Raw genomic sequence first — 56,506 nt, forward strand, 5'->3', positions numbered from 1 at the left:
CGGCTTTCTTATACATATATTAGAGCCAGATCATTTCACCACATGGTTCGACGGGATTTGGTGGTCAATCGTTACCATTTTCACCGTTGGATACGGCGATTTCGCCCCCCATACAACGATAGGAAAAATTATCGGGATAGGCATCATTTTATTAGGAACGGGATTTTGTTCTTATTATATGGTTCTATTCGCTACCGACATGATTAATAAACAATATATGAAAATTAAAGGAGAAGAAGCTGCTACTTCTAATGGTCATATGATTATCGTTGGCTGGAACGAACGTGCAAAACATGTTGTAAAACAAATGCACATATTACAACCGAACCTTGATATCGTTTTAATTGATGAAACACTTTCTTTACTTCCAAAGCCATTTCATCATTTAGAATTTATAAAAGGTTGTCCGCATCACGATCAAACTTTATTAAAAGCTAACATTACAACAGCTCACACTATATTAATAACATCAGATAAAGAGAAGAACGAAAGCTTAGCAGATACACAGTCCATTTTAAATATTTTAACTGCAAAGGGACTTAATCCAAACATTCACTGCATCGCTGAACTTCTTACTTCTGAACAAATCCAAAATGCAATGAGAGCTGGCGTATCAGAAATTATAGAAGGAAATAAATTAACGAGCTATGTATTTACTGCTTCTCTTTTATTCCCTTCCATTTCAGGCGTACTATTCTCCCTTTACGATGAAATCTCTGATAACAAATTACAACTGATGGAGATTTCCCCGTCCTGCACCGGACAATCCTTTGCGAATTGTAACTATACTCTTTTAAAACAAAATATTCTCTTACTAGGTGTAAAGCGCGACGAACAATATATGATCAATCCAGTTCATTCTTTCATTCTCATCGAAAGCGACATACTCATCGTTATTCACCATTAAAAAAATGACTTTCTAGTTCTTGTACTAGTACTTTACCAATATTGATATATTTTCTTTTCACGTCTCCATCAGGATCTTTCGGCTCAGCAAATTGATCAACTCCACTCGTTCCAGCTGTTAAAGAATTAACATTATCATCTAGTTCGTCTTGATATACGTGCGAAAGAATATACGGCGTTTCAAGACGGACTATTACCTGAGGCACATCTAGTTCTCCATCCACCGCTGTAAATGGTACTCGTAAAAATTGATAACCATCTTCTTCGTCGATTTTATAATCAAAACATCCTTTATCATAATCCCAATTACCACCAATACTATATCCAAGTGGTTTCATAACCTCTTCTAACTTATATAAAGCATATGTACGTCCTTCTAAATTTGATTGAATCGGAATCAATCCCATCCCTCCTAGACTTTTCCTTTAGCATACCCATTCTAGTTTGAATATACCGGTGTACTTTTCAGTAAAATAATAAAAAGCGATCGGAGACCCGATCGCTTTTTATTATTTTAAACGCTCTTCTAATTCTGCTTTTAACTCTTCAAATCCTGGTTTTCCAAGTAGAGCAAACATATTTTTCTTGTACGCTTCTACTCCTGGTTGGTCAAATGGATTTACGCCTAATAGGTAGCCGCTCATCGCACATGCTTTTTCGAAGAAGTATACAAGGTAACCGAATGTGTACTCGTTTAGTTCTGGAATGTTTACGATTAAGTTCGGTACTCCGCCATCGCTATGTGCAAGTAATGTACCTTCGTATGCTTTTGTGTTTACGAAGTCTATCGTTTCACCAGCAAGGTAGTTTAATCCATCTAAATCGTTGTCGTCTAATTCGATTTTTAGTTCGTGTGTAGATGTACCTACTTTAAGAACTGTTTCGAATAGGTCACGACGACCTTCTTGAATGTATTGACCTAATGAGTGTAAGTCAGTTGAGAAGTTTGCTGAAGATGGGAAAATACCTTTTTGATCTTTTCCTTCACTTTCACCAAATAACTGTTTCCACCACTCAGAGAAGTAGTGAAGTGCTGGCTCATAGTTAACAAGCATTTCAATTGTTTTCCCTTTATTGTATAGGGCATTACGAACTACTGCGTATTGGTAAGCTGGGTTTTCTTCAAGTTCTGATTTCGCGAAGTCATTATGACCAGCAGCTGCACCGTTCATCATCTCTTCAATGTTTAGGCCACTTACTGCGATTGGTAATAATCCTACTGGTGTTAATACAGAGAAACGACCGCCAACATCATCTGGAATTACAAATGTTTCGTAACCTTCATTGTCAGCTAATGTTTTTAATGCACCACGCGCTTTATCTGTAGTTGCATAAATACGTTTGCGAGCTTCTTCTTTTCCATACTTTTCTTCTAATAATTTACGGAAAATACGGAATGCGATTGCAGGCTCTGTTGTTGTACCTGATTTGGAAATAACGTTAATAGAAAAGTCTTTACCTTCTAGTACGTCCATTAAATCTTTCATGTAAGTGGAGCTAATGTTTTGTCCAACAAATAGCACTTGTGGAGTTTTACGTTGTTCTTTAGAAAGCGTGTTATAGAAAGAATGGTTTAACATTTCGATTGCTGCGCGTGCTCCTAGGTAAGAACCACCAATACCTACAACAAGTAAAATGTCAGAGTCATTTTTAATTTTTTCTGCGCATTTTTGAATGCGAGCAAATTCTTCTTTATCATATTGAAGCGGAAGCTCTACCCACCCAAGGAAATCGTTCCCAGCTCCAGTTTTTTCGTGGATTGCATGATGTGTTACTTTTACTGCATCACGTAAATAAGTTAGTTCATTTTCACCGATGAAGGATAACGCTTTAGAATAGTCGAACGTTACATGTGTACTCATCTTTTTCCCTCCAATTATGTATATGTATTTCTGTATTCACTTTAGCGAAACTAAAGTTGTAAATCAAGCGATTCAACGATTGTAAACGTAACCATTATTTATTTTTTAGAAAAAGTTCATTTTTTGCATAAAAATTCGCATTTTTCGGTATAGATGTATATACATCCTTTTTTCGTACATTTTTCATGTATAAAAACAACAAAACTATACCATTCTATAAAGGAGTTAAATTTTCTTATTAACTCCTTGCTTGCTCACGCTTCACATTAAGGGGGGACTTTTCATGAGTACCTTGCAACGTATCGCATTAGTCTTCACTGTAATCGGCGCTGTTAACTGGGGACTGATCGGGTTCTTCCAGTTTGACTTAGTAGCAGCCATTTTCGGTGGACAAAACTCAGCTCTTGCACGTATTATTTACGGCATCGTTGGTATTTCTGGGCTTATCAACCTCGGCTTACTATTTAAACCATCCGAGAATCTTGGTACTCACCCAGAAACACATGAAATTCAATAGTCAGTATGTCTTTTTCGCCTCCGACATACGAATATGATTGCATGCAATCATATTTGCAAATATATATATCATAAGTCAAAGTAAAAGAGGAACGCTCATATGCGTTCCTCTTTTACTTTATTACCTCCGACTCTTCAATCCATTCTGCTAGCTTTTCTCGCAGTGTATTAAATCCGTTCTCAGATGGATTCGGTATAAGAATTCGTCCTTGCTTTCTTTTCGCCGCTTTTAACGATAAACTCATTTTTCTGTGTTCTTCATCAATTGAAAGTACTTTTACTTCTACTGTATCTCCGACCTTTAAAAAGTCATGAATGTCTTTTACATACCCATTTGTGATTTCAGATATATGCACAAGTCCTTGTGTTTCTGCATCCAAAGCTACAAATGCACCGTAATCTTGAATTCCAGTTACTTTCCCTGTTACAACCACTCCCGTTGTATATTGTTCTGACATGTGAAACACTCCCATACGTTTACCATTTTCTCTACAATTGTAAATAGCAAAGCAGATGTATTTATTGTTAAATATCCGATTAGTGAGTAAGTATCCTAAGTTAAACACCGAGGATACTCCCACCTTATATTAGTAAATTATACCACTTTGATAGAACTCATTCAAAATTCACGAAAAAATTTCCTGTAATACGTATAATTCTCCAATATTAGGATAGAATACTAACACATGGCTTTCTAGTATTCCCCCCCTTTTTATGGACAAAACGTATTGTGTTTTGTCCTTTTTTTATTCTCTATGAACCGTTCCATTCTCTTCATTGCTTCCATAAGTTGCTCCAGCGATGTTGCATATGAACAACGAATAAATCCTTCACCACTCCCGCCAAACACATTTCCAGGAACAACAGCCACTTTTTCTTCTAATAATAATTGTTCTGCAAATTCTGCTGAAGATAGTCCGGTTGAAGCTATAGAAGGGAAGACATAAAATGCCCCGCCTGGCACATGACATGTTAAGCCCATTTCATTGAAAGATGTCGTCATAAAGTTACGACGTTTTTTATAGCTATCTCTCATTCGAATTACTTCATCATTTCCCCCGCGTAATGCTTCAAGTGCTGCAAATTGAGACATCGTCGGTGCACACATCATTGAATACTGGTGGATTTTGAGCATTAATTCTGAAAATTGCACAGGGGCTGCAATCATCCCAAGACGCCATCCCGTCATCGCAAATCCTTTTGAAAACCCTGAAATTAAAATTGTATGGTCACGCATATTTTTAATACTCGCGAAACTCGTATATGCTTCGTCGTATACGAGCTCTGCATAAATTTCATCAGATAGCACGATTAAATTATACTTCTCAACAATAACTGCTAGCTTTTCTAATTCGGATTTATTTAACATTGCGCCTGTTGGGTTATTGGGAGAACAAAGTAATATTGCCTTTGTTTTCGTTGTAATAGCTGCTTCAATTTGATCTGGCTGTACTTTAAATTCATCTTCTAATGAAGTCGCTACTGGAACTGGGACCCCGCCCGCTAACGTAACAAGTGGTGCATACGAAACGAAACTTGGTTCAATAATAAGTATTTCATCATCAGGGTTTACAATAGCACGCATCGCTACATCTAGCGCTTGACTCGCTCCAACTGTAACAATGATTTCATCATTCGGATCATAAGATACTGCAAATTGTTTTTTTAGATACTTTGCTATTTCTTGACGGAGCTCCAATAATCCTGCATTTGCTGTATATGACGTATATCCTTGTTCTAAAGAACGAATACATGCTTGCCTTACATTCCAAGGTGTAACAAAGTCCGGCTCCCCCACTCCAAGTGAAATAACACCTTTCATACTTGCCGCTAAATCAAAAAACTTTCGTATACCGGACGGTTGTAAAGATTCTGCTACTCTAGATAGGTCAAATTGCTTCACGGTGTCACCACAATTCGCTTATCATCATCTGTCTTTTCATAAATAATCCCCTCATGTTTATACTTCTTCAAAATAAAATGAGTTGTCGTTGAAACGACAGATTCAATTGTTGCTAATTTCTCAGAAACAAACATTGCTACTTCTCCCATTGTCTTCCCTTCTAATGTAATAGAAAGGTCATATGTCCCAGACATTAAATAAACGGATTTCACTTCTGAATAGCGATAAATTTGTTCAGCTACTGCATCAAAACCGACACCACGCTTCGGTGTAACTTTCACATCAATCATCGCCGTTAAACCAGTATGTTCTTTCACTTTTGTCCAATCGATATGTGTTACATAGTCCACGATAATCTTTTCACTTTCTAATTTCGTAACCATTTTTTTCGCTTCTTCTACTTCTATATTTAACAACTTCGCTAATGTATCTACAGATAAACGACTATTCTTTTCAAGACAAGCTAATAATTCTAATTCTTTCTCTGTCACCATATAAATCATCCTTCCTTTTAGTTTGTGTCTAAATTATACAAATACTCTTTCCAGTTTGAAAAGAAGATTTTTTTTGAGAATTATGTCAAAATAAAGTGAAGGCTAATAATCAATGGGGGGTTCATCCCCACTGATTATTAGCCTTCACCAATCGGGCTTTTACGGGCAGTTAATCTCCCACCTAACCTCTTTGTTTCAGCCGTTTTTTGAGGTGGGCGTCTTACTGCCCGTTAATAGCGGGGTAAAGTGAAACCTTAATCAGTGGTAGGGTTCATACCCGCTGATTATTAGCACACACCAATCCGGGTAAAGAGGAAAGGGGATGGAACCGTGAAACCAAAAGTATATATTGCCGAACCAGTTCCAACATTTGTAGAAAACTATTTATCAGAACACTGTGATTTTGAAAAATGGGATCAAAACGAGAAAGTACCTCGTGATGTTCTATTGGAAAAAATAAAAGATAAAGATGGGTTATTAAATTTCGGATCTGCTATAAATGAAGAATTATTGCAGGCTGCTCCTAATTTAAAAGTAGTAAGTAACATTTCTGTTGGCCATGATAACTTTGATTTAAAAGCGATGAAAAAACAAAATGTTATCGGAACGAATACTCCATATGTGTTAGATGATACAGTAGCCGATCTCGTTTTCGCTCTTATGTTATCTGCTGGTCGCCGTGTTTGCGAACTCAATTCCTATGTAAAAAATGGTGAATGGAACGCTGAAATCGGAAAAGAACACTTCGGACTAGATGTACATCATAGTACGATCGGTATTATCGGAATGGGACGAATTGGAGAAGCTGTCGCAAAACGAGCGAAATTCGGATTTGATATGAATGTCCTTTACTATAACCGTCGCCGTAAAGAAGAAGCTGAGCAAAAATTTGATGCTACATATTGTGATTTACAAACTCTAATCAAACAATCTGATTTTATTATTCTTCTTACTCCATTAACAGATGAAACGTATCATCTTATCGGTGAAAAGGAATTTTCACTAATGAAAGAAACAGCAATTTTCATTAATGCTTCTCGCGGGAAAACAGTAGATGAAACTGCATTAATTCATGCGTTAACAGAAAAGAAAATATTTGCAGCCGGCATCGACACATTTACACAAGAACCGATTCAAAAAGAGAATCCGCTCTTATCATTACAAAACGTTGTAACTTTACCGCACATTGGATCTGCAACATTAAAAACTCGGCAGCAAATGGCTATGACAGCTGCTGAAAATTTAGTGGCAGGATTACAAGGAAAAACACCACCTAATATTGTGCGTGGGTAATTATAAAGTGAAACTTTAATCAGTGGGGGTTTTGTCCATCCCCCACTGATTATTAGCCCACACCAATCGGGCTTTTACGGGCAGGTATCTCCCACCTAACTTCCTCGCATTCGCCGAATTTTGAGGTGGGAGTCTACTGCCCGCAAATAGCGGGATAAATACGCAAAAGGCAAGATGACGATGTCATCTTGCCTTTTTTTGTTAACATATTTTGTTTCTTGTCTGGAGATGATATGAACAAAAATCAATGGAGTGACAAAAAATGAACCATGAATGCAAATGCCCTTACTTCACTTTTTCCACTCGCGGGACTACTATTCATTACGAATTGTATGAACATAATACTAAAAAAGAACGACCTACTTTCGTACTCGTTCACGGCTTCCTCTCTTCCTCATTTAGCTATCGACGACTCATTCCTTTACTAACAAAGGAAGGTACAGTAATTGCCCTTGATTTACCACCATTCGGAAAAAGTGATAAATCTCATCTCTTTAAATATTCTTATCACAATTTAGCAGCTATTATTATCGATTTAATCGAACATTTATCTCTCTCAAATATTGTATTAGTTGGTCATTCTATGGGCGGACAAATTTCACTCTTTGTAAACCGACTACGCCCTGAATTAATTTCAAAGACGATTTTACTATGTAGCTCTAGTTATTTAGCACGCGCAAACTTCCCTTTACTGTACTCCTCTTATTTACCGTTCTTCCACTTGTACGTGAAGAACTGGATTATTCGAAGGGGCATCGTTCATAATTTAATGAATGTCGTTCATGACCATTCATTAATTGACAATGAAATGATGGAAGGCTATGCTGCTCCTTTTTATGATGATCGTATATTCCCTGCTTTAACTCGAATGATAAGAGACCGTGAAGGTGACTTATCTTCAACTGAATTACAAAAAATCGAAACCCCAGTATTACTCATTTGGGGTGAAAAAGATCGCGTCGTCCCTGTACATGTAGGACACCGTCTCCATAAAGACCTACCTAATTCCACTTTCATTTCTTATGAAAATACAGGACACTTACTACCTGAAGAAAAGCCCGATCATGTTTATGAAGAAATTATTGCGTTTGCGGCGCAATAAAGTGAAGCTTTAATCAAACCGCACAAATGAAAATAAACAAAAAGGCTGTCGTAAATTCCGACAGCCTATAATGAACAACTTCCGCCTTCTTTTAGTACGAGTAACTCTACTGCTAATTTTTCGCATTTTTCAAGTGCAGGTACTTCTTCAAAAGACATAAAGTATATATGTTGAATCTTCTTTGCGATGTATTTCGGATCATCAAACACACTTACGACGTTTACAACATCGCTCGCTTCTGTTTCATAAAACTCCGGTCCCATTTGAAACGGATCCCAATTTTTCACAACCTCAATCATTTTGTCATATGCACCCATCTGCTTCCCGCCTTTTCACTTTTTAATGCTTTTCTTTATCGTATCACATCAGCTATTCTATAAGAAGAGTGAGAATTTTCATAACTTAACAGTTTGACAGAAGAAAGGAGCAAACATATGCAACTATTTCATAAAACGGTAAATAGACGCGGAACACATAGTACAAAATGGGATACATATAAAAATGAAGAGCTCATCCACGCTTGGATTGCCGATATGGACTTTGAAGTACCAAAACCAATTCAAACTGCATTACAAAAACGCACAGAACATCCTATTTTCGGCTATACACTTCCTCCTGAAAATATTGGGGATATCATTTGTAATTGGACGAAAAGCCAATACAATTGGGAAATACAAAAAGAATGGATTGTATTTAGCGCAGGTATCGTTCCAGCTCTTAGTACGAGCATACAAGCTATAACGAAAGAAGGAGAAGCCGTACTCGTACAACCTCCTATTTATCCACCATTTTTTGAAATGGTCAAAACAAATAATAGACAATTATGTGAGAGTCCCTTATTTAAACAAAATGGCATATATAAGATAGACTTCGAGCATCTAGAAACTCAATTTAAACAAGGTGTAAAACTAATGCTTCTTTGCAGCCCTCACAATCCTATCGGACGCATTTGGACGAAAGAGGAGCTAATAAAACTCGGTACGTTATGTACGCAATATAATGTAACCGTTGTCGCGGATGAAATTCACGCCGATATTATTTATAGAGGCCATACTCATACACCGTTTGCTTCTTTATCTGAAGAATTAGCAGCACGCACTATTACTTGTATGGCTCCGAGCAAAACATTTAATATCGCTGGATTGCAAGCATCGATCATCATTATTCCGAATGAAAATCTCCGTAATACCTTTATGTCTATCCAATATAGACAAGGATTCCACGGATTAAATACATTTGCTTATACAGCAATGCAAAGTGCCTATACAGAATGTAATGATTGGCTAAATGAAATTCGATTGTACGTTGAAGATAACGCTCAATTTGCTTGTGAGTATATTCAAAATCACATCCCAGCTCTTTCTGTAATTAAACCAGAAGGTAGTTTTTTACTGTGGATTGATTGTTCCCACTTGGACCTTTCTCAAGATGAACGAACAGCATTGCTTGAAGAGAAAGGTAAAATCATTATTGAGCCTGGTGAGAAATATGGAACAGGTGGCGAAGCCCATATCCGAATTAACATTGGCTGTCCTAGATCTGTTTTAGAAGAAATTTTAAACAGACTACACCATACATTCTCATAACAAAAAAGGAGGCTATCCCAAAATGATTTTGGGACAACCTCCTTTTTTCGGTAAATCGATATAATTCCACTTACCATCATGTGGTTTTAGAACAAAATCTACCATTCGCGGTAGATTCTATTTTTCCTTCATATCCGACGCTTTTTTAACAATAACACCGCAAGCAATTCGGCCACCAGATTTACCCGTTGGTTGTGTCATACCATCATCAGCGTTTTCTGTAATAATAATAGACGCTCCATCTTTTCTATGAATCGTCGTTTTTCCTTCTTCAAGCGTTATATGCGGAGCATCGATTTCTGCTTTAATCTTTCCCGAACCGTCTGCAACTACGTTCGGTAAATCACCATTTTCCGCACCTTTCGGATTCAAGAGCCCATGTTCTTTATTATCCGGATTAAAATGATTCCCAGATGATTCGAAACGTGGCGCTTTACATTCTCCGATTTCATGTACATGTATCCCATGTGATCCTGGTGTAAAGCCTTCCGCTTTAATCGTAATTTTCACTCCACTTGTTTGCTGAGTTACTTTTGCAGTCCCAACTTCATCACCTGAAGCATTATGTAATTTCACATCAATTTCTTTCGGCTTCCCTTGGTCACAACCCGCCATTAGAAATAATAAACAACAACTGAAAAAAAGCCGTCTTTTCATTCAATTCCCTCCAAAATACTTTCTGCCCTTAGATTGTCCGAGCATAGAGGGAAACATGCAAAAATGAATTACTGTTTCTTTTCAGCTAAAAGCTTTTCTTCTACTTTCTGTAATCGCTCTGCTTCTCGTTTTGATACACGAATAAACATACGCCACGTAGCAACCGCACCGATGATAAATAGAACGCAAACAATACCTGGAATAATATACTCCGTTTTATCTTCAGGAAAATATAAAGGCATCATATAGAACACTCCTTATCAGGGAATTTATGAAAATAATTAACATCAGAATTTTCTGTTATATCATTTTAAATTATAGTTGAAGCCTGTCATATTCTCAAGGACATTCAAAAATCAACTAATTTCTTTGACTACTTCTTATACTTTCCTTACTATAAACTTGAGGTGAAAAATATGAGAGAAACATTTGAAATTGGTGAAATCGTTACTGGTATTTATAAAACTGGAAAATACATCGGCGAAATTACAAATAGCCGTCCTGGCAGTTACGTCGTAAAAGTATTAGCTGTTTTAAAACATCCAGTGCAAGGGGATTTACATAATGTAAAACAAGCTGAAGTACCATTCTTCCACGAAAGACGTGCTTTAGCTTTTCGTGAACAGACGAACATTCCAGAGCAAATGGTGAAGAAATATGAAGGAGAAATTCCGGATTATACAGAGTCACTAAAATTAGCATTAGAAACTCAAATGAATTCATTTTCTGAAGATGATTCACCTTTTGCGGGGCGTAGTCTAGAAACACTTCAGCAATTGAAGCAAGATTACAAACTTTAAAAAACAAAACGACCAAATTACATGTTTTGCAATTTGGTCGTTACTGTGTACTTACTTTCTTTAACACTTTCGAAAAATCAACAAGTTCCCCTAATGTTGGAGGTGCTGGTTTGACTAAATACTCTTTATCTTTTTCTACTAACTTAAAAATATTATATGTCGTCATCGCATCATCAAGCGCACAATGATGCTTTCCTGTTCCTGCTTTCCCATACGCCTCAATTGCTTTCCACAGCCCTGTTTGATTTCTCTCTCCAAAAAACTTCTTATACTCAAGCGATAAATCACGACACTGTCCAAAGAATGGAAATTCTACTCCCGCCATTTCGCAATTATGCTTTAAGACTTTCATATCCATATTTCCCCACGTTACAATTGTCGGTTTACAACTCTTTTCATATTCTGCAAGTTTCTCAACAAGTTCATGAAAAGAAATTCCTTTGTCCACTACTTCCTGTTTAATTCCTAAAAATTTTTTACATCGATCCGTTAAAGACGGAAATGTTTTCGGTCTAATATGCGATGAATACGTATCTTCCACCTTACAACCAACAACTGAAACGAGTCCGACCTCAATAATTTCTGGGAAAAAACCTTTTGGCTTTTTTCTATGCTGGGGCATCGTAAACTCAAAGTCTAAAAACAAAAATCGTTGTTCATCCATACGATCCCTTCCTTATCATCTTTGTCATTCCTTTCTATTTGACACTCCTACACGAACAAGCTCGAATGCTGATTCGATTTTAAATATTCAGATTGGATGTATCTTATATATATGTCAAATGCCCACAAATATTTTTAAAAATAAGAAAAAATGACCTATGCAGAAAATATGACAAAATAAACCCTTTCATTTACATCCGCCATTTTTCTACTTTATAATGACGTTATGTGTGTTTCATCTAGTTAATTTTTTGACACACTAAGAAAAGTGAATGAAAGGAGATGAGAGTTTTGCACGAAACAACGCAAGAACTCGCAAACTGGCAGTATTATTTCGCTATCGCAGTCTTTTTAATTACATATGCCATTATTATTTCTGAAAAAATTAACCGCGCTGTCATCGCACTTCTTGGTGCAGCATTCATGGTAATTGCCGGGGTCGTTGACTTACACAATGCCTTTACGAAACATATTGAATGGGGAACAATTACATTACTCATCGGTATGATGATACTGGTAAACATTACAAGTAAGTCAGGTGTCTTCCAATACGTTGCCATTAAAGCCGCAAAAGGAGCACAAGGAAATCCAATTAAAATTTTAATTTCACTTTCCTTACTTACCGCGCTTGGCTCCGCATTTTTAGATAACGTTACAACCGTACTTCTTGTTGTTCCAGTTACTTTATCTATTACGCGCATCTTGCAAGTAAATCCTGTTCCATATTTACTTTCTGAAATTATTTTTTCAAACATCGGAGGAACAGCAACATTAATTGGTGATCCGCCAAATATTATGATTGGTTCTGCTAATAAACATTTAGACTTCAATGCTTTCTTATTCAACTTAGCACCTATCGTAATCATCATTATTGCTGTTACAGCAACAATGCTTTACTTCATGTACCGTAAGCAATTAATTGCTGATCCTGTACAAATTAAAAAGCTAATGAGCTTAGATGAAAAACAATACATTAAAGATCCAGTATTAATGAAAAAATCTTTAACAGTACTTGGACTTACTATTTTAGGTTTCATGACTCATTCCATCTTCCATATTGATGCAGCTATCATCGCCTTAACTGGTGCTACTGTCCTTATGTTAATCGGTGTGAAAGAACATGAAATTGAAGAGGTATTCGCAAGTGTAGAATGGGTAACAATCTTCTTCTTCGCGGGACTATTCGTACTCGTTGGAGGACTTATCGATATCGGTCTTATCAAAACGTTAGCTCAAAAAGTAATTGGAATAACAGGCGGAGATATTTCTCAAGCATCTATCCTTATTCTATGGGTATCTGGTATCGCCTCTGCAACAATCGATAACATTCCATTCGTTGCAACAATGATTCCGCTTATTAACGATATGGCAGTTGGGCTAGGTTTATCACCTTCTGACGCACAAGTCGATGTACTATGGTGGGCATTAGCATTAGGTGCTTGCCTAGGTGGAAACGGAACATTAATCGGGGCTTCTGCTAACGTAATCGTAGCCGGAATCGCAAGTCGTGAAGGACATAAATTCAGCTACATGGAATTCCTTAAAGTCGGCTTCCCAATTATGATCGTTTCATTAATCATTTCTCACATTTACATTTACTTACGCTATCTTATGTAGTAGAAAAAAGCGCCCCGCTTAGCAGGGCGCTTTCGTTCTTTTTTCAGCATATCCGAATTATTATAGAACCAAATATATCGACCGCTCGACAACTTTGATACGCCTACTCTTTATACCTTACCGGCTCATTCCGAATAATGAACAAATGAATCGGCAAGAAAACCGAAAACGTGATTGTATGAATGATCGTAAATAGTATGGAATTCGTTCCGTATCTATCCAAAATAGCGTAGATGAGATAAATAGACAGCACAATCGATACGGCTGTTGCTAGCAAACTTATAATTGGTACGAAATTAAAAATGAAACATCCGACATATATGCCAAATACTTTCCACCCTGCCTCTTCTTTCAAGAAATCTGGTAATTTATCTTTCGCTAAATCGCCCCATGTCTTACTATTTATAAACGGAATAAAAGCAAGAACACCATCAGTTGCACCATCATTTTTCGCCATCGTATAAAGTGCAAAAGCCGTTAACAAATACGAAATAATTGCCCAAATTATTATAACAAGAATAAACGCAAAACTAAGAGCAAAGAAACCTGCTAGTACGCTTTGATCTTCCATCTTATCCTCTCCTCTCTCTTCTCAACATATTTCATTACATTGCAAGTTATGTTTTAAAATTCACCCAAACTCTTTGTATAATAATATGAGAAAGATAATAAGAGAGGAGCACATACCTATGCATCCATTTGTAAAGGCATTACAAGAGCATTTTACAGCTCATCAAAATCCCGAAAAAGCAGAACCGATGGCACGTTATATGAAAAATCACTTCCCGTTTCTCGGTATTCAAACTCCCGAGAGAAGACAATTATTGAAAGACGTCATTCAAATACATACGCTCCCAGATAAAAAGGACTTCCAAATTATCATACGTGGGCTTTGGGACTTACCAGAACGTGAATTTCAAGCTGCCGCACTCGATATCATGCAAAAATATAAAAAGCACATAAACGAAACTCATATCCCATTTCTAGAAGAACTTATTGTCACAAAATCTTGGTGGGACTCTGTTGATAGCATCGTCCCTACATTTTTAGGTGCCATCTTTTTAAAACATCCAGAATTAATTTCTGCATATATTCCAAAATGGATTGCATCAGAAAATATATGGTTACAACGTGCCGCTATTTTATTCCAGCTGAAATATAAACAAAAAATGGATGAAGAACTCCTTTTCTGGATTATCGGACAACTACATTCTTCAAAAGAATTTTTCATTCAAAAAGCAATCGGCTGGGTCCTTCGCGAATATGCAAAAACAAAGCCAGATGTAGTTTGGGAATACGTTCAAACTAACGAGCTCGCTCCATTAAGTAAACGCGAAGCAATTAAGCATATTAAGCAAAATTACGGAATAAATAACGAAAAAATAGGCGAGACTCTATCCTAGATAGACACGTTCCTCTATTGAGATTTAAAAAAGAACGTGTTAGAATATGTTCATTATTATTAATATAAGTAGCGATGACGGACTTATAAGTACTTGCATAAAAAGCGATTCAGGGATAGTGAAAGCCTGAAGCTGCGAGGAAACGGCAGTCTCGAGCAATACGTGATAAAGTGGATGCACATTTTGTGTATCAACTAGGGTGGAACCGCGGGCAAACGCTCGTCCCTAGGCGATTAAGCCTTGGGATGAGCGTTTTTTTATGTTTTTTAAAGCATATATTGCTCGCTTCCAAAGTACCCATCACGTCATCGCCAATACGTTAACTTTCAAAAGGAGGATTTTATTATGTATTCAATGGAACAAGTTGTAAACTTAGCGAAACATCGCGGTTTCGTTTTCCCTGGTTCTGAAATTTACGGTGGTCTTGCAAACACATGGGATTACGGTCCACTTGGAATCGAATTAAAAAATAACGTTAAAAAAGCTTGGTGGAAAAAGTTCATTCAAGAATCTCCACACAACGTTGGTTTAGATGCTGCTATTTTAATGAACCCAAAAACTTGGATCGCTTCTGGTCACGTTGGTAACTTTAATGATCCAATGATCGACTGTAAAAAATGTAAAGCTCGTCACCGTGCTGACAAATTAATTGAAGATGCATTAGACGCAAAAGGCATCGAAATGGTCGTTGACGGTCTTACTTTCGACCAAATGGCTGACTTAATGAAAGAACATGAAGTAAAATGCCCAGATTGCGGTAGCCAAGAATTCACGGAAATCCGTCAGTTCAACTTAATGTTCAAAACATTCCAAGGTGTTACAGAGTCTAGCACAAACGAAATCTTCCTTCGTCCTGAAACAGCACAAGGTATTTTCGTAAACTTTAAAAACGTACAACGCTCTATGCGTAAGAAACTTCCATTTGGTATCGGCCAAATCGGTAAAAGTTTCCGTAACGAAATCACACCTGGTAACTTCACATTCCGTACACGTGAATTCGAACAAATGGAACTTGAATTCTTCTGTAAGCCTGGTGAAGATTTAGAGTGGTTCGCATTCTGGCGTGAAACTTGTAAAAACTGGTTACTTTCACTTGGTATGACTGAAGAAAGTATGCGTCTTCGTGACCACGGTGAAGACGAATTATCTCACTACAGTAACGCAACAACTGATATTGAATTCAGATTCCCATTCGGTTGGGGCGAACTATGGGGCGTTGCATCTCGTACAGACTTCGATTTAAAACGTCATATGGAACACTCTAACGAAGACTTTAACTATATCGATCCACAAACGAATGAGCGTTACGTGCCATACTGCATCGAGCCATCTCTAGGTGCAGACCGTGTAACATTAGCATTCTTATGTGATGCATATGAAGAAGAGCAATTAGAAAACGATTCTCGTACAGTTCTTCGTTTCCACCCTGCTTTAGCACCATATAAAGCAGCTATCTTACCATTATCTAAAAAGCTATCTGAAGGTGCTACTGAAGTATTCGCAGAACTAGCTAAAGACTTCGTGGTAGACTTTGATGAAACTGGTTCTATCGGTAAACGTTACCGTCGTCAAGACGAAATCGGTACACCATTCTGTATCACATACGACTTCGACTCTGTTGAAGACAAAGCTGTTACAGTACGTGACCGTGACACTATGGAACAAGTTCGTATGCCAATTAGCGAACTAAAAGGTTTCTTAGAGAAAAAAATCCAGTTCTAATTATAAAGTGAAACTTTAATCAGTGGGGGTTTTGTTCATCCCCCGCTGATTATTAGTTGAACCAATCGGGCGTTTACGGGCAGTTAATCTCCCACCTAACTTCTTTGCTCCAGCCGAATTTTGAGGTGGGCGTTTTACTGCCCGTTAATGCGGGATAAAAAAGAGGCAGCTCATAAGAGCCGCCTCTTTTCTATTTTTCACGTTTTTCTTTAATTGCTACTGTACATCTTGATATGCATAGTAAATCATCATTTTCATCAATGATGCGAATATCCCAAACCATTGTCGATTGTCCTCTATGTATCGGTGTTCCGATTGCTGTTACAATTCCATCTTGCTTTGAGCGAAGATGATTTGCATTAATTTCTAATCCGAAACAAATACATTTTTCTTGATCAATTAAATTGTATGAACCAACACTTGCCACAGTTTCTGCTAATGCAACAGATGCACCGCCATGTAAAAATCCAAACGGCTGATGCGTACGTTCATCAACAGGCATTGTAGCAACTACTTTATCCTCTGTCATTTCTAACAACTCAATTCCAAGCGAATCCATTAAAGTTTTTGACATATCGTTTTCAACCTCTCTCACTTTAAATCAAATGTATAATTTTACCTGTTTAATTTCAAACTACCTATAACACTTATATAAGGAGGTTTCACCTAAATGAAACAGAAATTTTGTATACTATTGCTTATGTTCTCCTTCCTGACTATTGTACCAAATTGTGCAATAGCAGCCAAAGCATCCAACCTGACAATCAATGTTAAGACTGTAACACAAAAAGGTAAGAAACCTTATATAGAATATCAAATTAATAGGCCTTCCTTTCACAACTTTTCTGATTCAAAATTTCAAAATAAGCTAAATTCCTATTACAAAAACTCTACTGCTACATTTAAAAGTAAATTAGAAAAAGAAGCGAAGAAATATTATAAAGAAACAGAAGGATCTAGCACACCTTTTCATCCATACGTTGCAAATGTTGACTATAAAGTAGCTTTAAACAAACCACCTTTCCTAAGTCTATATGTGAATTACTATCAATATACAGGCGGAGCGCACGGACTTTATACGTGGAAGGCAAATACATTTGATTTAAACGAAAAAAAATTATTACACTTAGACGATTTATTTCAACAAGAGGATAAATATAAAGAAATAATTCGCACAGAGATTGTAAGACAAATTAAACAAAATGAAAGCATTTATTTCCCTGACGCAGCCGAAAAGGTAACGAGCACTAAAAAGTTTCACTACTTTTTAGAACCGGATAATCTTGTGATTTATTTCCCTTTATATGAAATTGCTCCTTATTCAAGCGGAATCCCGCAATTTCGTATTCCATACACATTGCTTAGAGACTATTTAAAGCCTTCTTATCAAAATATTTTGATTGACAGCAAGTAAATATTTTCGCTACGATAATGTTAACCTAAACACAACTGGAGGTTAACATTATGAAGAAGCTTCATGTTTTAGATTTAGCATTAGCTGCCATGTTCGTCGCTCTTATGGCTATTGGTGCAAATATTGTATCGTGGGCACCATTCCTACAAATAGCGGGCGTCCCGTTATCTATGCAACCATTTTTCGCAATTTTAGCAGGTCTTCTTCTTGGGAGTAGACTTGGGGCATTATCAATGACTGTTTACATGCTTGTTGGAGTAGCGGGTGCGCCAATCTTCGCTAACTTCAAAGCTGGATTCGGGGCACTTTTAGATCCTACTGGTGGTTTTATTATCGCATTTATTATCGTTGCTTACGTATCAGGAAAACTAGTAGAACAAAAAGAACGACCAACATTCAGCACCTTTGCAATTGCTTCTTTCGTCGGAATCATTTTAACCTATATTATCGGTACTACTTATATGTACGGGGCAGTCAATATTTTCATGGGTGGTAATATGAGTTATAAAGCTGCCTGGATGATTATGATGTGGTTTGCAGTAAAAGATATTGCGTTTACAATTATCGGCGCTATTATCGCACCTCGCATATACTATGCTGTACGTCGTTCGGCTTATCAGCATTCTCATTCGACGATTTCATAATAAACAAGGAGCTGTTCCTATAGGAACAGCTCCTTGTTTATTATATTAAGACTCTTGCTTCATTTGCTCTTCTAAAATTTTCTTCATCATTACTAGCATATCATCACGTAATTCTGGGTGTTGCAATGCCATTTCAATTGTTGTTTGAACAAATCCTAATTTTTCACCAACGTCATAACGCTTTCCTTCGAAGTCGTAAGCAAATACACGTTGAATTTCATTTAAGCTTTGAATTGCATCCGTTAACTGAATTTCGCCACCCGCTCCAGCTTGTTGCTGTTCCAAGAACATAAAGATTTCAGGAGTTAAAATGTAACGTCCCATAATCGCTAAGTTTGAAGGCGCAGTACCTTTCGTTGGTTTTTCAACGAATTGACGAACTTGATAACGACGTCCCTCTTGCTCTAACGGATCAATAATTCCGTAGCGATGTGTTTCTGCTTCAGGAACAGTTTGTACACCAATAACAGAAGAAAGTGTTTTGTCATACTCATCCATTAATTGACGTAAACATGGTTTTTCAGCTTGAACGATATCATCGCCTAATAATACTGCAAACGGCTCATCACCAATGAATTTACGTGCGCACCAAACAGCATGTCCTAATCCTTTTGGTTCTTTTTGACGAATGTAATGGATATCTACCATTTTAGAAGAAGCTTGTACTTTTTCAAGTAACTCATACTTTTTCTTCTCTAATAAGTTTTGCTCTAATTCAAATGCGTTATCAAAATGATCTTCGATAGAGCGCTTTCCTTTACCAGTAACGATAATAATATCTTCGATGCCTGATTTTACTGCTTCTTCTACGATGTATTGAATTGTTGGTTTATCTACAATTGGAAGCATTTCTTTTGGCATTGCTTTCGTTGCTGGTAAAAAGCGTGTTCCTAATCCCGCTGCCGGAATAATTGCTTTTCTCACTTTTTTCATGACAAATACCCTCGCTTTTCATTCTAATTCTCTTAGTAAAGTGCAAATTTATAACACTCGCTCGTAATAATCCTCTACATCAAACAAAACTACAAGAAAAGAGGAGGCCGTTCTCCCCTTTTCCTATCAGTATCACTCTACTCTATTATAAACGATTCATAATATCTTCTTTAATAGTAAGTAACTTTTGTTCACTATTTTGTAAGGAATCATCTTGTACACCAAAGTAGAATTTAATTTTCGGCTCTGTTCCAGATGGACGTAAGCAGAACCAAGAACCATCTTCTAATTGATATTTTAACACATTTGATTTCGGTAAGTGAATCTCTTCCTTATTTCCATCTTGTAACGTTGTAATGATGCTTTCCTTATAATCCTCAACTGCAACGACTGTTAAACCAGCTACTTCTTTCGGAGGATTCCCGCGGAATGTTGCCATCATCTTTTGAATCTGTTCGGCACCATCTTTTCCTTTTAACGTTAACGATACAAGATCCTCACGGAAGAACCCATACTTCTTAAATACTTCTAACAGACCATCATATAACGTTTTACCTTGTGATTTGTAGTACGCAGCTACTTCACATGCAAATAGGACTGATTGCACCGCATCTTTATCACGGCAGAATGGACGGATTAAATAACCATAGCTTTCCTCATAACCGAATTGGAATTCATATTGTCCACTTTCTTCATACTGTCTAATTTTTTCACCGATAAATTTAAATCCAGTTAACGTATCAACTGTATCTAAACCGTATGCTTTTGCGATTGTACGGCCAATTTCAGACGTTACGATTGTTTTTAAAACAACACCGTTTTCTGGAAGCGTTCCGTTTTCCTTCTTTTGTGATAATAAGTAATCAAGCATTAACGCACCTGTTTGGTTACCAGTTAACACTTGGAACTCACCATCATGATTGCGAACTGCTACACCTAGACGGTCTGCATCAGGATCTGTTGCGATTAACACATCAGCGCCTACTTTTTCACCGTCGCGAATTGCATACTCAAACGCTGCATGCTCTTCTGGGTTTGGTGATTTTACTGTAGAGAAGTTTGGATCTGGTAACTCTTGCTCTTTTACAACTGTTACATCTGTAAATCCAACTTCTTCTAAACCACGGCGTACCGAAATATTTGACGTTCCATGTAATGGTGTAAAGACGATTTTCAAATCTTTTCCTACTTCTTTCACCATCTCTTTATTAATAATGACATTGTTCAATTCTGCCGCATATGCATCATCTACTTCTTGTCCAATTATATGTAATAGACCGTCAGCTTTTAATTGCTCAACATCAGCAACTTCAACTGTTAATTCATTTTCTACTGCATTTACGTAACTAATTAACTCATCAGCTTCTTTTGGAGGCAACTGCCCACCATCTTCACCATATACTTTATAACCGTTATATTCGGGCGGATTATGGCTTGCCGTAAGAACGATTCCACTTACTGTATGTAAATGACGAACTGCGAAAGAAAGCACTGGTGTTGGACGCAAGCTTTCAAATACATATGTTGTAATACCTTGCGCACCAAGTGTAGCAGCTACTTCCATTGCGAATTCAGGTGATTTATGACGAGAATCATACGCGACAACAACACCACGTTTTTTCGCTTCTTCACCTAATTTTTCAATAAACCTAGCTAATCCTTTTGTTGCTTTACGAACTGTATATACATTTAAACGGTTCGTACCAGCACCAAGTTCACCACGCATACCACCTGTGCCGAACTCTAGATTTTTATAAAAGCTATCCTCGATTTTCTTCTCATCTTGCTTCATGTTTTCTAGCTGTTCTTTTAATTCTGTGTCTAATTCTGCATATGAAAGCCAGCGACTAAATTTTTGTTTCCAATTCATACTTCCATCTCCTCTCGCCTGTCGTACCTTCATTATATGAAAAAAACAACCTGCATCTCAATATTTTTTATAATCTAACAGGATTTTACTATAAATATTTGTATACACTATGGTTAAATACTCCACCAAAGGGAATGAGGATTATGCAAGAATGGGGCTTGTCAGAAGAGCTCAAAATAAAAACAAAGCAGATGATTGAAATTGCTGAAAAAGAATTATCAAACATGAAGCATGCAATCGATAAAGAAGATGAATGTATTTTATGTAAAATGGAAGATATTCATCATATGTTAACAAATGTACAGACGTTAGCAGCTACATATTATATTCAAGCATATTTATCACCTTATACGGAAAGTTCACATTTCATCACTACAGCTGTCCAACATTTAAGCGCTCGAAAACACGGTGCTCTTATTATCGTGGAACGAAGTGACGCTCTTGATTCTTTCATTCAAACTGGAACAACATTAAACGCACACTTAACCGCGCCACTACTTGAATCGATCTTTTATCCAGGGAACCCTCTTCATGACGGAGCCGTTCTCATTAAAAATAATCATATTGTCTCAGCAGCTAATATTCTTCCATTAACAAAAAGTACAGAAATCAATCCTGAGCTAGGAACACGTCACAGGGCTGCGATTGGCTTATCAGAGAAAAACGATTCACTTATATTAGTTGTCTCTGAGGAAACAGGGCGTACTTCATTCGCTTTAAATGGGACGTTATATACGATTTCTTTATAGAATACCTATAAAATAAAAAAAGCTGTTCCGGAAAGGTTCAGTATGTAATGACCTTTCCAGACAGTTTTTTTTCATTCTTTATTCTTCTCCGAAACGCTCAACAAGTGTTGCAAGTGTACGCACCATTGCACCTGTTGCTCCAGATGGTCCTAAATCATGTGCACCTGTTGTTTCAGATGTTCCAGCGATGTCTAAATGTACCCATGGTGTTTCTTCTGCAAATTCACCAAGGAATGTCCCAGCCATAACCGCATGTCCTTCACGGCCTGGTGAGTTATTTAAATCAGCAAATTTACTGTTTTTGACACGTTCTTTATCACGTTCAAAAATCGGCAATTGCCAAATTGGCTCATCCGTTTCCATAGAAGCCTCTAACACTTGTTCAAACAATTCTTCATTATTTGTCATCGCGCCTGTTGTATGATTTCCAAGTGCAACAATTACACCGCCTGTTAATGTTGCAACATCAACTAAGTAATTTGCACCAAGTTTCTTCGCATACGTAATACCGTCAGCTAACGCTAGGCGACCTTCTGCATCTGTATTTAATACTTCAATTGTTTTTCCGCTCATAGATGTAATAACGTCATCTGGCTTAAATGCTGTACCACTTACAACGTTGTCAGTTGATGGAATAACAGCAATTACATTTTGCTCAGGGCGAAGTTCACCGATGATTTCCATCGCGCCAAGAACAGCTGCAGCGCCGCCCATATCACCTTTCATACCAACCATGCCTTCACGTGGTTTTAAAGAATAACCGCCTGTATCATATGTAATCCCTTTTCCAACAAATCCAATTACATCTTTCCACTCTTCTTTTCCTTTATAAATAAGAGCGATCATTTTTGGCGGTTCAGTAGATCCTTGGTTTACTGCAAGTAATGCACCCATACCAAGCTCTTCCATCTCTTCTTTCTCAAGAACCTTATAATCCATATCGTATTTTTCTGCTAATTCAACTGCATACTCAGCAAGCTTTGTCGCTGTTAATACGTTTGGCGGCATATTTACAAGCGTACGAGCTGAATTCGTTGCACGTCCATGTACGTATCCTACCGTTAATGCTGCTTCAATTTCTTGTGCATCTTCTGCTGTAATAGCAATCAGTTTTTCTAACTCTACTCTTTCTTTTTCATCCGTTTTATATGTTTGTAATCCGTATGTACCAAGGCAATATACTTCCGTTGCAATATGAGCTACATCAATCGCATCTAATTTCTCTGTTACGAAAGAATCAAGTAAGATTGCTGCGTCTTTTACTTTTGCTGATTGTAACGATTTAAAAGCTTTACTAAGAGCTGCACGTAACGTTTCTGTTGTATATGACTCTTTCTTACCTAAACCAACAAAATAATAACGTTTAACATTGGTTTTTCCTAAGCTATGTACTTTTGAAATGGCTTTCTTCTTAGTTGAAAGTTCTTTTTCTTCTAATAAAACTTGTAATTGTCCTTCAAACGCTTTATCCAGTTCTTGTACAAAGCTACTCGTTTTATCTTCTTCAAATAAGGCAACAATTACCGCTTCATGACTTGCTAATTCTTTTTGTACTTGCAACATGTTCAGACCCCCTAAATTTCTCTACGTCCATTATAACTTTATTTTCGATAAAATGCGACAATTCTAAATTCTGTTATTTCATATAAGGTGAAACTTTAATCAGTGGGGGTTTTGTTCATCCCCCACTGATTATTAGCCCGCACCAATCGGACGTTTACGGGGAGTTGATCTCCCACCTAACTTCTTTGCTCCAGCTGAATTTTGAGGGGGGAGTTTTACTGCCCGGCAAATAGCGGGATAACGATGCTATCTCCTATGGTGAAATAAGACAAGAAAAAAGTCTAGCGTTATTACCACTAGACTATCTTTGTTTTAAATATTGCCCACGAAACACTTGCATCGTTTCGTCTTGATTTAACATTGTTAACTCTTCTTCCGAAAACTTACCATTTCCTATTTTCACTATATACACATTTACTTTTTTCTTACCCCATTGGCTATAAACATCTTTCACCGTATCATAATATAAATCGAGACGATTTCCTTTTATAGCACCGCCCTTATCAGCTACAACACCATATCCGTAACCTGGCACGAATAGAATTGTCCCAAGCGGGAATACGCGCAAGTCAGCAGCGATTGTGGAATATAAATCCCTTTTTGCTTTAACACCTGAATATGTAATGCCATACTCTGGATGCCCCGGCCTCTTTCCAGTTGACTCTATACCTGATGTATAACCAGTTGCAGTCATTTCTATAACACGATATTTAGACCAGTCATTTGCCTGCTCTAAAGCATTTATCACTTCTTTACTCGGAGCAACTTTTTTCTCAATTTCTGCTGCATGTACTTCTTTTACACTTGTTCCTTCATATGATTTTATAATCTCTAATAAAGAAACTCCTGTGAAAGCCTGCCATGTTACGCATAATGCGAATGCAAGTAAACAAGTCATCATAATGCGAATACAATATCGTTTTAACATTTTTATATTCCACACTCCTTCATCGTTAATCATTCCCTATACGATGAAGGAATATGCAAAAAAATAATCTCCAAATTGATTGGAGATTAAAACATTTGATATCCACTTTTCCGAAGTTTTTTAATTATAATTCCTGCTAAAGCAGCACCTACTAATCCAGTAGATAGAATAAACACATCTGCGTGTCCTAAATGCGATACACTCGTCCCAAATAAAGAAAATGTTTCTTTTGGCTTTGAAAAATAGTCCCATACACTCGCTTTATTAATAATAAGCATACAAATAATCGGATACACAATAACCATTACCCACGTAGCTCGCAAAATCATGTTGAGTAAAAATCCAATTCCAAAAAATAAAATAAAGAACAACATCATTGAAATAAGTAGTACCGGTATACTCACTTCTTCTCCCTCTCCTTCGCATACGCCGTAAACACATGATAAGCCGTATAACCAAATTGCTCTCCTGGATTTAATGTTTTGTCCATTTCAAAATGCGACTCTGCTCTTCCTTCTAATAAATATTTGATGAGTACAGAAGTATTTTGATCATCTGCAATATTTTCTGGATGTAAAAAAGCTACTTCCGACAATTCTTTCTCCTGTACGATAATGTCTTCTCCCTCTGGCTCTAGAAGAAAAATAATCATATTATCACTAATTTCATTATGAATAACACCTGAGCGAATACCAATAATCCCCTTTACATGAGCAACAATTCCTGTTTCTTCCAAAATTTCACGTTTCACAGCTTCATCAACAGTCTCACCTTCATTAACAAAACCAGCAGGTAAAGACCATTGCCCTTTCAATCCACCGTATTTTTTCTTAACGAATAGCCATCTCCCATCTTTTGTAGCTACTAAGCCACTGACAGCTAACCACACTTTCCCTCGCTTCCCCATGATATAACCTCCTCCATCAAACGAACAGAATATTCTTTCTTTTTTATATATTATACTATATTTTCAATACGAAAAAAGCAGAAACAGCTCATAGCCGTTTCTGCTTTTTCTACTATATATTAAAAGAACTTCAATTTACCTTTTTTAAGAACTAATAAAGGTCCGCCTAGTAAGAATAAGTAACGGTTGTCGATTACTTTCTTCATGAATGAAGCTTTCCAACCTGTTAACTTTTTACCCATAACAACGCCCATTGCATCGTCATGACCTAATGAACATACAGATCCTTTATTATCAAATGCGAACTTTTTCATTTCACCTTTACCGCGAACTAACACAGTTAAATTGTGTGCAATGTTATAACCTTCTTGAATTGCAATCTGTGCTGTTGGTGGGTATGGACGGTTAATCTCCTCATTGATGATTAACGCTGCGTCACCAACCATGAATACATCTTCATGACCCGGAGCGTGCATGTACTCATCCACTTTAATACGTCCGCGCATTGCTTCAAATCCAGACTCTTCCACAATACCGTTACCACGAACACCTGCAGCCCAAACTACAGTTTCAGATTTAAGAAGTTCAGCATCATCACCGTTTGCAACGATAATACCTTCTTCAGTTGCTTCCTTAATTGCTGTACCGATGCGGAATTCTACACCTTTTTTCTCAAGTTGTTTTACAGCGTACTCTACTAATGCTGGATCGAAACCAGGAAGTGCTGTTGGAGCAGCTTCTACACAGATGATACGTGCTTTTTCACGTGGAACATCGTACTCTTTGCAAAGTTCAGGAATACGGTTTGCAAGCTCACCTACGTACTCGATACCAGTAAATCCAGCACCACCAACAACGATTGTTACTAACTCATCACGTTTTTCAGTCGCATATTGAGCGAACTTTTCTTCCATATGCTCACGAATTTGACGAGTTGCATTAATGTTAGTGATTGAGAATGCATGCTCTTTTAACCCTTTAATTCCGAACGTTTCTGATTCGAAACCAAGACCGATTACTAAGTAATCATACTCTAATTCACCATTTTTTAAGATAATACGTTTTTCAGCAGCTTTAATCTCTACTACTGTATCTTGTACAAAATTCACTTTATTTGTATCGATAACGTCTTGAATATCTAGACAGATTTTATCATCTTGTAATGTACCAGCTGCACTCTCATGTAACCAAGTTGCTTGGTAGTGATAGCTATTGTTGTTTACTAACGTAATTTCAGCTTCACTTACAGATAATGTTTTTTGCAGACGAACAGTCGTAATCATCCCGCCATAACCTGCACCTAAAACTACGATTTTTGGAGTCTTCACTAAATCACAACCCTTTTCTTTATATAATAGTAATAAAAAATAATACCAAGTACTAAAAACTCTATTTGTCAAGAATGTGGAATTTATCACATTCTATATCATAACAAAACGCAGTCAAAAAATCGTACGAAATTTGTCATAGAAATTTAACATAATACTTCCCTATATTAGTCGGTTTCATTCCATAATTCAAGCACCTAGAGAATTATCGATATTTTAAAATAACATAGCGTTTTCAAGGGTTTTTCAGCCTTTTTTTCATGTATTTTCCTTTCGCTATATTTTATACGATTCTAAAACATCTATGCGCAAACTTACTTATTATTCAGTCGTTTTCAGAAGTATTATTAACTGAAATATGCTATCATTTATTTGAATGTGTCATCATTTGCAGGATTTTCATGTACATATGAACAATATATGAAATCAATATTAAAATTCCATCATCTATAGGGGGAATGAAAATGACAGAAAATCAAAAAGTTTACGACATAACGATTATTGGTGGTGGCCCAACAGGACTATTCACCGCATTTTATGGCGGAATGAGACAAGCAAGTGTAAAAATTATTGAAAGCTTACCTCAACTTGGAGGGCAATTATCCGCACTATATCCCGAAAAATATATTTATGATGTAGCTGGGTTCCCAAAAGTGCGCGCACAAGAGTTAGTTGATAACCTAAAAGAACAAATGAAAAAGTTCGATCCAACTGTTTGCTTAGAAGAAGCTGTTGATACGCTTGAAAAACAAGCTGACGGTATATTTAAACTTGTTACAAATAAACAAACTCACTACTCTAAATCTGTCATTATTACTGCTGGCAATGGTGCTTTCCAACCACGCCGCTTAGAATTAGAAGGCACAGCAAAATACGAAAAGAAAAACTTACATTATTTCGTTGATGATATGAATAAATTTGCTGGAAAACGCGTCGTAGTATTTGGCGGCGGTGACTCAGCAGTAGACTGGACAATGATGTTAGAACCGATTGCGGACAAAGTTACAATTGTTCATCGCCGTGATAAATTCCGTGCACATGAACATAGCGTAGAAAGCTTAATGAATTCCCGTGCAGAAGTAAGCACACCGTATGTTCCAGTTGAACTCATCGGTGATGACACGATTGAACAAGTTGTTCTTCAGCACGTAAAAACAGAAGAAAAAGTTATCCTTGATGTTGATGACGTAATCGTAAACTACGGCTTCGTTTCTTCGCTTGGTCCAATTAAAAACTGGGGCTTAGATATTCAAAAGAACAGCATCCTCGTGAATTCAAAAATGGAAACAAATATTCCTGGCATTTACGCTGCTGGTGACATTTGTACATATGAAGGAAAAGTAAAACTCATTGCTTGTGGCTTTGGTGAAGCACCGACAGCAGTAAACAATGCAAAAGCTTACTTCGATCCAAACGCAAAACTTCAACCAATGCATAGCTCAAGTATGTTTTAATATAGAAATAAAAAGAACTCCTTTTAGATGAGAGGAGTTCTTTTCATACCCTCTTCTTTTCCTAACTAAAATACATTCCAATTTGATAAAAAACACTACTTACTTCCAAAATATGTTACAATAAAAACAGAACGTACGTTTCTTTTAATAAAGGGAGGTTTTATTAATGAAAGAACCTATTATCGTAAAAAAAGGAGCTTTCCAAGCAATCGGTGTTTCTATTACAACTACAAACGAAAAAGAAGCATCGACTGAAGGAAGGATTCCAATGCTTTGGAATCGCTACTTCCAAGAACAAATTATGCACCAAATTCCAAATCAACAAACAAAAGAAACATTCGCTTTCTACTCAAACTACGAATCGGATGAAACTGGTACATATCAATTTACTATCGGCATGCCTGTTTCTTCATTAGAAGATGTTCCTGAAAATATGACAACTTTAACATTACCTGCCGCAACGTATGCGGTATTTACAACGAGAAAAGGTCCTGTTTCTGAAGTCATTTGTGAAACTTGGGAATATATTTGGCAATGGTCGAAAGAAAACAAGCGTGCTTTTACAACAGATTTTGAGCTTTATGACGAAAATGCAGTAGATCCAACTAACGTACAAGTGGATATTTATATTGCATTAGCCTAAAACATAAAAAAGAAGATGCCCTTGGTATCTTCTTTTTTTGTCGTGAAATAGCCACTGTGCAAATTCATTATTATTGTCTACAATGAGAAAGTGCAGTATAGAACTATTAGAAACTGTATAAAGTGAAACTATACTCAGTGGGGGTTTTGTTCATCCCCCACTGAGTATTAGCCCTCACCAATCGGGCGTTTACGGGCAGTTGGTCTCCCACCTAACTTCTTTGCTCGAGCCAAATTTTGAGGTGGGAGTTTTACTGCCCGTTAACGCGGGATAAAACGATCGTTAATAGGTTTTTTAGTCTAAAATCGGTACATAGAAAGGAAGCAATATGGAGGAACTACAACAAAATAAATCTGCTTTAGAAGGAAGCGGAAAACCGTTATTAAAAAATACGAACTTCCTTTTTCTTTGGGCAGCTACTCTCTTTTCAAGTTTTGCTTTAGCCTTTTTTACTTTTTCACAAACATGGTACATAGCAAAAACATTAAACCTTGAGGCTTCACTCGGTATTGTTTTCGTGGCTCTTAGTGTTCCAAGGCTCATCTTTATGATTATCGGCGGAGCATTAGCTGATAAATTCCCGAAAAAAAACATTATGTTTTATTCTAATATTATTCGCGCTATTCTTGTCGCAACCATTCTCACCTGGTTCATCGTCGGTGATGTAACACTATATACATTTGCCTTGTTCGCTTTGTTCTTCGGACTTGCTGACGCTTTCTTCTGGTCAGCCGATGGATCTATTCTGCCTGAACTCGTAGAAAAAAGCCGTTTAACACAAGCAAATTCACTTACTCAAATGACAAACCAAGCATCTGTCATTTTAGGACCTGTACTTGGCGGTATTCTCATTAAATTTACGAACTATGAAACGATTTTTTCAATTACAATCCTGCTACTTATTATTGCTGCCATACTCGTTCAAAAAATACAATTTACAATACCCGAAAAAAATGAAGCAGATAAAGGCATGTTCACTTCTATTAAAGAAGGAATCTTATATGTAAAGGAATCACCATTCCTTTCAACTTTCCTTATATGTAGCGCCTTTTTAAACTTATTTTTAATCGGCCCAATGCAAGTAGGCTTCCCGCTCTTCGTCAAAAACGTTCTGCACGGTGATTCACTTCAGTTTAGTTACTTAGAAGCGTCTGTTGGCGGCGGGATGGCGATAGGAGCTGTCATTGTCGGATTAAAAAACATTAACCGCAGACGTGGTCTATTTTGTATTATCATGATGCTACTGTCTGGTATATTCTTCCTAGCCATTAACTTTAGCACCGTACTTTGGCAAGCATTATTAGCCGGAATGTTTTACGGTATTACAATTGCGATGGCTATCGTTCCACTTATGGCAATGATTCAATCAACAGTAAAAGAAGAGATGATGGGACGCGTTATGAGTTTACTCATGCTTTCATCGATGGGATTCATTCCGCTCTCTTACGCATTTACATCGCTTGCACTTGGGATCGGCATTCCAATTGTAACGGTTATGAAAAGCGGTGCAATCGCTGTTATCGTCTTTGTACTATTTGTAGCAATTCGTGTTCCAGTTGTAAGAAAGTTCGATTAGCTACTTAGAGTCATGTATTATACGCATGACTCTTTTTTAAATGGATCGAATAACGGTATTCCCTTACTTCTCCTTAATGCCGCTCCCCACTCTAATCCAATTTCTAAAAATAAATCTCGCATCGTACTATACAACAGTGCTCCAACATCTTTACGAATTTCTCCGTACTTATACGCTCTCACAACACTTTTCACCCTCCAAATTAAATTTCCACGCACTTCTTCATCAGCTAATATTCCCTCTAATACAGCACCTTGTTCTAGTAATCCGCTCTTTTTATAAGCAAGTTCCACCTTACTCCAAAATATATTAATCTTCTTCGGATTACTCGTCATCGGTATGAGCGCGTATATAAAAGGCTTCGGTATATCGTGACGACAATACGTTTCATCAAGCTCGTACGTTACTTTTCTTTTCTCTTTTATTTGTGGAATGTTTTTAGAAAGAATTGTTTCCCCCTCATTTTTTTGCTCATTTCCACTACAGCCATCTGCACGATCATCACTTTCACATGCGGACATCTTCATACGGTCATCCATGCGGTCAATCGCAGATTTAAGAAATACATATAAGTTTGCACTATATCCGCCGCGCTTATATCTTTCTTTTGTCGCAACACGCTTTATAATTCCTAGTTCCTCTAGCTTTGCAATTGAGCGGCGTACTGTACGCATACTCTTTCCAACATTTGTAGCAATTGTCTCCATTAACGGACAAGCAACCCCCACTGTTTTTTGTTTCTCATTCACCGCATACTTTCCTAAAAAATGAATAATGATAGAATCCGTTTTATTCAATTGAAATCGATAGCACTTCAAAACTTGTTTTTGATATACATTAAACTCTTCTTTACTTCGAAATTCACTATATGATTTCATTAAATTATATAAGCTTCCCATTTTTATCACCTCATTTATAGGTAAGAGTCAGGAAGAGCAATTGGCGTGATATTTAATATTTTTTTATCCCGCATTAACGGGCAGTAAGACTCCCACCTCCATATTCGGCGAATGCGAGGAAGTTAGGTGGGAGATAACTGTCCGTAAAAGCCCGATTGGTTCAACTAATAATCAGTGGGTGATGGACAAAACCCCCACTGATTAAATTTTCACTTTATTGGAGATGAAAATATGATTGTAATTAGCGCTTGTTTAGGTGGCATTGCTTGTCGTTATGACGGCAACGATAATCTCGTTTCAAAAATAGAAGAGTTATTACAAAGGGAAGACACCACCCTCGTTTGCCCCGAAGTATTGGGCGGTTTACCTACACCTCGTCCTTCGGCTGAAATTATTGGTGGTAATGGTGATGACGTTTTAGACGGGACAGCAAAAGTGATAACGAAAGAAGGCCAAGATGTCACGGAGGCTTTCGTGCTTGGTGCTTATAAAGCATTAGAACAAATAAAAGGTTTAAACCCAGAATATATTATTTTAAAAGAACGCAGTCCATCTTGTGGTAGTTCTACTATTTACACAGGAGAATTTAATGGCAATAAACAAATCGGTTACGGGGTCACAACGGCTTTATTTAAAAGACATGGATTTATAGTCATTTCAGAAGAGGATTTTGAGAACGAAAAAAGGAATTGACCCTGTTCGTCAATTCCTTTTCCATCTGTCTTATTTCACACCTAATTTTTCTTTCACTTTCGCAGGCAGCTCGTCCTTTTTCACTTCTTCCCAAGCAGTTACACCTTTTTCATCTGAGTGGAATACACGCAAGAATGCTTCTTTACGAAGATTTTTTACAGCTGTAAATTCTAACTCTTTTTCTTTACCTTCTTTATCAAATGCAGGTAACTTATACTCGAATGATTTGTGCGGCTGACCATTATCAGCTTTTTCATTCTTTTCGATTCCATCAGTAGTAATTTGAACGTAGTACTCATCTTTACCCATACGGTTTAAATCACAGCCAACTAACAAACTTGCGAATACAACTAAAATACTAAAAAGTGCAATATATCTTTTCATTTCCTTCACCTCATGTGTTTTTCTTATATTGTTATCTTAAAGCCTAAGCTTTAAAGAAGAAATTCAAAAACATGACATGAACATTACACTTTTGTAAGATAGTAAAAATCCGTATGTACAACCGTTCAAATATAATTATTTCTTCACTCTAGAAATTGGCCTTCCCCTTCATGTATCCTCTTTAGCCTTCTTCTTGCATATATTCACTATCTTTGTCCTGCTCTTTTTCTTTTTAAAGGCAAAAGAAAAGACCTTCTAACGATTTGATTTCATCGCTAAGAAGGTCTTTATATGCAACCTACCCATTCAATTTCCATTTAGCATAACGGAATGAAAAAACTTAGCACTCTTCCGGCTTACCAGCATTCGACGATGTACGGAAAGATGATCCGCATCCACATGATGCAATTGCGTTTGGATTGTCAATTGTGAATCCGCCGCCAAGCATAGATTGCTTATAGTCAACTTTCACTCCTTTAACAATCGGAGCACTTTCTTTATCGATAACAAATTCAACACCGAAAAACTCAAGAACTGTGTCGTCTTCCTTTGGTTCTACTTCAAATCCTAAGCCGTAAGAAAGACCACTACATCCGCCGCCATGTACAGCAAGGCGCACGTACTTCTCTCCATCTTCAGCATCTTTTAACATATCTTTAATTTGAAAAGCTGCTTGTTCTGTTACTTCAATCATGAAATACACCATCCTTTCTGTTCTCATTCTATTATACATCTTTACGCTTCTATCTTGTACTCATACACTCCGCGGCAAATTATTTCCGCAGGTCCTTTCATTAATACATTTCCTTCTTCTGTCCATGCGATCATTAAGTCGCCGCCTGCTAAGTGAACTGTAATTTCTTTATCGTGTTCCATTTTTCCATTTAGAATTGCCGCAACGACAGCTGCGCATGCTCCTGTCCCACAAGCTTGTGTTACACCAGATCCACGTTCCCAAACGCGGAAATTCATCTCTTCATCATTCAAAATCTCGATGAATTCAACATTCACTCGCTCTGGGAACATTTCATGCGTCTCAAGAACTGGTCCTAACGTTGTAAGGGGCGCTTTTTCTACATCATCAACAAAAATAACCGCGTGCGGATTCCCCATTGAAACAGCTGTAAATGCATAACGGTGATTATTGTATAAGAAGTTTTCACGAATAAATGGTGTTTCTCCTTCACCAAGCATCGGTATCTCTTCACGTGTTAAACGAGGTGCCCCCATGTCGATTTTCGCTAATGTAACTTTGTCATCTTCTACCGTTACTTCTGCCGTAACAATACCAGCTAACGTTTCAATTGTGAAAACTTTACCTTCTACTAGTTTATGCTCATACGCATATTTCGCTACGCAGCGTAAACCATTTCCACAGCTCTTTCCTTCTGAACCATCATTATTAAACATGCGCATTTTTACTGGTGCCACGTCAGAAGGACAAATTAAAATCATTCCATCTGCACCAATACCAGTATTAATATTTGAAACCTTTTCCGCTACAAGTGCTAAATCTTCTTCTCTAATTTGTTCCTCAAACATATTTACATATATATAACTATTTCCAAGACCATGCATTTTTGTAAAAGAAAATTGGCTCATTTTTATTCACTCCAAAAATAATTTATTATTTCAAGTATAAAATGCATGCTTTTAGAACACAATATGAATGTCCCCCCTTTCTCATATTTGACAGTATTTTGGCAATAAGCCGTTCTTACACAAATCGCGTAAGAAAAAAGCCCTTCTAAAAGGGCCTTTTTTTTCGAAATAAACACTCCTAATAAATGAAAAAAGAAAAACGTTGCCTGTTTGCAACGCTTTAAAACATTGGATTTTCATCCATATAATCATATACATTATTTACAAGTTCTTCTACTGTTGCACCTTGTACAACTTCACCATTTACAAGTGCAAATGGACCTTCAAAACAAATGCCACAATACCCTAAACACCCATATTCCATGACATCTAAATTAGGATCTTTTTCTAATTTTTCTAAAGCCGCTTGCGAACCGCTTGCAAGGTTACCTACACAAAATTCGATTAATGGTTTAATCAAAACTCTCCCCCCTGTATCTCTAAACAAATTACCATTTACTTTAGCAGGCATGAAATGCATACCTAATTTGCGAAACGGATAAGTAACCCTTTGTTACCATTCCACTTTATTTATAAGAAGAAAACTAAGCTGTTTCTTGTTGTTTTCGTTATATATTCTAAACTATTTAGTTACTTCACTATTTCACTTCACAATAGATAGTCTTCCTTATATAACATACTACTCATAATGAAATAGTAAATAGTAACTAGAAAATGAAAACAGTTTACTTTACTTTTCTTCTTATTGTACAACAGAGTATTCATTCATGCATTGTTATTTGTTCACAAATTCGATATAATTTGATTGTGTAAAGTCAAAATATTTTATTAATATAAAATTGTATGATTAGGGGATATTTCAACAGAAAAGGGGTAATCCATCATGAAACACCTCGTAATACTGGGTGGGGGCTACGGTGGAATGAGAATTCTGCAGCGGCTACTTCCAAGCAATCAACTTCCAAATGATGTACAAGTGACATTAATCGACAAAGTACCATATCATTGCTTCAAAACTGAATATTATGCATTAGTTGCGGGTACAATTTCAGAAACGCATATTCGTATACCGTTTCCTGAACACCCACGCCTCAATATTCAATACGGCACAATAACAAATATTGATCTCGAAGAAAAGGCTGTTCATCTCGATGGCGGCGAAGCAATCCCATATGATGATTTAATTATCGGACTTGGGTGCGAAGATAAATATCACAACGTTCCTGGGGCGCAGGAATATACACATAGCCTACAATCAATTGAACAAACACGTAAGACATATGAACAATTAAATAGCTTAGAACCAAATGCAACAGTAGCTGTCGTTGGGGCTGGTTTAAGCGGCGTTGAAGTGGCAAGTGAACTTCGTGAGAGCCGTTCAGATTTAAAAATCTATTTATTTGATCGAAAAGATAGAATTTTATTCCCGTATCCAGAGAAATTAAGTAGATACGTAGAAGAATGGTTTGTAAAACATAAAGTTACCATTATACGAAACTCTAACATTACAAAAGTGGAACCAAACATTGTATACAACCATGATGAACCACTTGAATGTGATGCAATCGTATGGACAGCTGGTATTCAAGCAAATGAAGTTGTTCGAAACCTTCCAGTTGAACAAGATGGTAGCGGACGGGTTGTTTTAACTAAATATCACAATATTCCGAATAACGAGCACGTTTATGTTGTAGGAGATTGTGCAGCACTTCCACACGCACCATCTGCTCAACTTGCTGAAGGTCAAGGAGAACAAATTGTCCAAATATTATTAAAACGTTGGAATAACGAACCACTTCCTGATGAACTTCCTGTTATTAAATTAAAAGGTGTCCTCGGTTCTCTCGGTAAAAAACACGGATTTGGTTTACTAGCAAACCAACCATTAATGGGGCGTGTACCGAGATTATTAAAATCCGGTCTTCTTTGGATGTACAAATATCATAAGGGTTAATACTTTAAGGGCTGTCTACTATGTAGTCAGCCTTTTCACGTCTATTTAGAAAGGAGCAATTTATGTTTATATTAAAAGACATCAAATATAAAGATATTCTACACATTCCTTACTTACAAATTCAACAAGAAAAAATAACTTGTATTATCGGTGAAAGTGGTAGCGGAAAAAGCACATTACTTCGTATGTTAAACGATTTACAATCGCCAACATCTGGCACAATTGAATATAACGGAAAATCTATTTTAGATTATCCTCCCATTCAATTACGCCGTGAAGTTGTCATGCTCGGACAAACTCCGCCTATTTTTGATGGAACAATTAAAGATAATTTATTAATGGGACTTCGATTTTCTGAAAAGCCATTTCCAAATGACGATGCCCTGCGGGACGCATTAACGACTGTTAGTCTAGATAAAAAATTAGAAGATAACGCCTCTTCTTTATCAGGTGGCGAAAAACAAAGACTTGCTTTCGCTCGCATTATACTAATGGATCCGCCCGTCTATTTATTAGATGAACCAACTTCGGCACTAGATGGTGATACAGAACGCCGCGTTATGAAACAATTCACTCTACTAGCAAGAGAAAAGAAAAAAACAGTTATCTTCATTACACACTCACAGCAACTTCCGGAAGAAATTGCAGACGATATTATTGAAATTAGTAAAACAAACGGTGCAACTAGAAAGGAAGTGCTATCAATTGAAGGGCGTTATTGAATTACAAATTTGGCAACTTGCAGCTGCATATATTTTCATCCTTATTTTAATCGGGCTTGTGAAATTAAAAGGAATACCACGTGAGAAACAAATTACAATTGCTACATTACGTATGACGATTCAACTTGTACTAGTCGCCTATGTTCTTACATACATATTTGAAAATAGTAATCCGTTTTATACAATAGCTCTCATTACTTCTATTACTACATTTGCAATTTTTAATATTTATAAACGAATTAATATTCCAATGTCAAAAGAATTAAAACGAGTAGCCGCCCTCTCCATGATTGCTGGATCAATCGGCCCTCTTCTACTATTTATCTTTGTCATTATCGGGCACGATCCTTGGTATGCTCCGCAATATATCGTTCCTATTGCCGGCATGCTAATCGGTAACGCTATGACAGGTATTTGCCTCGGGGCAAATACCTTTTTAAGCAGTATGAAATCACAAAGAGATCATATCGAAGGTGCACTTATGCTCGGCGCAACACCGAAAGAAGCAGCTGCTCCGCTCATTCGGGATGCTTTCGATTCTGCTATTTTACCAACAATTAATTCTATGGTCGGAATGGGAATTATAAGTCTTCCCGGCATGATGACAGGACAAATTTTATCCGGTGTATCACCATTTACAGCTATCCAATATCAAATTGCGATTATACTTGGCATTTCTGGAAGTACAGCTTTCTCTGTTATTATCTTCTTACAGCTTGGGTATAAAACGTTCTTTAATAAGCGGTGTCAGTTGAAAGAAGTTGAAGTACAATCATAAACTAAGTGTTGCGCGCCGAGGTAAATGAAATTATATCAACGATTCTATTAGAAATATCGATTTACCGACAAAAACTGACAATAAAAAAAGAGGAGGCTACTCGCCTCCTCTTTTTATTTACTTACGCCTTCTTAACGAACTGTGATTTTAACTTCATAGCTCCGAAACCGTCGATTTTGCAATCAATATCGTGATCTCCCTCAACTAGACGGATACTCTTTACTTTCGTACCAATCTTTACAACTGAAGAAGTTCCTTTTACTTTTAAATCTTTAATTACAGTAACAGCATCGCCATCTTGAAGAACGTTTCCGTTCGCATCTTTTACAACTTTGGCACCATCATTACTTTCAGCTTCTGCTTCTTTGCCCCACTCATGTGCACATTCTGGACATACGAAAAGAACGCCATCCTCATACGTATATTCTGAATTACATTTTGGACAATTTGGTAAAGTAGCCATAAATTCATTTCCTCCGTTCATTATTTATACGTAAAAATCACTTCTGATGTTTACATGTCGATAAATAAAATTTGTATAGCATTTCTTTATACTGCCATAGTCTCACGTTATTGACAAGCCTACCTCAAATTCTCATTTTTTATTGTATTTTACAAAATTTTAATTAGTATGGCGCTCCCAATAAACAAAAGAAGAACCTTTACAAGATTCTTCCTTTCCAAATAAACGAGTTTCTCTCTAGAAAAACCACATATTTTCTTCAACGTAAATTTGATACTCTTCTGCTTCTTCTTCACTTAACTTTTTATTATTTAAATAAATTTCTTGCCATTCAAAGTAATCATCATTTAAATATACAGCGAATTTAATTTTCACATTTTTCTTTTCTTCATAATCATAACCAGTAAATTCTACTACGTCATAATCTTTTTCTTTTTTAACGTACTTCCAATTTGGTTTGTCTGTGATAGACTCTAAAGCCTCTCCTTCAAGACTTAAGCGAACAACGTTTTTAATATTAGATTCAGTCGGTAAATGTGCTAAACCGAAACTTATCACGCCAAATACCGCAATTACTATTGCTTGTAAACCAATCATAAGCCCGATATGAGCGCCGCCTTTTGATTGTAAATAATACTCTTTCTTATAATCAGGCACATCTTCTGCCTTATGTAAAATACGGATAACATGCTTATAATACAATCGATTCCCTTGCCATCCAGTAAACAGCATCGTCCCCACATATATTATAAAATCTATCCACATTGGTATATCAATAAAAGTAGCTGTAATTAAAGTAGGTACCGCTAATAACGTAAGTATAATAAATAACTGATACATTTTACGATAAGCTAACCAAAAGTGCGGGAAGATAAATGCTACCCAATTCCACGTATTTTCTTTCTCGGGATTGTTCACTTGTCCCCACTTAAAATCGTAATATGCTGTATTCTTTCGAACACCTTTATGTAGTTCTTGCTGGGAGATGGTTTCTTGTAAAACAGTTTCCTTCACGTACATCATCCTTCTCTTATTTCGATATAATTTTATTGTATATGCACAAATCGAAGGAATCTAACAAAAAGTACATATATTTCACAAAAATGAACGGAAATCGAATATATTCCGACAATTATCGGTTTCATATTTCATTTTACTTTTAAATATATTAAAATACTTATGAATGATGCATTTAATACACTAAGTTAAACATTTTACATATTTTATAATAAAAAATGTTTCACATGAAACTTCCCATATTTCGTATTATTTTTCTATCATTTTCGATTAGGTTCAAATGTGGGCTTCATATGAAAAAACTAGTAGAAAACACAATTTGTTTTCTACTAGTTTTTTATCACAGTTCTACATATTTAGTCCCCTTTTATATCCTCCCTACAACTCCCAAGTAATATTCATTTCTTCAAACGACTCTTTACTCTCTTCCAACCCTTCGCTATCATTTGTTCCAATCATCGCTACCTCCTCTTTAGACAACGTAATTTCCTCGGTTGGATTTTGAATTTTTCTCTCATACACTAATTGTAAAAGATTGATTTGTTCCTCTGTCAGTTCATACTCTTCTTCCAACCTTTCAATTGCTGATTTCGTATCAAGCATTGGGATTTCTAATAAGAATCCACCGTTCTCTTCCATCTCTTCAAATGAATCGATTGAATATGCACCGTTATCATCAATCCAAAATGCTGTCGTAATGAAAAGCACTGTTTCCCCCTCTACCTCTTCTAGTAAGTATTGGAGTGCTTCCTCTTTAGCAATGTCTACTACTTCCGGAGGCGCCCCTTCAAAATAATTTGCCGCATCAATCCACTCGTCAATTCGCTCACTATTCACATCTTGAAGACATACGATTGTGTACTTCGGATGAAAGGTAATTGTACCTCTTCCGCCTTGACTATCTTGCACACTATAGTTAAAACCATCCCACGAACTTTCATGTGAGAAATCAGGAGCATGTGCTACAAAAATTGCATCTGCAATCGATCTTAAAATACATCCTTTCCATAGTTGTTCTTTACTTATATGAAAGTTATATTTACTCATTCTCTTCCCCCGTATATATATGTTTTTTAATATTGTCTTTCGACTTCTCATTTCTTGTAAAGTACTTTTTCATTATATAAAAATAGTAAAAGCACCCTTCATACAAAGGATGCTTTTACTATTCACCTACCACTTTCGCCTACACTCCTCAATCACACTAAGCAAATACCTCTTCGTCATATCAGCCCGTCTCCAACTAGAGAGCTTTCGCTTTTCCTTTGGATTATGCCGTATTCGCTCTACTTCTCTTAATAAAGGCTCCCACTTATGAGAGTAAAGTTCCAACATGTATTGCAATCCTCTATCTTTTGAAACGATTGTTTTATGATCTAACGTATATAAAATACGTCCCATCGTAACGACAGCTGATTCTACCCATTCTTCTATGAAAAATAAATAAGGACGCTTCGCTTTTTCAAGCCAGTAATGTTCTACGTTATATTTCATTGTATTTACTACATCGTCCCATTTTATTTGAAAGGGAAGGTCTTCTGCTTCTTTCCCGATAACTGTAATGCCTTGGTTTTTCAATGTCCACCATGTTACCGCGTTAATATCCCAATGACCAATATCAGCCTTACCATCTGCACAATACACGTACTCATTGATTTCATGATTGTATCTCCCTAAGTCATCAAGCGGAATATACATACCATCCATTCTTTTACCTAACGTACTTTTCCTAAGTTTTTTATGTAGCTCTATAATTTGCTGTTTTTCAGCTTTATTCACGGAATCACTTATTACCGTAACAAAATCCACATCGCTCGTTTCTATATGAAATGCTCCTAGCGCGATTGATCCGTAAATGTATACCCCGACTATTTTTTCATCCGAAAAAATTTCTTTTAATTCTACTATGTACTGCTCCATTAACTGTTTCACTTCTCCTGGTAAAGCATGTTTTATTCCATTCTCCACGTCGATCCCTCCAATAAAAAAAGCCTTCGCAGATTCGCAAAGGCTTCCTGATTTATAAATATTTCTCGATTTCTTCGTAAACATCCTTCAAACGAGGATTTCCTTCTCCAACAATTTCTCCATTTACAAGAACGACTGGATAAAATAAATCTTCCTCCACTACTCGCTCTGCGAATGTTTTTTTATCTTCATCTTCTTGTTCTTCTTGAAAATCAATATACTCAAACTTAAATTTATTTTCTTGTCCTTCATATTTACGACCAATCGCCGCTTGTAACCACTCAAACGTTTCTGTTGAAGATGGCATTCCAACGCAGCTCGCACAAATTACTTTCGTCCCATACACTTGAACATTAACCATTTCTTCTCCCCCACTTCTCGTTCTAACAGTATATTCAGATGTCTTATTGCATAAGCACATCATTTTACAAACTTATTCCATACCCCTATACTGAAAAAACACGTTGTACACATGATAAAATATTTCGACAATAAAACAAGAACAGAAAAAATAGATTTTCCCCTCTATCTTGATTATAATAAAACTGATGAAAGGAGTCGATAAAAATGGAAAACCCACATATGCAAGAACAAGTATTAGAAGTATTAGATAAATTACGTCCATTCTTACTTCGCGATGGCGGAGACGTTGAATTAGTAGACATTGAAGAAGGTATCGTAAAACTACGCCTTATGGGTGCATGCGGAAGCTGCCCAAGTTCTACAATCACACTAAAAGCTGGTATCGAACGCGCACTACTTGAAGAAGTACCAGGCGTTATTGAAGTAGAACAAGTATTTTAATTTAAAAGCGGAAGCGGCTCGTTCAAAATGTGAGGGGGATGGAGCTTCTGACATAGAGGCGCTTTTTGCCTCGGCGGAAGAAGCGAAGCCACCGAACATTTTAGCCGCTGGAGCTGGATAACATCTAAAAGCAGAAGTGGCTCGTTCAAAGCTACTTCTAAGAAAAGAGACCAAATTTGGTCTCTTTTTTTGTACGCAAACAAGACATACTCCCCTACACTATTAACATCATAAAACAAAATTGGAAATCCTTCTCAAAAAATGCGATAATTAATATATAGTGAATCGTTCACACATATAAAGCGAAAAACATAGGGGGACGACGTATGCCAAAAATAGGGAGTACTTTTGTAACAATTCAAGAATTAGAACAGAAAAAAGAATATTTATTAAGTCTTTCACCCGTTATACCGACATGGAATACGAGCTATCAATTTTTATTTAAAGAAATACAACAAGAATTATTAAAAAAGGTAAATGAAAAAATTGAAAGACACCACATTATTTTAACTATATGTACAGATCAAAAAGTAGGAGCATAGCTTCTTATTATATAAAGATAGACACGGGTATCTGTTGTGGTATAAAAAAGAGACCTCAATTGGCCTCTTTTTTATACTTTTAAGATAGCCAATCTAATTTCCTAATGCCTAACTTATCAACTGGTAAACGAAATGACTCGTAAAAATGATTCATAAATTGCTCAGTGCGCTTCACATCATGTAAAATGATTTCTAAACGAGCTCTATAGATGCCTTTTTGTTCTTCGTTTCCTGTTTGATAATATCGTTCAACCGTTTCAAAGTAGTGAAGCGGGAACAGAAGCCTTGCGAATAATAAGCGCCAACCAAATGAAGAGAGCGAATAATTACGTTCATAGTCTGTAATGAATTGAACTACCGTTTGCTCCCAATCTTTCTTTTTTTCTATCATCATATAGCGAATACATTCTGCTATATCCCTACTTGGGTGATCATATACCCAATCAAAAGGAAGTTTTAAGCGCTTCGTTTGATGCCATAATAGAGGTGTAAATCGTTCTTGGCAAATTGTTGCTGCGTCAGTTATTTGTGGTGTATCGTCCATTTCTGTATCGACAACATATTGGATTGCATTTTCTGCAACTCCTAAGTAATACGGGAAGGATTCAATAAACAATTGATCGAATACGTCTGAAGGATGGTTCATCACTTGCGATTGCCAAAATCTTTCTAATTGGTCGAGCCTTTTTTCCCATAATGCTTTCCATTCGCCAATGCGGCTTAATTGCTCAACTTCTTCTGGAAAGAATGCACCACGTTTATGGAATATAGAAAGCTCACTTCCTAATGATGTAGCATGTCGCTCTAACATACGCATACCTTTTAATAAGCAGTAATTTTTTTCTTCTATCTCACTTACATGGTAGCCGTGTATAGTCGGAACGAAAGTCGCAACAGTTATATCCCCTTGCTGGTTCATATAATCACTGAGCTTTTTCATCTCTACAAGTACTTCTTCCTCCATTTCTCCAATTGGAACAAGTACATAAATTTTGTTGCGAATCCAAAAGCTTTTATAGGGGCCAAGGGGGATTAATTCTTTAACATGCATGTGATAATGCTCATAAATATGCTGAATCATCGCAGTCGCCACCTATGGTTTTTCTTTATATATATGAGCTTGTGCTCGCCTTTCATTCCTATGCACATGATAAAGCAACGAAACGTATACAAATACTAAAAAGAAAAAAAGGTGATAAACATGAAAGACTCAAATCAACTACAAGAAAGAGCATTACAACTATTACAAGAACGCGGTGTAACAATTGACGATATTGCTGAACTTGTTCATTTTCTTCAAAAGAAATACCATGCAAATTTAGAGATGTCAGAATGTCGCTATAACGTTGAGCGTGTACTATCAAAACGAGAAGTACAAAACGCACTTATTACAGGCATTGAACTTGATGTCCTTGCTGAAAAGGGAATGTTAAGCGCGCCGTTACAAGATATCGTAAAACGCGATGAAGGACTATATGGCATTGATGAAGTCATCGCGCTTTCTATCGTTAACGTGTACGGTTCTATCGGTTTCACGAACTTTGGATATATCGATAAATTAAAACCAGGTATTTTAGAATACTTAAATGATAAATCAACTGGAAAGGTGCACACATTCCTTGATGATATCGTTGGCGGAATCGCTGCCGCTGCTTCAAGCCGTTTAGCGCACCGTGCTGAGCATTCAGAGTAACGTGTCTAGGCCGTCAGTTTCATACTGACGGCCTTTCATATTCCATAAGCATAAACTCTCTTCCACGGCTCCAAAAAAAAGGGCCTACTTGAAATCCAATATTTTTATATAGCCTAATCGCTCTCTCATTAAATGTCGCTACACTCAGTCGAAACATTTTCGAATTCAATTCCTCAGTAGCAAATGCTATTCCCGCTTGAAAAAATATTTCCCCCATCCCTTTCCCTGTTAAATCTGGCTTCATTCCAAGTCCGATATCTACAACATCTTCTCCCGCATATAAATTGGCATCTCTTCCGCCTGGAACTTGTGCATTTTCTCCAAAACAAAAATAGCCGATAAATTCTCCCTTCTCATCACAACAACCGTAATACGTCCCATCTAGCAACTCTTCTATTCCTTCAGCCTCTCCTGAAAAACTATATAAATTGTACGGTTCCTCATACGTCCACATATTTATCTCATTCGCTTCTTCCTCTGTTAATTTATGTATTTCCATTCCTCTCGCTCCTCATCAAATATTCTATATATATTTACTCATTCATTTTTCACATTCAATTTCCCTCTAATTACAATATGCATAATTGCATGCGCACACCCATTTAAAAAATGCTAAAATTTATTTGAATCGCTGTTGTTACACTTCTTGATTAAGAAAGACCGTTAACCGGAAAATTAACGTCTTATCAAATTCAAGCAATTGGCACATGTTGTCATCATGAAAGACACTCGAAAGAGTGTCTTTTTTTCTATACCTGAGAAGGACCTGCTCATTTACAAAATAAATGCATAAATTAATATAACTCTTTAAACGCATTATTCCCTTTCTATATGTTGCGGCGTTCGTTGCGACAGATTCGGATAATAAAAAGCACTCCAGCCAGAGTGCTTTTTACTTTCAAACAAGGAGGTTACATATATGGATAGTACTCTCGTATTTAACTTCGGTATCGGTATTGTTATCATTTTATTCGTCTTCTTTGTACTTTGTATGAGCGGGATATAGCAATCTTTTATGCCGATAATTCCTTTAAAGTATCACTTAATTTGAACTTTCTTAATTGTAATGAAGCAATCATTGCCGCTCCCGCTCCGAGCACTAGACTAGCTAGAGCTAACATGAAAACTTGATTATACGGAATGATAATAACCGTTAGATCTAAGCTTGATAACACAATATAACTAAACAAAATCCCACCAAAAATGCCAATACAACCAGCTATCGCTCCAAGTAAAGTTCCCTCTAATAAAACAATCCGTCTCATTTGCTTCGGAATAGCTCCTACCGCACGAATCATACTAATTTCAGCACGTCTTTCATGTAAACTTGAGACAATCGCATTCATTAACCCTATACCAGAAATAATGAAAACAATTACAACTAACAAGCGAATTAACATCATCATTTGCGATAATAACTGCTCCTGTTCTTTTAATAAATCATGGCTATTAATAACTTCTACGTTCTCTTTATTATTTGTAATTTGTTTTACTTGCTTCTTAATCTCTTCAAATGATTGATTAGAATTTGTCATAACTTGAATTGCTTCATATCCTTGCACGTGAAACTTATCACGAGCCCATTGTTCATTTACGAAAATGTCTAATCCTCTTCCCCTTAATCCTTGCTCAATAATCGAAACGACTTTAATCGTTTGTTTTTCTTTCCCTTTTCCTTGTACTTCAATCGTATCATGCAACTGAATCCCTAATGTTTTAGCAGTTCTCTTCGTAACGACTCCCTCACCATCTTGTAATGGCTTATTTAAATCTCGTCCTGTAATCACTTTCGCTTTTGTTACTTTTTGATAAGCAACAATATCATTCCCCACAACCTCTATCACATCATATTCAAAATCATCTTTCCTCACATTTTCATACCACTCTTGATCCGCTTTTTTAAAATCATAATTTATAAGCTTCGCTGTAAAGTCAGTAACATTTGCTACGCTCTCTTCTACACCATCAATTTTTTTAACCTTCTCCATCCAACTAAATGGTAATACTTCAGTACTTTGCGACTCTATTGGAATTCTTATTACTAAATCAGCTGGTAAATGTTTTTGTAACCCATCTTTCATGCCCTCGTAAATAGAGTTTATATACATTGTTCCAACAAGTGCTAACATAAAACCAAATGCTAGTATAGCAACAGACACAGCTGCCTTATTCCGATAACGAATTACATTTCGGCTACTAATCGTCGTTTCAATTCGTAATATCATTTGAAGTGGTTTTGCAATCACTGGTGCTATCATCCGAATAAATAACGGAATCGCAAATAACAAACCGACCGCAAATAACAGCGCACCTATCGCACTTGGATTAAAACCGATATACCGCTCTAATACGTTACCCGTTAGTCCAATAACAGTACCAATGATTAAAATGCTACAACTAAAAGCACTCCACCTTTTTTCTTTTTTCTCATTACTAGGAAGACCTGGCCTAAGCGCTTGAACTGGTGGAATCTTTCTAACCATGAAGGCTGGTATAATAGCCCCTATGATAGACATAACAATTCCTAGTAAAAACGTAATGAGTAAAATCTCGCCTGAAATCGAGAATGATTCTTTCCCTGCACCCTCAATATTCACCCATTTATTAATAAATGATGCGGCGATTTTTTGCGTACCTGCTCCAAGAATAACTCCTGCTAGTGATCCGATTGCCCCAATACATAAAGCCTCTAATAAAACGACTAATATAATTTGATTTGGATTACTACCAAGTGCACGTAATAATGCCCATTGCTTAAATCGACTTCTGACAGATAAGAAGAAACTTCCCATTATTAAAAGGGCTACAACAAATAAGGCAATACCACCTAAACTAAAAATTAATGGCTTCATTACATTTAGTCGTTCAAATGCCTTATCTACATAAGTACGTTGGTCCACCTTTATATTTTCAATCTTTTTATGTACATCAAAAGCAATTGCTTTTTTCATATTTACATCTTGTACTTTCACTTGAACGAGATTGAATTGATTTGGTAAATTTAATTCTTTTTGAAGCCAATGGATTGGAAAATAAGCACTATGCCCCATTGACGCCATTAACGGTGGATTTAAAATACCGACAACTTTCACAGCCTTTTCACCATGCTGCGGGAATGGCAGTTTAATCGTATCTCCTACCCGTATATTTTCACGATCTGTATACCCTTTTGTCAGTGCTACTTCAGCACCTTCTTTCGGATATCGTCCTTCTAATATTTTATAAGAATGCATTTCTGGAGAATCTTGCTCAACACCCCAATAAGATGGCTTTCCCGATAATTCTTTATAATGTGGAAAAGGATACGGTATAAGTGCTTTTGATATTTTTTCAGCATTTTCTAAGCCATCTATTCCTTTTAAACTTTCATTATTTAAATACATATCATTTTTTATATAGCCAAATTGTAAATTATAATCTCCATACCGACTTACTACTTGTTCCTTCACACTTTGCTCTACTGATTGATTACCTAGTAATAACATCGTCGCTAACATAACACCTAAAGCTGCACCGAGGGCAATCAACATATTTCGCAACCAATTTTGTTTCATCGATTTCACCGCATACTTAATTACCCAGCGCATCACCTTTACCTCCTACTTTAAAGTGATGATTCATAATTTCTTGAATGTGAGTAACTTGCTGCTGAATATTACGGAATTTCCATCCTTTACTCTCTGCATGTTCGTGAATCACTTCACCATCTAGTAAGAAAACAACTTTATCTGCATGGGCTGCTACGAATGGATCGTGCGTTACAATGACAGCCGTTTGTCCTAACTCATCGCATGCATTACGAAGGGCCGCGATTATATTTTTGCTATTTTCTGAATCTAATGCCCCTGTTGGTTCATCCGCTAATATAATGGCTGGCTCATTTGCAAAAGCTCTTGCTATCGCAACCCTTTGCTGTTGCCCACCTGATAACTGTGCTGGTAAATGCTTTTCTTTTCCTTTCAATCCAACGAGCTCTAATAAACGATTTGCTGTCACCGTTGCCTTCTTTTGCGAAACATTATCTAATAGTAAAGGCAGACCTACATTTTCCTCCGCATTAAACACTGGAATTAAATTAAACTGCTGAAAAATAAAACCGATTTTATGCCTTCTAAATAAAGCGAGCTCTTTTTCTTTTAATGTTGAAATCTCCGTACCATCAACTCGAATACTACCTACCGATGGAATATCTAATCCACCTAACAGCTGAAGTAAAGTCGTTTTACCCGATCCACTTGCCCCCATAATACAAACAAAGTCACCTTTTTGAATTTGAACATTAATATCTTTTAAGATCTTTACTTTACTATCCCCAATATCAAACGATTTTTCTAACCCTTCAATTTCAATAATATTCATCCCGATATCCCCTTTTCTCTCTATTTACCAATCTATATATTCTATTCGAAAATGCAAAATCCCTACTATTTTGTATTTTTTTGTCACATACTAACATTTATATTAACCGGCAGTAAGTGCCCGATTAGTGTGAGCAGATAATCAGTGCGGGATGGACACCCCCCACCGATTAAAATTTCACTTTATTTCTCACGTCAGAAAAGTTGACTCTCGCAACGGAAGTAACCATAATAGTTACACGGATATATAAAAACTATTCACATATCCACAATTAGGAGGACGAACAATGAAACATGTGATCGTTTATGCACACCCGAATACAGAAAGCTTCAACCATGCAATTTTAGAAACTGTAAAAAGTGAATTAGAAGGAAAAGGGCATGAAGTACGCGTTCGTGATCTATACGAATTAAATTTCAATCCAGTATTAGGTGCTTCCGATTTCATCTCATTTTCTCAAGGAAATACACCAGAAGATATCAAAGAAGAACAAGAGCATATCTCTTGGGCTGATAGCATTACATTCATTTACCCCGTTTGGTGGGCAGGACTTCCTGCTATTTTAAAAGGATACGTTGACCGTGTATTTAGCCACGGCTTCGCTTATGCTTACGGTGAAAGTGGCATTGAAAAGTTATTAAGCGGTAAAAAAGGATTGTTATTATCTACAATGGGTAATACGAAAGAAGCATACACAGCAGGCGGTATGTTTGACGCAATGAAGAAAACAGCGGATGTTGGTATTTTTGAATTTACAGGCATTGAAACACTTGAGCATACATTCTATACAAGTGTTCCTTCTGTGGATGACAGTGTGCGTAAACAATATCTTGAAGAAGTTAAAGACGTTGTGAATCGTGCATTTTAATAAAAAACTCCGGTTATAACAACCGGAGTTTTTTATTTCATCATCAATTTCGGAATATATCTTTGAAGTATACTTTCTAATTCATTCATATCTTCCTGTCTAATAAGTAAATTTACATTGTCATTCATTTTTTCTCGCCCGCGATATAAAAATATATTTTCTTTTGGATTTTCCCATGTTGATGTTTTATAGCCTTTTAATTCTTCGTATGAATAAAAGTTTAATCCGTCTATTACACCTTTGTCATATATTTGTACACTTTTAATAAGATGGATAGCTATTAAAGTCATAAAACAACTTGCTACAGCATGAATACCTAACTGAACGAGAAACTGTTCAACTGTACCAATATCACCACTTATGTACTGAGCATATATATACATACATTGCCCGATGAAGTACGCTGGTCCAAGTAATGCAATCCAACGTCGCTTCACCCGAGGATATGTTGCAATAAGTTTTCCCGCGCTTTTTTTCATTTCATTTATTTTATATATCTTCCATAGAACAAAGAACAAAACACATAATGTAAAAACAAACATAATGCATGACATCCAGTACACTCTTATTCCCTCCCTTTTATATCATTACATGTAAATTTTACATTTTATATACCTATAGTACATATGCAATTATGCATAAAAAAACAGGCAACCTCTTCCGGTTACCTGCATTTCATTACATCTTCTCAATCCACTCCGTCAAGTTATGCACAACTTGCGTCGGTTGTACTTCATATTCTGTTAACTTCTCCACAGTTGTTACTCCAGTGTGGACAATAAGGGTATGCATACCAGCATTTATCCCCGCTAAAATATCTGTATCGTAGTTATCCCCAACCATTAAAGCTTCTTCTTTTCCTACGCCAAGCACTTTTAACGCTTGTTCCATAATGATTGATTCTGGTTTTCCAATAAAGATTGGATCCACACCTGTTGATACTGCTACAACTGATGTTAATGAACCGTTACCCGGTAATAATCCGCGCTCGGTCGGAATTGCGATATCCCCATTTGTTGAAATAAACGTTGCACCGTTACGCACAGCAAGACATGCTTTTGCTAACTTTTCATATGTGATGTCGCGATCTAATCCAACAACGACGAAATCAGGATTTTCATCCACAATTTCAAATCCTTTTTCCACAAGAGCAGCATGTAAGCCCTCTTCACCAATCATATATACAGTTGCATCTTGTTTACGCTCATAAATAAAGTTCGCTGTAGCCATGCTCGTTGTGAATACTTGCTCCGCTTTCGCTGGAATATCGAAACGAACAAGTTTTTCTGCAACTTGTTCTGGTTTACGAGTTGAGTTATTTGTAACGAATAAATATGGAATACCACGTTCTCCTAATGCTTTTACGAAGTCGCTTGCTTCTTCAATTTGTTCTTCTCCGCGATACATCGTACCGTCTAAGTCAATTAAATAACCTTTATACATCTATTTTTCTCTCCTTCTATGCTAACGTTCTCACCTATCATACCACTCTTATATTAACCCCTTTTTCAAAAGAAAAAAACGCTTTACCCTAAAGCGTCCCATAACGTTCATTTTTTCTCTTTTATTTGATACGAGCAATTACAATCGCCTTCACACATGTTCGTTAACGTCTTCACATTTGCATCTACAAATAATCGCTTGTACATATCTTTTTCATCTTCACACACTTGCGGGAATTTCTCCGCTATTTCCTTTAACGGACAGTTTTGCTTTTCAAGTATGAAAGAGCGCTCCCCATCTCTCTTTATTTGAACCATATAACCATTTTTCTCTTGCATAGCAGCTATTTCCTGTACTTTATACGCTAAATTACTTTGATTACTTATCTTCTTTTGCAACTGCTCTTCCATTCGTTTCGTTCTCGCTTGTAAAACGTAACGAAGCATTTTTTCATCGCCCATTCGAGCTAAATCATCTAGTATTTCAATAGCAAACTGCTTATACTCTTTCGGGAATGTATCTTCTCCCTTTTGACTTAATCCATACAAATATGTTGGTCGTCCAACATGCTGCCTTACCATCTTTGAATAAATTAGCTCATCTTTCTCAAGATTACTTAAATGCCTTCGAATTGCCATTTCCGTAATTTCTAAAGCTGCGGCTAATTCTGCTACAGTATGCTCGCCCTTTACCTTCAACAATTGTACAATCTCTTCTTTCGTCGTACGTGCTTGCCCCATAACTCGCCCTTCTCCCTTTTCTCATATACAATATAAGATCCCCAAAGGAATCCCCGGGGATCTTATAAGCACAATTATTCTGGTACAAATGCAGATACAGGCCCTAATTCCTTTTCTAAATAACTGTGAATATTCGCTGGGTATTTCTCTACCACGGCGATATGTTTTTGAATCGTCTTATATAATTCATCATGATTCATTTGAATATAATCTTGCGTAAGCATTTTTCGAAGAAGAATAATTTCTTTAATATGCGCTCCCTCTTCTCCACTTATAACTCTCTCGTCCATTAAAATATCAATAATATCTTCGTAACTTCCTGGATCGCGCATAATAAATCCATCAATCATCGCATTCCCTACATCTAATATACAATCGATAATAAGATGCGCCATGCGCTCTAATGCGTAAAATTCAAACTCGGTTTCATATGTCTTTTTCTCTTGAAATGTATTTGTTGCTCGTTCTAAACATACTAGCATTTGTTCTATTTTCTTTCTGTCTACGAAGTACATGAATGTCACCTACCTGGAAATTAAAGCATTTACATTTTAATTGTAACGCTTTCTTCTGAAAAAATCGACAATTTTTCGAATTCACCTTTTCCTCGTTATTTGTTATAGTTATATTTGTATGATTTTTGAAATTGGAGGAATGCAACCTTGGAACGTGAACTCGCACTAGAAATTGTCCGTGTAACAGAAGCAGCAGCCTTAGCATCCGCACAGTGGATGGGCCGCGGAAAGAAAAACGAAGCAGATGATGCAGCAACTACAGCTATGCGTGATATGTTCGATTCAGTAAACATGGCAGGTACAGTTGTAATCGGTGAAGGAGAACTTGATGAAGCACCGATGTTGTATATTGGTGAAGAACTAGGAACAGGTAACGGTCCAGAAGTAGATATCGCCGTTGACCCGTTAGAAGGTACAAACATCGTTGCGAAAGGCCTTGCAAATGCAATGGCAGTTATCGCAATCGCAGATAAAGGAAACCTTCTTCATGCTCCGGATATGTACATGGAAAAAATCGCGGTTGGTCCAAAAGCAGCTGGTAAAATTAGCTTAGATGATCCAATTGAAAAAACAATTGATATTGTAGCAGAAGCAAACAATAAAAAAATTCGTGACCTAACGGTTATCATCCAAGAACGTGAACGTCATCAAGATATTATTGACCGTGTTCGTGCAAAAGGTGCACGCGTAAAATTATTTGGTGATGGAGATGTTGGTGCATCAATCGCTACAGCTTTACCTGGAACAGGTATCGACTTATTCGTAGGTGTAGGCGGAGCTCCAGAAGGCGTTATTTCTGCAGCAGCATTAAAATGCCTTGAAGGTGAAATGCAAGCTCGCTTAGTTCCAATGAACGAAGAAGAAGAAGCTCGTTGTCGTGAAATGGGATTAGAAGATCCTCGTCAACTTCTTATGTTAGATGACTTAGTATCTGGTGATGACGCAATCTTCTCAGCAACAGGTGTATCTGCTGGTGAGTTATTAGACGGCGTGAAATTCCTAGGTGGCGATTTAGCTGAAACATATTCTATCGTTATGCGTTACAAAACAAGAACGGTACGATTTATTAAAACACACCACCATTTAGACCATAAACCACACTTAAACTTAGATATTTAATAAAGGAGCCATGTGTATGGAAGAACGTTTCTTTCTGTACGACGATACTGTCGCTACAAAAACTCGTTTCGTTAGCTTTCTGGGGGAAAATGAGCGTCATGATTTAGCGCTTCTATACTCCGATCGTCATTACGGTAAAACGATAGTCCTTGATATGCAGAGCAACAAATTTGCTATCATCGGTCCTGACGATTTAAACGAACCAGGCTACTTAGAGCATGCATTTTCTATGTCTGAAGAAAATGCAGAAGAATTACGCTCATTTTTATTTGAACTTATATAATTTATCTTATACACCAGCTAAAATAGCTGGTGTTTTTTCATTGTTATTATTCAGAATTTTCCAACCTCTATGTTATAATTAAGAATAGATAGAAGGAACGTCAAAGTATATGTAGTTTCTTCGGGCTTATTCCTGTTGTAATTTTCCATAAATAAGTAATTACGATAATAAACACATTCATTTGTTTTTAAATATACTCCAACACTTAGTCCTAAAAATAAAAAAGTGGCATCAAATCGTTTGAGAGAAGAAGCTCCTCATCGTATGCAGTTGCAAAGTTTATGGACACGTTCTTATTTTGTTTTTATTGCTAGAAATGTATCAAATGAACGATGATGGAAATCAAAAAATAAGGGGATGAAATGTATGTCACAGACCCTAACAGTGAAAGTGAAATTGATTCCAACAAAAGAACAAATCCGTTTATTGGAACAAAGTAGCCACGAATATATTAAAGTTATAAATACACTTGTATCAGAAATGATTGAAGCAAAGAAAAGTACGAAGAAAAGCACAAAAGATATTGAAGCGAATATCCCAAGTGCGGTGAAGAATCAAGCGATTAAAGACGCGAAAAGTTTGTTTGCTACAAAAGTAAAGAAAAGCAATTATAAAATTATTCCGATTCTAAAGAGGCCTGTTTGCGTATGGAACAATCAAAATTATTCATTTGATTACAATTATATTTCAGTCCCTTTGATGATACATGGAAAGTCAACTCGTTTAAAGATACGCGCTTTATTAATCGATAAAAACAATCGCAATTTGGATTTGTTAAAGCATAAGTTAGGTACACTTCGTATCATAAAGAAATCAAATAAGTGGATGGCCCAAATATCTGTCACACTTCCTACAAATGAAAGAGTAGGAACAAAAGTTTTAGGGATAGACCTAGGCCTCAAAGTCCCTGCGGTAGCAATCACAGATGATGATAAGGTTCGCTTCTTTGGAAATGGTAGACACAACAAATATAAGAAGCGTAAGTTTCGTAGTGTCCGTAAGAAGTTAGGAAAAGACAAAAAATTGAATGCCATTCGACGATTAGATGATAAAGAGCAGAGATGGATGCAAGATAAAGACCACAAAATAAGTCGTGAAATCATTGATTTTGCGGTGGATAATCATATTTCTGTCATTCGATTAGAACAACTAACGAATATAAGACAGACGGCAAGAACAAGCCGTAAAAACGAAAAAAACCTGCACACTTGGTCATTCTATCGTTTGTCACAATTTATTTCGTATAAAGCAATGCTAGCTGGTATTCAGGTTGAATATGTGAATCCAGCTTATACAAGTCAAAGTTGTCCCAAATGTTCTGAAAAGAACAAGGCGCGGGATAGAAAATACAAGTGTCAATGTGGATTTGAGACACATCGCGATATCGTTGGAGCGATGAATATTCGCTACGCAACTGTGATTGATGGTAATAGTCAATCAGCCTAAGCACCTATATGGTCTGGTTTAGGAGAGGCAATGAGATGCCCTCATCTTGAAGGCTGTTCAAAACAGAAATGGACTGCGAACGCTTAGTCATTCAAGAATCCCACCCGTAACTCCGTAAGGATTCGGGCTTGCGACTTTAGTCGTGGGAGTCTCAAGTTCCTTTGCCACTAATATAAGAGGTGAAGGAAAATGCAGAAAGTACAACTTTCTTGGAGTTTATATGAAAACGAGTTATCCACAATCGAAAGATATTGTAAAAATTGTAGGCGCACTACCCTTTTTACTGATACGAACATTCGCAGGCATAACGCAAATGGAAAAAACATATACCGATTTGCAATTTATAAATGTCCGAAAAATCATACGTGGAATCAAAAGCTCCACATTTATAAATCATTTACTGATCATGTCGAAACTGTCGATATGGCTCAGCAAGAACAAACTGAAACAAGTACTACCATTTCCATTACACAATACAAAGAAAGTGGTATAGCCGAAATAACAATCGTATTAGACATAGTTTTTGGTTCCCACCGAATTGATAAAGCATTATCCACATATATTTCAGATTGGAGCCGCGCTGCCATTGTGGATAAAATTAAAAATGGTCGTATTCAGTTAAACGGACGACACCTGAAACCAAACACAACACTCACTGAAGGTGATTTCATCTCAATTTGTTTATAAAGGAGACGATTATGCTAAAAATAAGAAAAGGCACAATTGATTTATTGGACGAATTAGATGTGATGTATGCAGAATGTAAAGAAGCACTCTTACAGAACAAAATTTATCAATGGGATGATTCTTATCCGACGCGAGAACACATTTCCTATCATCTAGAACAAGCCGAATTGTATTGTCTATTCCAAGACCAAGTACTTGTCGGCGCCGTCGTCTTAAACGAAGCAGAGTCTCCAGAATACAAATTAATTGACTGGTCAGAAACAGAAGGACACTTTCTTATCGTCCACTCTTTTGTCATCCATCCGCTCGCGCAAGGCAAAGGATATAGTAAAGTACTATTATCCTTTTGGGAAAACGAAGCAACACAAAACACCTACACTGGAATACGCCTAGATTGTTTTACAGGTAATCCCATTTCATTAAGCCTATATGAAAAAAATAATTATATTTGCCGAGGTGCTGTTTATTTCAAAAGTAAACAGCCTCCTCATAATTGGTATAACTGCTATGAAAAAATCCTCTTACAATCGTAAGAGGATTTTTTTATTTCTTCACTTTTCGTAATACAAAGTGTGCACAACCGAAGTTACAGTACTCGTATAAATACTCCGATAAAGTACTAATTTTCGTATCATATGTCGAACGTTGATTACTATCATCAAAGAATCCACGCAATCTAAGTTGTTCATAACCCCAGTCTCCAACGATATAATCATATTTATTTAAAATTTCTGCATAGCGCTCTTTAAGTGCTTCTTCACTAAAACCGTCACGAAAGTTTTTAATTACTTCGTACTGAACATTATTAACGCTCACCGTAGTATGAATCTCTTGCTTTTGCTCCATTATGAACTTCCTCTCTAAGCATTCTTCTTTTTATCGTATCACAAAGCATAACAACCAACAATTTCAAATACAAAAAATTGAAAATTAGTGCATGCTATGGAGAAGGAGGTGATACATCGTGAAAAAGCAAATTATCCTCTCTCTTCTC

66 protein-coding genes and 1 pseudogene (2 of these 67 only partly in view) are annotated in these 56,506 nt (G+C 36.7%); 30 read left to right on the forward strand and 37 right to left on the reverse strand.

What is annotated here, in order from left to right; translation table 11 throughout:
* A protein-coding gene (locus tag MHB76_RS23380; RefSeq protein ID WP_078173474.1) for a potassium channel protein crosses the window boundary here: on the forward strand, positions 1-907 show its 3' portion. Its footprint begins 89 nt before the window's first position; only the last 907 of its 996 coding nucleotides appear in the window; the start codon falls outside the window, past its left edge; the stop codon is at positions 905-907.
* Here the strand turns inward: MHB76_RS23380 and MHB76_RS23385 are convergent.
* Positions 894-1,307, reverse strand: coding sequence for a YugN-like family protein (locus tag MHB76_RS23385; protein ID WP_002160047.1), 414 nt, complete (start codon positions 1,305-1,307; stop codon positions 894-896). The genes MHB76_RS23380 and MHB76_RS23385 overlap by 14 nt on opposite strands.
* A 108-nt stretch (positions 1,308-1,415) precedes the next feature.
* Complete coding sequence (locus tag MHB76_RS23390) at positions 1,416-2,768, reverse strand: glucose-6-phosphate isomerase (protein ID WP_002112570.1); 1,353 nt, start codon at positions 2,766-2,768, stop codon at positions 1,416-1,418.
* Positions 2,769-3,051: 283 nt separating this feature from the next.
* Here MHB76_RS23390 and MHB76_RS23395 point away from each other — a divergent pair, with 283 nt between their 5' ends.
* Complete coding sequence (locus tag MHB76_RS23395) at positions 3,052-3,285, forward strand: DUF378 domain-containing protein (protein WP_002034535.1); 234 nt, start codon at positions 3,052-3,054, stop codon at positions 3,283-3,285.
* Positions 3,286-3,397: 112 nt separating this feature from the next.
* Here the strand turns inward: MHB76_RS23395 and yugI are convergent, their stop codons facing one another.
* The 3 genes from yugI to MHB76_RS23410 all read right to left on the reverse strand — a co-directional run bounded on the left by yugI (position 3,398) and on the right by MHB76_RS23410 (position 5,681).
* Positions 3,398-3,742, reverse strand: coding sequence for a S1 domain-containing post-transcriptional regulator GSP13 (yugI, locus tag MHB76_RS23400; protein WP_002015848.1), 345 nt, complete (start codon positions 3,740-3,742; stop codon positions 3,398-3,400).
* Positions 3,743-3,996: 254 nt separating this feature from the next.
* Positions 3,997-5,187: an aminotransferase gene (locus MHB76_RS23405; protein WP_002129685.1), complete on the reverse strand. Its 1,191-nt coding sequence runs from the start codon at positions 5,185-5,187 to the stop codon at positions 3,997-3,999.
* On the reverse strand, positions 5,184-5,681 hold the full coding sequence (locus MHB76_RS23410) for an Lrp/AsnC family transcriptional regulator (RefSeq protein ID WP_016106498.1): 498 nt from the start codon (positions 5,679-5,681) through the stop codon (positions 5,184-5,186). The genes MHB76_RS23405 and MHB76_RS23410 overlap by 4 nt, the downstream gene beginning before the upstream one ends.
* A 300-nt stretch (positions 5,682-5,981) precedes the next feature.
* Here MHB76_RS23410 and MHB76_RS23415 point away from each other — a divergent pair, with 300 nt between their 5' ends.
* Together MHB76_RS23415 and MHB76_RS23420 are read left to right on the forward strand one after the other, a co-directional pair.
* Positions 5,982-6,974: a 2-hydroxyacid dehydrogenase gene (locus tag MHB76_RS23415; RefSeq protein ID WP_033714043.1), complete on the forward strand. Its 993-nt coding sequence runs from the start codon at positions 5,982-5,984 to the stop codon at positions 6,972-6,974.
* Between the two features lie 262 nt (positions 6,975-7,236).
* Positions 7,237-8,076: an alpha/beta fold hydrolase gene (locus MHB76_RS23420; RefSeq protein ID WP_002112576.1), complete on the forward strand. Its 840-nt coding sequence runs from the start codon at positions 7,237-7,239 to the stop codon at positions 8,074-8,076.
* Positions 8,077-8,141: 65 nt separating this feature from the next.
* Here the strand turns inward: MHB76_RS23420 and MHB76_RS23425 are convergent, their stop codons facing one another.
* A complete protein-coding gene (locus MHB76_RS23425) occupies positions 8,142-8,393 on the reverse strand; it encodes a YugE family protein (protein ID WP_002015854.1) in 252 nt (83 codons plus the stop codon).
* A 117-nt stretch (positions 8,394-8,510) separates the two neighbouring features.
* On the opposite strand from MHB76_RS23425, the gene MHB76_RS23430 reads away from it, so the two are divergent.
* Entirely contained in the window at positions 8,511-9,662 is a 1,152-nt protein-coding gene (locus MHB76_RS23430; RefSeq protein WP_078173472.1) for a MalY/PatB family protein, read from the forward strand.
* A 117-nt stretch (positions 9,663-9,779) separates the two neighbouring features.
* Here MHB76_RS23430 and MHB76_RS23435 read toward each other — a convergent pair whose 3' ends face one another.
* Positions 9,780-10,319: a superoxide dismutase family protein gene (locus MHB76_RS23435; protein WP_078173471.1), complete on the reverse strand. Its 540-nt coding sequence runs from the start codon at positions 10,317-10,319 to the stop codon at positions 9,780-9,782.
* A 68-nt stretch (positions 10,320-10,387) separates the two neighbouring features.
* Positions 10,388-10,564, reverse strand: coding sequence for a hypothetical protein (locus MHB76_RS23440; RefSeq protein WP_000982763.1), 177 nt, complete (start codon positions 10,562-10,564; stop codon positions 10,388-10,390).
* Between the two features lie 171 nt (positions 10,565-10,735).
* On the opposite strand from MHB76_RS23440, the gene MHB76_RS23445 reads away from it, so the two are divergent.
* Entirely contained in the window at positions 10,736-11,119 is a 384-nt protein-coding gene (locus MHB76_RS23445) for a kinase-associated lipoprotein B (protein WP_002112579.1), read from the forward strand.
* A gap of 40 nt (positions 11,120-11,159) precedes the next feature.
* Here MHB76_RS23445 and kapD read toward each other — a convergent pair whose 3' ends face one another.
* On the reverse strand, positions 11,160-11,783 hold the full coding sequence (gene kapD, locus MHB76_RS23450; protein WP_002112580.1) for a 3'-5' exonuclease KapD: 624 nt from the start codon (positions 11,781-11,783) through the stop codon (positions 11,160-11,162).
* Positions 11,784-12,073: 290 nt separating this feature from the next.
* Here kapD and MHB76_RS23455 point away from each other — a divergent pair, with 290 nt between their 5' ends.
* Entirely contained in the window at positions 12,074-13,399 is a 1,326-nt protein-coding gene (locus tag MHB76_RS23455; protein WP_002112581.1) for an ArsB/NhaD family transporter, read from the forward strand.
* A 103-nt stretch (positions 13,400-13,502) separates the two neighbouring features.
* Here MHB76_RS23455 and MHB76_RS23460 read toward each other — a convergent pair whose 3' ends face one another.
* On the reverse strand, positions 13,503-13,970 hold the full coding sequence (locus MHB76_RS23460) for a hypothetical protein (protein ID WP_002160040.1): 468 nt from the start codon (positions 13,968-13,970) through the stop codon (positions 13,503-13,505).
* Between the two features lie 118 nt (positions 13,971-14,088).
* Here MHB76_RS23460 and MHB76_RS23465 point away from each other — a divergent pair, with 118 nt between their 5' ends.
* Together MHB76_RS23465 and MHB76_RS23470 are read left to right on the forward strand one after the other, a co-directional pair.
* Positions 14,089-14,802 (forward strand): DNA alkylation repair protein, encoded by a 714-nt coding sequence (locus MHB76_RS23465; protein ID WP_016106502.1) that lies wholly within the window; start codon positions 14,089-14,091, stop codon positions 14,800-14,802.
* 345 nt (positions 14,803-15,147) lie between these two features.
* Entirely contained in the window at positions 15,148-16,524 is a 1,377-nt protein-coding gene (locus MHB76_RS23470; protein ID WP_002067936.1) for a glycine--tRNA ligase, read from the forward strand.
* Between the two features lie 190 nt (positions 16,525-16,714).
* On the opposite strand, the gene MHB76_RS23475 is transcribed toward MHB76_RS23470, so the two are convergent.
* A complete protein-coding gene (locus tag MHB76_RS23475) occupies positions 16,715-17,098 on the reverse strand; it encodes a hotdog fold thioesterase (protein ID WP_016106503.1) in 384 nt (127 codons plus the stop codon).
* A 96-nt stretch (positions 17,099-17,194) separates the two neighbouring features.
* Here MHB76_RS23475 and MHB76_RS23480 point away from each other — a divergent pair, with 96 nt between their 5' ends.
* Complete coding sequence (locus MHB76_RS23480; protein WP_078173470.1) at positions 17,195-17,938, forward strand: DUF3298 and DUF4163 domain-containing protein; 744 nt, start codon at positions 17,195-17,197, stop codon at positions 17,936-17,938.
* 50 nt (positions 17,939-17,988) lie between these two features.
* Positions 17,989-18,582, forward strand: coding sequence for a biotin transporter BioY (locus tag MHB76_RS23485; RefSeq protein WP_002160036.1), 594 nt, complete (start codon positions 17,989-17,991; stop codon positions 18,580-18,582).
* A gap of 45 nt (positions 18,583-18,627) precedes the next feature.
* Here MHB76_RS23485 and galU read toward each other — a convergent pair whose 3' ends face one another.
* Both galU and MHB76_RS23495 read right to left on the reverse strand, forming a co-directional pair.
* Positions 18,628-19,515 (reverse strand): UTP--glucose-1-phosphate uridylyltransferase GalU, encoded by an 888-nt coding sequence (galU, locus tag MHB76_RS23490; RefSeq protein ID WP_002160035.1) that lies wholly within the window; start codon positions 19,513-19,515, stop codon positions 18,628-18,630.
* Positions 19,516-19,660: 145 nt separating this feature from the next.
* A complete protein-coding gene (locus tag MHB76_RS23495) occupies positions 19,661-21,385 on the reverse strand; it encodes a phospho-sugar mutase (RefSeq protein ID WP_340987826.1) in 1,725 nt (574 codons plus the stop codon).
* Between the two features lie 143 nt (positions 21,386-21,528).
* Between MHB76_RS23495 and cdaS the strand changes: the two genes are divergently transcribed.
* Positions 21,529-22,134 (forward strand): sporulation-specific diadenylate cyclase CdaS, encoded by a 606-nt coding sequence (gene cdaS / locus MHB76_RS23500; RefSeq protein ID WP_078173468.1) that lies wholly within the window; start codon positions 21,529-21,531, stop codon positions 22,132-22,134.
* 78 nt (positions 22,135-22,212) lie between these two features.
* On the opposite strand, the gene MHB76_RS23505 is transcribed toward cdaS, so the two are convergent.
* The 5 genes from MHB76_RS23505 to MHB76_RS23525 form a co-directional block, all read right to left on the reverse strand.
* Positions 22,213-23,697, reverse strand: coding sequence for a leucyl aminopeptidase (locus tag MHB76_RS23505; RefSeq protein WP_078173467.1), 1,485 nt, complete (start codon positions 23,695-23,697; stop codon positions 22,213-22,215).
* A gap of 301 nt (positions 23,698-23,998) precedes the next feature.
* Positions 23,999-24,625, reverse strand: a complete 627-nt coding sequence (locus MHB76_RS23510) for a 3D domain-containing protein (RefSeq protein ID WP_002089307.1) — start codon at positions 24,623-24,625, stop codon at positions 23,999-24,001.
* Positions 24,626-24,711: 86 nt separating this feature from the next.
* Entirely contained in the window at positions 24,712-25,029 is a 318-nt protein-coding gene (locus tag MHB76_RS23515; RefSeq protein ID WP_078173466.1) for a YuiB family protein, read from the reverse strand.
* Positions 25,026-25,532 carry an NUDIX hydrolase gene (locus tag MHB76_RS23520; protein WP_078181316.1) on the reverse strand — a complete coding sequence of 169 codons (507 nt, stop codon included), beginning with the start codon at positions 25,530-25,532 and terminating at the stop codon, positions 25,026-25,028. The genes MHB76_RS23515 and MHB76_RS23520 overlap by 4 nt, the downstream gene beginning before the upstream one ends.
* Positions 25,533-25,651: 119 nt before the next feature.
* Entirely contained in the window at positions 25,652-26,860 is a 1,209-nt protein-coding gene (locus tag MHB76_RS23525) for an NAD(P)/FAD-dependent oxidoreductase (RefSeq protein WP_002112603.1), read from the reverse strand.
* Positions 26,861-27,324: 464 nt separating this feature from the next.
* On the opposite strand from MHB76_RS23525, the gene MHB76_RS23530 reads away from it, so the two are divergent.
* From MHB76_RS23530 to MHB76_RS23540, 3 genes are all read left to right on the forward strand, one after another.
* On the forward strand, positions 27,325-28,314 hold the full coding sequence (locus MHB76_RS23530; RefSeq protein WP_002160030.1) for an NAD(P)/FAD-dependent oxidoreductase: 990 nt from the start codon (positions 27,325-27,327) through the stop codon (positions 28,312-28,314).
* A 166-nt stretch (positions 28,315-28,480) separates the two neighbouring features.
* Positions 28,481-28,957, forward strand: coding sequence for a GyrI-like domain-containing protein (locus MHB76_RS23535; protein ID WP_016106511.1), 477 nt, complete (start codon positions 28,481-28,483; stop codon positions 28,955-28,957).
* 328 nt (positions 28,958-29,285) lie between these two features.
* Positions 29,286-30,533: an MFS transporter gene (locus tag MHB76_RS23540; RefSeq protein WP_340987830.1), complete on the forward strand. Its 1,248-nt coding sequence runs from the start codon at positions 29,286-29,288 to the stop codon at positions 30,531-30,533.
* Between the two features lie 17 nt (positions 30,534-30,550).
* Here MHB76_RS23540 and MHB76_RS23545 read toward each other — a convergent pair whose 3' ends face one another.
* Complete coding sequence (locus MHB76_RS23545) at positions 30,551-31,432, reverse strand: helix-turn-helix domain-containing protein (RefSeq protein WP_340987832.1); 882 nt, start codon at positions 31,430-31,432, stop codon at positions 30,551-30,553.
* Between the two features lie 231 nt (positions 31,433-31,663).
* On the opposite strand from MHB76_RS23545, the gene MHB76_RS23550 reads away from it, so the two are divergent.
* Positions 31,664-32,125, forward strand: coding sequence for a DUF523 domain-containing protein (locus MHB76_RS23550; RefSeq protein ID WP_016106513.1), 462 nt, complete (start codon positions 31,664-31,666; stop codon positions 32,123-32,125).
* Positions 32,126-32,155: 30 nt separating this feature from the next.
* Here MHB76_RS23550 and MHB76_RS23555 read toward each other — a convergent pair whose 3' ends face one another.
* The 4 genes from MHB76_RS23555 to MHB76_RS23570 all read right to left on the reverse strand — a co-directional run bounded on the left by MHB76_RS23555 (position 32,156) and on the right by MHB76_RS23570 (position 34,571).
* Positions 32,156-32,509 (reverse strand): YxeA family protein, encoded by a 354-nt coding sequence (locus MHB76_RS23555; protein WP_002112615.1) that lies wholly within the window; start codon positions 32,507-32,509, stop codon positions 32,156-32,158.
* Between the two features lie 340 nt (positions 32,510-32,849).
* A complete protein-coding gene (locus MHB76_RS23560) occupies positions 32,850-33,203 on the reverse strand; it encodes a HesB/IscA family protein (RefSeq protein WP_016106515.1) in 354 nt (117 codons plus the stop codon).
* 41 nt (positions 33,204-33,244) lie between these two features.
* Complete coding sequence (gene dapF / locus MHB76_RS23565) at positions 33,245-34,111, reverse strand: diaminopimelate epimerase (protein ID WP_002145090.1); 867 nt, start codon at positions 34,109-34,111, stop codon at positions 33,245-33,247.
* A gap of 220 nt (positions 34,112-34,331) precedes the next feature.
* Positions 34,332-34,571: a YuzB family protein gene (locus tag MHB76_RS23570; protein ID WP_002015892.1), complete on the reverse strand. Its 240-nt coding sequence runs from the start codon at positions 34,569-34,571 to the stop codon at positions 34,332-34,334.
* A gap of 423 nt (positions 34,572-34,994) precedes the next feature.
* Between MHB76_RS23570 and MHB76_RS23575 the strand changes: the two genes are divergently transcribed.
* From MHB76_RS23575 to MHB76_RS23585, 3 genes are all read left to right on the forward strand, one after another.
* Entirely contained in the window at positions 34,995-36,065 is a 1,071-nt protein-coding gene (locus MHB76_RS23575) for an NAD(P)/FAD-dependent oxidoreductase (RefSeq protein WP_002112618.1), read from the forward strand.
* Between the two features lie 62 nt (positions 36,066-36,127).
* A complete protein-coding gene (locus MHB76_RS23580; protein ID WP_002112619.1) occupies positions 36,128-36,787 on the forward strand; it encodes an ABC transporter ATP-binding protein in 660 nt (219 codons plus the stop codon).
* Positions 36,771-37,565, forward strand: coding sequence for an ABC transporter permease (locus MHB76_RS23585; RefSeq protein ID WP_078173462.1), 795 nt, complete (start codon positions 36,771-36,773; stop codon positions 37,563-37,565). Before MHB76_RS23580 ends, MHB76_RS23585 begins: the two co-directional genes overlap by 17 nt.
* A 121-nt stretch (positions 37,566-37,686) precedes the next feature.
* On the opposite strand, the gene phnA is transcribed toward MHB76_RS23585, so the two are convergent.
* The 5 genes from phnA to MHB76_RS23610 form a co-directional block, all read right to left on the reverse strand.
* Complete coding sequence (phnA, locus tag MHB76_RS23590; RefSeq protein ID WP_002160019.1) at positions 37,687-38,028, reverse strand: alkylphosphonate utilization operon protein PhnA; 342 nt, start codon at positions 38,026-38,028, stop codon at positions 37,687-37,689.
* 237 nt (positions 38,029-38,265) lie between these two features.
* On the reverse strand, positions 38,266-39,051 hold the full coding sequence (locus MHB76_RS23595; RefSeq protein WP_176107962.1) for a DUF2628 domain-containing protein: 786 nt from the start codon (positions 39,049-39,051) through the stop codon (positions 38,266-38,268).
* A gap of 372 nt (positions 39,052-39,423) precedes the next feature.
* Entirely contained in the window at positions 39,424-40,092 is a 669-nt protein-coding gene (locus MHB76_RS23600) for a hypothetical protein (RefSeq protein WP_078173461.1), read from the reverse strand.
* 126 nt (positions 40,093-40,218) lie between these two features.
* Positions 40,219-41,013, reverse strand: coding sequence for a nucleotidyltransferase domain-containing protein (locus MHB76_RS23605; protein WP_078173476.1), 795 nt, complete (start codon positions 41,011-41,013; stop codon positions 40,219-40,221).
* 52 nt (positions 41,014-41,065) lie between these two features.
* Entirely contained in the window at positions 41,066-41,374 is a 309-nt protein-coding gene (locus MHB76_RS23610; RefSeq protein WP_002198966.1) for a YuzD family protein, read from the reverse strand.
* A gap of 206 nt (positions 41,375-41,580) precedes the next feature.
* Between MHB76_RS23610 and MHB76_RS23615 the strand changes: the two genes are divergently transcribed.
* Complete coding sequence (locus MHB76_RS23615; RefSeq protein WP_000431159.1) at positions 41,581-41,817, forward strand: NifU family protein; 237 nt, start codon at positions 41,581-41,583, stop codon at positions 41,815-41,817.
* A gap of 326 nt (positions 41,818-42,143) precedes the next feature.
* The gene (locus tag MHB76_RS23620; protein ID WP_002068096.1) at positions 42,144-42,359 is read left to right on the forward strand and encodes a hypothetical protein; all 216 of its coding nucleotides are present in this window, start codon (positions 42,144-42,146) and stop codon (positions 42,357-42,359) included.
* 79 nt (positions 42,360-42,438) lie between these two features.
* Here MHB76_RS23620 and yutH read toward each other — a convergent pair whose 3' ends face one another.
* Positions 42,439-43,440 carry a spore coat putative kinase YutH gene (gene yutH / locus MHB76_RS23625; RefSeq protein WP_002198965.1) on the reverse strand — a complete coding sequence of 334 codons (1,002 nt, stop codon included), beginning with the start codon at positions 43,438-43,440 and terminating at the stop codon, positions 42,439-42,441.
* A 120-nt stretch (positions 43,441-43,560) separates the two neighbouring features.
* Between yutH and MHB76_RS23630 the strand changes: the two genes are divergently transcribed.
* Positions 43,561-44,052, forward strand: a complete 492-nt coding sequence (locus MHB76_RS23630; protein WP_002089340.1) for a phosphatidylglycerophosphatase A family protein — start codon at positions 43,561-43,563, stop codon at positions 44,050-44,052.
* Positions 44,053-44,071: 19 nt separating this feature from the next.
* Here MHB76_RS23630 and MHB76_RS23635 read toward each other — a convergent pair whose 3' ends face one another.
* The 3 genes from MHB76_RS23635 to MHB76_RS23645 form a co-directional block, all read right to left on the reverse strand.
* Positions 44,072-44,551 (reverse strand): GNAT family N-acetyltransferase, encoded by a 480-nt coding sequence (locus MHB76_RS23635; RefSeq protein WP_070140084.1) that lies wholly within the window; start codon positions 44,549-44,551, stop codon positions 44,072-44,074.
* Between the two features lie 514 nt (positions 44,552-45,065).
* Entirely contained in the window at positions 45,066-47,639 is a 2,574-nt protein-coding gene (locus MHB76_RS23640; RefSeq protein ID WP_002112629.1) for an FtsX-like permease family protein, read from the reverse strand.
* Complete coding sequence (locus tag MHB76_RS23645) at positions 47,623-48,411, reverse strand: ABC transporter ATP-binding protein (RefSeq protein ID WP_002112630.1); 789 nt, start codon at positions 48,409-48,411, stop codon at positions 47,623-47,625. Before MHB76_RS23645 ends, MHB76_RS23640 begins: the two co-directional genes overlap by 17 nt.
* Before the next feature lie 286 nt (positions 48,412-48,697).
* On the opposite strand from MHB76_RS23645, the gene MHB76_RS23650 reads away from it, so the two are divergent.
* A complete protein-coding gene (locus tag MHB76_RS23650) occupies positions 48,698-49,279 on the forward strand; it encodes an NAD(P)H-dependent oxidoreductase (RefSeq protein WP_016106522.1) in 582 nt (193 codons plus the stop codon).
* 32 nt (positions 49,280-49,311) lie between these two features.
* Here MHB76_RS23650 and MHB76_RS23655 read toward each other — a convergent pair whose 3' ends face one another.
* The 4 genes from MHB76_RS23655 to MHB76_RS23670 all read right to left on the reverse strand — a co-directional run bounded on the left by MHB76_RS23655 (position 49,312) and on the right by MHB76_RS23670 (position 51,977).
* Positions 49,312-49,842 carry a hypothetical protein gene (locus MHB76_RS23655; protein ID WP_002112632.1) on the reverse strand — a complete coding sequence of 177 codons (531 nt, stop codon included), beginning with the start codon at positions 49,840-49,842 and terminating at the stop codon, positions 49,312-49,314.
* Positions 49,843-49,957: 115 nt separating this feature from the next.
* A complete protein-coding gene (locus MHB76_RS23660; protein WP_002112633.1) occupies positions 49,958-50,722 on the reverse strand; it encodes a TIGR01457 family HAD-type hydrolase in 765 nt (254 codons plus the stop codon).
* 107 nt (positions 50,723-50,829) lie between these two features.
* Positions 50,830-51,462, reverse strand: a complete 633-nt coding sequence (locus MHB76_RS23665; RefSeq protein WP_078173458.1) for a helix-turn-helix transcriptional regulator — start codon at positions 51,460-51,462, stop codon at positions 50,830-50,832.
* 74 nt (positions 51,463-51,536) lie between these two features.
* Entirely contained in the window at positions 51,537-51,977 is a 441-nt protein-coding gene (locus MHB76_RS23670) for a DUF86 domain-containing protein (RefSeq protein ID WP_002015910.1), read from the reverse strand.
* A 147-nt stretch (positions 51,978-52,124) separates the two neighbouring features.
* Between MHB76_RS23670 and glpX the strand changes: the two genes are divergently transcribed.
* The 6 genes and pseudogenes from glpX to MHB76_RS23700 all read left to right on the forward strand — a co-directional run bounded on the left by glpX (position 52,125) and on the right by MHB76_RS23700 (position 56,045).
* Entirely contained in the window at positions 52,125-53,096 is a 972-nt protein-coding gene (glpX, locus tag MHB76_RS23675; protein WP_002015911.1) for a class II fructose-bisphosphatase, read from the forward strand.
* A gap of 16 nt (positions 53,097-53,112) precedes the next feature.
* On the forward strand, positions 53,113-53,379 hold the full coding sequence (locus MHB76_RS23680; protein ID WP_002112635.1) for a DUF3055 domain-containing protein: 267 nt from the start codon (positions 53,113-53,115) through the stop codon (positions 53,377-53,379).
* 163 nt (positions 53,380-53,542) lie between these two features.
* A pseudogene (locus tag MHB76_RS23685) lies at positions 53,543-53,715 on the forward strand (transposase); the annotation flags it as partial.
* A gap of 30 nt (positions 53,716-53,745) precedes the next feature.
* Complete coding sequence (locus MHB76_RS23690; protein WP_078173457.1) at positions 53,746-54,825, forward strand: RNA-guided endonuclease InsQ/TnpB family protein; 1,080 nt, start codon at positions 53,746-53,748, stop codon at positions 54,823-54,825.
* 189 nt (positions 54,826-55,014) lie between these two features.
* Positions 55,015-55,512 (forward strand): cytoplasmic protein, encoded by a 498-nt coding sequence (locus tag MHB76_RS23695; RefSeq protein ID WP_078173456.1) that lies wholly within the window; start codon positions 55,015-55,017, stop codon positions 55,510-55,512.
* A gap of 11 nt (positions 55,513-55,523) precedes the next feature.
* On the forward strand, positions 55,524-56,045 hold the full coding sequence (locus MHB76_RS23700; protein WP_078173455.1) for a GNAT family N-acetyltransferase: 522 nt from the start codon (positions 55,524-55,526) through the stop codon (positions 56,043-56,045).
* A 10-nt stretch (positions 56,046-56,055) separates the two neighbouring features.
* Here MHB76_RS23700 and MHB76_RS23705 read toward each other — a convergent pair whose 3' ends face one another.
* Positions 56,056-56,358, reverse strand: coding sequence for a YutD family protein (locus tag MHB76_RS23705; protein ID WP_002015914.1), 303 nt, complete (start codon positions 56,356-56,358; stop codon positions 56,056-56,058).
* A gap of 118 nt (positions 56,359-56,476) precedes the next feature.
* Here MHB76_RS23705 and MHB76_RS23710 point away from each other — a divergent pair, with 118 nt between their 5' ends.
* On the forward strand, positions 56,477-56,506 hold the start of the coding sequence (locus MHB76_RS23710) for a YhcN/YlaJ family sporulation lipoprotein (protein ID WP_002112644.1). The gene runs 549 nt beyond the window's last position; 30 of the gene's 579 nt are visible here — the first part of the coding sequence; the start codon lies at positions 56,477-56,479; its stop codon lies beyond the right edge, outside the window.

This window comes from Bacillus sp. FSL M7-1345 (assembly GCF_038006985.1).
Taxonomy (GTDB): Bacteria; Bacillota; Bacilli; order Bacillales; family Bacillaceae_G; genus Bacillus_A; species Bacillus_A cereus_U.

Bases quoted from the DNA above. Each gene is read 5' to 3' on its own strand.
- MHB76_RS23390 (WP_002112570.1), bottom strand. From the start codon at position 2,768: ATGAGTACACATGTAACGTTCGACTATTCTAAAGCGTTATCCTTCATC.
- MHB76_RS23395 (WP_002034535.1), top strand. From the start codon at position 3,052: ATGAGTACCTTGCAACGTATCGCATTAGTCTTCACTGTAATCGGCGCT.
- yugI (WP_002015848.1), bottom strand. From the start codon at position 3,742: ATGTCAGAACAATATACAACGGGAGTGGTTGTAACAGGGAAAGTAACT.
- MHB76_RS23410 (WP_016106498.1), bottom strand. From the start codon at position 5,681: ATGGTGACAGAGAAAGAATTAGAATTATTAGCTTGTCTTGAAAAGAAT.
- MHB76_RS23420 (WP_002112576.1), top strand. From the start codon at position 7,237: ATGAACCATGAATGCAAATGCCCTTACTTCACTTTTTCCACTCGCGGG.
- MHB76_RS23425 (WP_002015854.1), bottom strand. From the start codon at position 8,393: ATGGGTGCATATGACAAAATGATTGAGGTTGTGAAAAATTGGGATCCG.
- MHB76_RS23430 (WP_078173472.1), top strand. From the start codon at position 8,511: ATGCAACTATTTCATAAAACGGTAAATAGACGCGGAACACATAGTACA.
- MHB76_RS23435 (WP_078173471.1), bottom strand. From the start codon at position 10,319: ATGAAAAGACGGCTTTTTTTCAGTTGTTGTTTATTATTTCTAATGGCG.
- MHB76_RS23440 (WP_000982763.1), bottom strand. From the start codon at position 10,564: ATGATGCCTTTATATTTTCCTGAAGATAAAACGGAGTATATTATTCCA.
- MHB76_RS23445 (WP_002112579.1), top strand. From the start codon at position 10,736: ATGAGAGAAACATTTGAAATTGGTGAAATCGTTACTGGTATTTATAAA.
- kapD (WP_002112580.1), bottom strand. From the start codon at position 11,783: ATGGATGAACAACGATTTTTGTTTTTAGACTTTGAGTTTACGATGCCC.
- MHB76_RS23460 (WP_002160040.1), bottom strand. From the start codon at position 13,970: ATGGAAGATCAAAGCGTACTAGCAGGTTTCTTTGCTCTTAGTTTTGCG.
- MHB76_RS23465 (WP_016106502.1), top strand. From the start codon at position 14,089: ATGCATCCATTTGTAAAGGCATTACAAGAGCATTTTACAGCTCATCAA.
- MHB76_RS23470 (WP_002067936.1), top strand. From the start codon at position 15,148: ATGTATTCAATGGAACAAGTTGTAAACTTAGCGAAACATCGCGGTTTC.
- MHB76_RS23475 (WP_016106503.1), bottom strand. From the start codon at position 17,098: ATGTCAAAAACTTTAATGGATTCGCTTGGAATTGAGTTGTTAGAAATG.
- MHB76_RS23480 (WP_078173470.1), top strand. From the start codon at position 17,195: ATGAAACAGAAATTTTGTATACTATTGCTTATGTTCTCCTTCCTGACT.
- MHB76_RS23485 (WP_002160036.1), top strand. From the start codon at position 17,989: ATGAAGAAGCTTCATGTTTTAGATTTAGCATTAGCTGCCATGTTCGTC.
- galU (WP_002160035.1), bottom strand. From the start codon at position 19,515: ATGAAAAAAGTGAGAAAAGCAATTATTCCGGCAGCGGGATTAGGAACA.
- MHB76_RS23495 (WP_340987826.1), bottom strand. From the start codon at position 21,385: ATGAATTGGAAACAAAAATTTAGTCGCTGGCTTTCATATGCAGAATTA.
- cdaS (WP_078173468.1), top strand. From the start codon at position 21,529: ATGCAAGAATGGGGCTTGTCAGAAGAGCTCAAAATAAAAACAAAGCAG.
- MHB76_RS23505 (WP_078173467.1), bottom strand. From the start codon at position 23,697: ATGTTGCAAGTACAAAAAGAATTAGCAAGTCATGAAGCGGTAATTGTT.
- MHB76_RS23510 (WP_002089307.1), bottom strand. From the start codon at position 24,625: ATGTTAAAACGATATTGTATTCGCATTATGATGACTTGTTTACTTGCA.
- MHB76_RS23520 (WP_078181316.1), bottom strand. From the start codon at position 25,532: ATGGGGAAGCGAGGGAAAGTGTGGTTAGCTGTCAGTGGCTTAGTAGCT.
- MHB76_RS23530 (WP_002160030.1), top strand. From the start codon at position 27,325: ATGACAGAAAATCAAAAAGTTTACGACATAACGATTATTGGTGGTGGC.
- MHB76_RS23535 (WP_016106511.1), top strand. From the start codon at position 28,481: ATGAAAGAACCTATTATCGTAAAAAAAGGAGCTTTCCAAGCAATCGGT.
- MHB76_RS23540 (WP_340987830.1), top strand. From the start codon at position 29,286: ATGGAGGAACTACAACAAAATAAATCTGCTTTAGAAGGAAGCGGAAAA.
- MHB76_RS23545 (WP_340987832.1), bottom strand. From the start codon at position 31,432: ATGGGAAGCTTATATAATTTAATGAAATCATATAGTGAATTTCGAAGT.
- MHB76_RS23550 (WP_016106513.1), top strand. From the start codon at position 31,664: ATGATTGTAATTAGCGCTTGTTTAGGTGGCATTGCTTGTCGTTATGAC.
- MHB76_RS23555 (WP_002112615.1), bottom strand. From the start codon at position 32,509: ATGAAAAGATATATTGCACTTTTTAGTATTTTAGTTGTATTCGCAAGT.
- MHB76_RS23560 (WP_016106515.1), bottom strand. From the start codon at position 33,203: ATGATTGAAGTAACAGAACAAGCAGCTTTTCAAATTAAAGATATGTTA.
- dapF (WP_002145090.1), bottom strand. From the start codon at position 34,111: ATGAGCCAATTTTCTTTTACAAAAATGCATGGTCTTGGAAATAGTTAT.
- MHB76_RS23575 (WP_002112618.1), top strand. From the start codon at position 34,995: ATGAAACACCTCGTAATACTGGGTGGGGGCTACGGTGGAATGAGAATT.
- MHB76_RS23580 (WP_002112619.1), top strand. From the start codon at position 36,128: ATGTTTATATTAAAAGACATCAAATATAAAGATATTCTACACATTCCT.
- phnA (WP_002160019.1), bottom strand. From the start codon at position 38,028: ATGGCTACTTTACCAAATTGTCCAAAATGTAATTCAGAATATACGTAT.
- MHB76_RS23595 (WP_176107962.1), bottom strand. From the start codon at position 39,051: ATGATGTACGTGAAGGAAACTGTTTTACAAGAAACCATCTCCCAGCAA.
- MHB76_RS23600 (WP_078173461.1), bottom strand. From the start codon at position 40,092: ATGAGTAAATATAACTTTCATATAAGTAAAGAACAACTATGGAAAGGA.
- MHB76_RS23610 (WP_002198966.1), bottom strand. From the start codon at position 41,374: ATGGTTAATGTTCAAGTGTATGGGACGAAAGTAATTTGTGCGAGCTGC.
- MHB76_RS23615 (WP_000431159.1), top strand. From the start codon at position 41,581: ATGGAAAACCCACATATGCAAGAACAAGTATTAGAAGTATTAGATAAA.
- MHB76_RS23620 (WP_002068096.1), top strand. From the start codon at position 42,144: ATGCCAAAAATAGGGAGTACTTTTGTAACAATTCAAGAATTAGAACAG.
- yutH (WP_002198965.1), bottom strand. From the start codon at position 43,440: ATGATTCAGCATATTTATGAGCATTATCACATGCATGTTAAAGAATTA.
- MHB76_RS23630 (WP_002089340.1), top strand. From the start codon at position 43,561: ATGAAAGACTCAAATCAACTACAAGAAAGAGCATTACAACTATTACAA.
- MHB76_RS23635 (WP_070140084.1), bottom strand. From the start codon at position 44,551: ATGGAAATACATAAATTAACAGAGGAAGAAGCGAATGAGATAAATATG.
- MHB76_RS23640 (WP_002112629.1), bottom strand. From the start codon at position 47,639: ATGCGCTGGGTAATTAAGTATGCGGTGAAATCGATGAAACAAAATTGG.
- MHB76_RS23645 (WP_002112630.1), bottom strand. From the start codon at position 48,411: ATGAATATTATTGAAATTGAAGGGTTAGAAAAATCGTTTGATATTGGG.
- MHB76_RS23650 (WP_016106522.1), top strand. From the start codon at position 48,698: ATGAAACATGTGATCGTTTATGCACACCCGAATACAGAAAGCTTCAAC.
- MHB76_RS23660 (WP_002112633.1), bottom strand. From the start codon at position 50,722: ATGTATAAAGGTTATTTAATTGACTTAGACGGTACGATGTATCGCGGA.
- MHB76_RS23665 (WP_078173458.1), bottom strand. From the start codon at position 51,462: ATGGGGCAAGCACGTACGACGAAAGAAGAGATTGTACAATTGTTGAAG.
- MHB76_RS23670 (WP_002015910.1), bottom strand. From the start codon at position 51,977: ATGTACTTCGTAGACAGAAAGAAAATAGAACAAATGCTAGTATGTTTA.
- MHB76_RS23680 (WP_002112635.1), top strand. From the start codon at position 53,113: ATGGAAGAACGTTTCTTTCTGTACGACGATACTGTCGCTACAAAAACT.
- MHB76_RS23690 (WP_078173457.1), top strand. From the start codon at position 53,746: ATGTCACAGACCCTAACAGTGAAAGTGAAATTGATTCCAACAAAAGAA.
- MHB76_RS23695 (WP_078173456.1), top strand. From the start codon at position 55,015: ATGCAGAAAGTACAACTTTCTTGGAGTTTATATGAAAACGAGTTATCC.
- MHB76_RS23700 (WP_078173455.1), top strand. From the start codon at position 55,524: ATGCTAAAAATAAGAAAAGGCACAATTGATTTATTGGACGAATTAGAT.
- MHB76_RS23705 (WP_002015914.1), bottom strand. From the start codon at position 56,358: ATGGAGCAAAAGCAAGAGATTCATACTACGGTGAGCGTTAATAATGTT.